Source organism: Luteibacter sp., from assembly GCF_009912395.1.
GTDB lineage: Bacteria > Pseudomonadota > Gammaproteobacteria > Xanthomonadales > Rhodanobacteraceae > Luteibacter.
Genome location: NZ_WNDO01000030.1, coordinates 1 through 56637, shown reverse-complemented (window position 1 = coordinate 56637; position 56637 = coordinate 1). Strand labels below are relative to the sequence as shown.

Here is a 56637-nt window from a genome sequence, read left to right as displayed (position 1 = left end):
GTAAGGAAGCCAAGGCGAACATCGCCGCCCTGCGCCATACGCCAGGCGGTGCCTTCGGCTCCTGCCGCTACAAGCTGAAGTCGCTGGAAGAGAATCGTGCCGAATACGAGCGGCTGATCGAGGTCTTCCGCGCCCACGACATCCGCACCTTCCTCTACAACGGCGGCAACGATTCCGCCGACACCGCCAACAAGGTGTCTAAGATCGGCCAGGCGCTGGGCTACGAGGTGAACTGCATCGGCGTGCCGAAGACGATCGACAACGACCTGGTAGTTACCGACACCTGCCCCGGCTTCGGCTCGGTGGCCAAGTACACCGCTATCGCCGTGCGCGAAGCCAGCCTCGATGTCGCCTCGATGGCCGACACGTCAACCAAGGTCTTCATCATCGAAGTGATGGGCCGCCACGCCGGCTGGATCGCGGCCGCCGCGGGCCTGGCCGGCAGCAAGGCCGGCGATCCGCCGCACGTGATCCTGTTCCCCGAGAACGTTTTCGACCCCGAGGCCTTCCTGGCCAAGGTGCAGGCCACGGTCGAGAAGGTGGGCTACTGCACCGTGGTGGTGTCCGAAGGCGTGAAGGACGCCAGCGGCGCGTTCCTCGCTGAATCCGGCGCGCGCGACGCCTTCGGCCACGCGCAGCTCGGCGGCGCCGCGCCTGTGCTGGCGGCGCTGGTGCGCGAGAAGCTGGGCTACAAGTACCACTGGGCCCTCCCGGACTACCTCCAGCGCTCCGCCCGCCACATCGCCTCGAAGGTCGACGTGGAACAGGCCTATGCGGTCGGCAAGAAGGCGGTGGAATACGCCGCCGAGGGACTGAACGCCGTGATGCCCGTGATCGTGCGCACGTCCGACGAGCCGTACAAGTGGAAGATCGAGGCGGCGCCGCTGGACAAGATCGCCAACCACGAAAAGAAGATGCCGAAGAACTTCATCGCGAAGGATGGCTTCGGTATCACCGCTGCCGCGCGCCGTTATCTCGCCCCGTTGATTCAGGGTGAGGTGCCGCCGCCGTATGGGGACGATGGCCTGCCGGAGTATGTGGTGCTGAAGAATGCCTCTGTGCCGAAGAAGCTGAAGAAATTCAAACCGGCGTGACCTGTAGGAGCGCGCTTGCGCGCGATCGCGCGCAAGCGCGCTCCTACACGAGCAGGTCCCGCATCAGGGACAGGTCCCGCACGAAGTCCGCATAAGCCCGTTCCTGCTCCGCCGGATCGGGCAACCTCAGCAAATACGACGGATGCACCGTCGCCATGGCGCGGCGCCCGTCGGGCAGCTCGATCCAGCGACCGCGCTCTTCCATCAGGCGAAACGACGCGCCGAACACGGCCTGCGCGGCCATCGCGCCGAGGCAGACCAACGCCTTGGGCCGAATGCGGTCGATCTCCGCCGCCAGCCAGCGCCGGCATGCCGCCTGTTCCTCGGCGTTCGCCCGCTTGTGCAGGCGGACCTTGCCGCGTGGTTCGAACTTGAAGTGCTTCACCGTATTGGTGACATAGAGTCTGTCGCGCGGCACCTCGACCTCGGCCAGCGCCTGGTCGAACAGCTTGCCCGCAGGCCCAACGAACGGCTTTCCTGCCAGATCTTCCTGGTCGCCCGGCTGTTCGCCGATCACCACCACGCGGGCATCGACGGGGCCTTCGCCGAACACCGTCTGCGTCGCCGGTTTCCAAAGGTCGCATGCACGGCAATCGGCCGCCTGGCGTCGCAGCTCAGCGAGACTACCCTCAGGCGCTTCGTCCGCCGCCTTCTGCAAGGGCGTGATCTTCTTCCTCGGCACCGTGGCCTGCTTCTCGACCATGGCCTGCATCCTCGGCAGCGCGTCACGCACCAGTTCGGGGATGAGGCGCGCCTCCGGCAGGTTCTTCCAGTATTTCACCGGCATCTCGCGACGCATCGCGTCGACCTTCAGCCGGGCGGGATTGAAGATGCTGGCGTAGTAGGTACGCCACAGGTCCTCCAACGCATCGTCCGATGGCGCGTCCTCGCGCCGCGCGCCCGGCCCGAAGGTGAGCGTCGTGCCGTCCCAGTGAGCCGTGCGTGACGGGGTGAGCAGGGACCAGCGCATGCCGGTGAAGCGACGCACAAAGAACGGCGCCACGCGACGGACGATATCGTGCGCCGGTTCGAACCACGCCACGTAGACGCTGCCGTCCTCGGTGGTCACTTCACGGAAGCGCACGAAGGCCTTCATCTTGTGCGCGTCGCGATTGACCTGCTTCGCACAGGCGTACGCCCAGGCGACATCGTCGTCGGTGGCGAGCGCCAGCAGGCCCTTCTCGCCATGGGTGAGTCGCCACAGCATCCGATAAAGCACCGCATGGCGCTGCTCGTCGCTATGGGTCAGCACGATCGCCGCGAGATCGAGGAAAGCGCGCGGCACGGGGGCCAGCCTCTTATCGCCCGGCGGCGGCAAGACGTCACCGCCGAACAGACCATCCTCCTGCCAAGCCACGTCGCGCGGATCCACGTCGGCAAGCAGCAGCGCCCGGGCGGTCGTCCGCCAGGTATCGAGGTCGGACGGATCGTCGAGGGTGACGCGGTACATCAGCCGAACAGGTCGGGCTGGGCCGGTTCGCGCAGGTCGCGTCGAAGGACGACACTCTCGTGGTCACCGCGCGGGCGATGGTCCACCGTCTGCACGAAGGGGGCGACCTTCTTGACCGGCACGCGCAGGCGCACCAGGTCGTCGTAGCGGATGCGCTTGTGCGTGCGCATGGCGATCAGCTTGTCCACGGTCTTCACGCCCAGCCCCGGTACGCGCAGGAGCATGTCGCGCGAGGCGCGATTGACGTCCACGGGGAACTGCTCGCGATGACGCAGCGCCCAGGCCAGCTTCGGATCGATATCGAGCGGCAACATGCCGTCGTCGCCCGCCGGCGCGATCTCGTCGGCAACGAAGCCATAGAAACGGATCAGCCAGTCGGCCTGGTACAACCGATGCTCGCGCACCAGCGGTGGCGGCTTCAACGGCAGGATCTTCGACGCGTCCGGAATCGGGCTGAACGCCGAGTAGTAGACGCGGCGAAGCTGGTAGTTGTTGTAGAGGTTGCTGCTGGTCACCAGCACGTCGCGGTCGTTGGCGCTGTCCGCGCCGACGATCATCTGCGTGCTCTGGCCCGCCGGCGCGAAACGCGGCGCCTTCGCTTCGGCCTTCGCCTCGTCGATCGACAACCGCAACCGACCCATCGAGCGGCGGATATCGCGAAGGTCTTTCTCCGGCGCCAGCGATTTCAGGCCGCCCTCGGTGGGCATTTCCACATTGATGCTCAGACGATCGGCCCAGCGTCCGGCGGCGTCGATCAGCTCGGGCGCGGCGTCGGGAATCGTCTTCAGGTGGATGTAGCCACCGAAGCGGTGTTCGGTGCGAAGCGTGCGGGCCACGCGCACCAGCTGTTTCATCGTGTAGTCCGGCGAGCGGATGATGCCCGAGGACAGGAACAGCCCCTCGATGTAGTTGCGCCGGTAGAACTCCAGCGTCAGCTCCACCACTTCTTCGGGCGTGAACCGGGCACGACGCACGTTGCTGCTGCGCCGGTTCACGCAATACGCGCAGTCGTAGACGCAGAAGTTGGTGAGCAGGATCTTCAGCAGCGAAATGCAACGCCCGTCCGGCGCGTACGCATGGCAGATGCCCATCCCTTCGGTCGAGCCGATGCCTCCCGTACCGAGCGAGTTGCGGCCCTTGCCGCCGCTGGACGAGCACGAGGCATCGTACTTGGCGGCGTCGGCCAGGATGGCGAGCTTGTCTGAGAGTTCCATGGGGAGGCTTATGGTGCCGTATCCGAAGGCCGATCGGCGTGAAGGTTCCTATCACCGCTATCATCCGGGGTCGTTACCCGGAGCCCCGCCATGGACCTGATCATCCGCCACGCCACCCTGCCCGACGGTCGCCGCGATGTCGACATCGGCATCCGCGACGGACGCTTCGCCGCCATCCGGCCGGCACTGGAAGCGAGCGCGGCGGAGGAGATCGACGCGCAGGGCCGGCTGGTCTGTCCGCCCTTCGTGGACGCGCACTTCCACATGGATGCCACGCTCTCGCTGGGCCTGCCGCGCCTGAATGCCTCGGGTACCCTGCTCGAAGGCATCGTCCTGTGGGGCGAACTCAAGCCGCAGCTCACCATCGACGCGCTCATCGCCCGTGCGATGGCCTACTGCGACATGGCCGTGGCCCAGGGCCTGCTCGCCATCCGCAGCCATGTGGATGTCTGCGACGACCGCCTGCTCGCCGTCGAGGCACTCCTGGAAGTGAAGCGCCGCGTCGCGCCGTACCTGCACTTGGAGCTGGTCGCTTTCCCGCAGGATGGCCTGCTTCGCTCGCCCAGCGCGAAGGCCAACCTCATACGCGCGCTCGACATGGGCGTGGACGTGGTCGGCGGCATCCCGCATTTCGAACGCACGATGGCCGACGGAGCCGCGTCGATTCGCTGGCTGTGCGAACTCGCCGCCGAACGCGGCCTGCGCGTGGACATGCATTGCGACGAGTCCGACGATCCGCTGTCCCGCCACATCGAGACACTCGCGGCAGAGACGCAGCGCATCGGCCTGCAGGGACGGGTCACCGGCTCGCATCTCACGTCCATGCATTCGATGGACAACTACTACGTGTCCAAGCTGATCCCATTGATCGCTGAGGCCGGGGTGCATGCCATCGCCAACCCGCTGATCAACATCACGTTGCAAGGTCGCCACGACACCTACCCCAAGCGTCGCGGCATGACCCGCGTGCCGGAGCTGCTGGCGACCGGGGTCAACGTCGCCTTCGGCCACGACTGCGCGATGGACCCGTGGTACGGCATGGGCTCGGGCGACATGCTCGACGTGGCCCACATGGGCCTGCACGTCGCCCAGATGACCTCCACGGCGGGTGTCGCCCAGTGTTTCGACGCAGTCACCGCGAATCCGGCGCGCGTGCTGGGCCTGGAGGGCTATGGCATCGCGGAAGGCCATCCGGCCGATCTGGTGCTGTTGCAGGCCGGCGACGCCTACGAGGCGATTCGCCTTCGAGCGGCCCGCCTGCTGGTGCTGCGCGGTGGCCGCGTGCTGGCCCGCGCACCGGAACGCGCCGCGGCACTCCAGTTGCCCGGCCGGCCGGCGCGGGTGTCGCTGGAATTCCGCCCGGGTTCGATCGCCTGATCGAGCTGTCGCGGAAGTGAACGACCCGTGACGTCGTAAGACCTTGCGTTCAGGCGAACGTTCCTAGCATCCGGGTCGACGGTTGGCCGCAAGGAGCGCGGCAGGTGACCGCACCTGGAGACCCGCGATGAAAACCTTCCTGCGCACCACCCTCGCCTGTCTGGCCCTGGCCGCCGTTCCGGCCGCCTTCGCCGATCCGGGCCACCACGATCACGACCGCGATCGGGATCGTCACGGCTACGACCGCCATCACGATGGACGCTGGCACGACGATCGTGGCCGGTACCCTGACCGCGGATGGCACGGCCATCGCCCACCGCCCCCGCCGCGCTACTACGGTCACGACCATTACTATCGCCCGGCCTACTACAACCGCCCGCCCCCGCCGCCACGCTATTACGGCCACTGGGAGCGCGGTCACCGGTACTACGGCCGGCAGACGGTGATCTACGATTACGGCAGCTATCGCCTGCGTCCGCCGCCGCGCGGTTATCACTGGGTGCGCGATAACAACGACTTCCTGCTCGTCGCCATCGCCACAGGCATCATCCTGGATATGGCCACGCGTTGATCCCGCACCGGCGACGGTGCAGCGCACAACAGCTTCGAGCGCCTCCCCTGCCTATACTCGGGCCGAGCCCTGCCGGGGCTCCTACAATTCGGGGAGGCTTCGATGCTGCAACAGTACGGTTTATGGATCGCGCTGGCATGTGCGGTCGTGGCGATTCTGTACGGTGCGTTTTCGGTCAGCTGGGTGCTGGCCCGATCGCCGGGCAACGAACGAATGCAGGCGATCGCCACGGCGATCCAGGAAGGCGCCCGCGCCTACCTCAACCGACAATACGCCACCATCGGCGTCGTCGGCATCGTGCTTTTCCTGCTCATCGGCATCTTCCTCGACTGGGGTACCGCGATCGGTTTCGCGCTGGGGGCGATCCTCTCGGGGGCAGCCGGCTACATCGGCATGAACGTTTCGGTTCGTGCCAACGTGCGTACCGCCGAGGCCGCCAGGAGCGGCCTTTCTTCTGCTCTGGCGGTGGCCTTCCGGGGCGGGGCGGTCACCGGCATGCTGGTGGTGGGACTGGGCCTGCTGGGCGTGGCCGGGTACTACGGCGTACTGATGCACCTGGGCTACGAACGCAGCCACGCCCTGCACGCGCTGATCGGACTGGCCTTCGGCTCGTCGCTGATCTCGATCTTCGCGCGCCTGGGCGGCGGCATCTTCACCAAGGGTGCGGATGTGGGCGCCGACCTCGTCGGCAAGGTGGAAGCTGGCATTCCCGAGGACGATCCGCGCAACCCGGCGGTGATCGCGGACAACGTGGGCGACAACGTCGGCGACTGCGCCGGCATGGCCGCCGACCTGTTCGAGACCTACGCGGTGACGCTGATCGCCACGATGCTGCTCGGTGGCGTGATGGCCACGGAGACCGGCCCCTCCGGCGTGCTGTACCCGCTGGTGCTCGGCGGTGCGTCGATCGTGGCCTCGGTGATCGGCACCTTCTTCGTGAAGACCCGCGGCGGCAAGATCATGAACGCGCTCTACGCTGGCGTGTTCGTTTCCGCACTGCTCGCCGCCATCGCCTTCTGGCCGATCACGCAGTCACTGATGGCCGACTCCGCCTACGGCGCGGGTCGCATCTACGGCTGCGCGATCATCGGCCTGGTGCTGACCGGCGCGATGGTGGTGATCACCGAGTACTACACGGCCACGGAATACCGACCGGTACGCCATGTGGCGCAGTCGTCCACCACGGGCCACGCGACCAACATCATCGCGGGCCTGGGCGTCTCGATGAAATCCACCGCGCTACCCGTGCTTGCCGTCTGCGCGGCGATCTGGGGTGCCTACGCGCTGGCCGGTCTCTACGGCATCGCCATCGCCGCCACCGCCATGCTGAGCATGACCGGCATGATCGTGGCGCTGGATGCCTACGGCCCGGTCACCGACAACGCGGGCGGCATCGCCGAGATGGCCGAACTGCCTGCCGAGGTACGCGGCGTGACCGATCCGCTGGACGCGGTCGGCAACACGACCAAGGCGGTGACCAAGGGCTATGCGATCGGCTCGGCCGGCTTGGCGGCGCTGGTGCTGTTCGCCGACTACACGCATAACCTCAGCCTGCATTTCGGGGGCGCGGAGGTGCGCTTCGATCTGTCCAACCACTACGTGATCATCGGCCTGCTGATCGGTGGCCTGATCCCCTACCTGTTCGCCGCGATGGCGATGGAGGCCGTGGGTCGCGCCGCCGGGGCCGTGGTGGAGGAAGTGCGCCGCCAGTTCCGGGAGATCGCCGGCATCATGGAAGGCACGACCAAGCCGGACTACTCCCGCGCCGTGGACATGCTGACCCGCTCGGCCATCCGCGAAATGCTGGTGCCCTCGCTGTTGCCGGTGCTGGTGCCGGTGGTGGTGATCTTCGGCTTCAAGTGGCTGGGCGGACCCGAGGCGGGGGCGCAGGCGCTGGGCGGCGTGCTGATCGGCACCATCGTCACCGGCCTGTTCGTCGCCATCTCCATGACCACGGGCGGCGGCGCCTGGGACAACGCCAAGAAGTACATCGAGGATGGCCACTTCGGCGGCAAGGGATCGGACGCGCACAAGGCCGCCGTCACGGGCGATACGGTCGGCGATCCGTACAAGGACACGGCCGGCCCGGCAGTGAATCCGCTGATCAAGATCATCAATATCGTGGCGTTGCTGTTGATTCCGCTGCTTTGAGGCAAGCCTGATCGCCGACACGGTCGGCTCCCACCCCTTCGGTCGTCGCCATGTCGCCTGCCGAAGGGGTGGATATCTAGGACGAAAGTCATGGGGGCCCCATGGCCTCCCCTGCGTTAAGGTCAGAAGTCACGTTCTTCATCGACCCCAGGGGACACTTCACCCATGCAACGACGCTGGATTGCGCTTGCCATCGCCCTTACCTTCAGTGGCATGACCCAGGCACACGACACCCCCAAGACCGCGCCCGCCGCCACTCAGGCCGCCGGTGACGACGAAAACCTCTGGCTCGACGACATCGACGGTGCGAAGCCGCTCGAGTGGGTCAAGGCGGAAAACGCCAAGACCGTCGCCAAGTACACCGAAAGCCAGGACTTCAAGACACTCGACGCGCGCCTGCTCGAGGTGCTCGACTCCGACGCGAAGATCCCGATGGTCTCGCGCATCGGCGATAGCTACTACAACTTCTGGCGCGACAAGGAACACCCCAAGGGCATCTGGCGGCGCACCTCCCTGGCCGAGTACCGCAAGGACAAGCCCAACTGGGAGACCGTGATCGACCTCGACGCGCTCAACGCCGCCGAGAAGGAAAACTGGGTGTGGCACGGCGCCCAGTGCCTGAAGCCGGACTATCGCCGCTGCCTGCTGTCGCTCTCGCGCGGTGGCGCGGACGCGGACGTGGTGCGTGAGTTCGATCTGACGACCAAGTCCTTCATCAAGGATGGCTTCACCCTGCCCGAGGCCAAGAGCCAGGTGGCCTGGATCGACCAAGACCACATCTACGTGGCCACCGATTTCGGCCCGGGTTCCATGACCGATTCCAGCTACCCGCGCATCGTGAAGGAATGGAAGCGCGGTACGCCGCTCGCCTCCGCGACCACGGTATACGAAGGCCAGAAGACCGACATGTCCATCTCGGCCTTCCGCGATCGCACGCCGGGCTTCGAACGTGATTTCGTCAATCGCGCGCTGGCGTTCTACAACTCCGAGACCTACGTCCGCGGCAAGGACGGCAAGCTCACCAAGATCGACGTGCCCAACGATGCCGAGACCGACGTCGAGCGCGAGTGGCTGTTGATCGAGCCGCGCACCGACTGGACCGTGGGTGGCAAGACCTATCCCTCCGGCTCGCTGCTGGCGGCGAACTTCAACGACTACATGGCCGGCAAGCGCGACGGCATCACCGTGCTGTTCAAGCCGGATGCGCACAGCTCGCTGGCGGCCCATTCGTGGACCCGCAACCATCTCATCCTCAACGTCATGCGCGACGTCGTCACGCAGATCAGCGTGCTGACGCCGAACACCGGCGGCGAGTGGAAGACCGAATCGCTCGGCGGCGCCCCCGCACTCAGCACGGCGCAGGCGACAGGTGTCGATGCCGACGACAACGACGATTACTTCATGATCGTCTCGGGCTTCCTGCAGCCGTCCACGCTGTACTTCGGCACGCTCGGCAAGAGCCAGCCGGAAGAGCTCAAGCACAGCCCGGCGTTCTTCGACGCCTCGAAGTTCGCTGTGAGCCAGCACTTCGCCACCTCCAAGGACGGCACCAAGGTGCCCTACTTCGAGATCGCCCCGAAGTCGCTGAAGACCGACGGCAGCAACCCGACCCTGGTCTACGGCTACGGCGGCTTCGAAATCTCCCTGCAGCCCGCTTACTCAGCTGGCGTCGGCCGCGCGTGGCTGGAGAAGGGCGGTGTGTATGTCATCGCCAACATCCGTGGCGGCGGCGAATACGGTCCGCGCTGGCACCAGGCGGCGCAGAAGGCGAATCGTCCGCGCGCCTACGAGGACTTCGCGGCCGTGTCGCAAGACCTGATCGACCGCAAGATCACCAGCCCGAAGCACATGGGCATGATGGGCGGCAGCAACGGCGGCCTGCTGGCGGGCAACATGCTCACCAAGTACCCGCAGCTGTACGGCGCCGTGGTCAGCCAGGTCGCCCTGCTCGACATGAAGCGCTATCCGCACATGTCGGCCGGTGCCTCGTGGATGGCTGAATATGGCAACCCGGACAAGCCGGAGGAATGGAAGTACATCCAGACCTTCTCGCCGTACCACAACCTCCACAAGGGCACCCACTACCCGGCGGTGCTGTTCACCACCTCCACCCGCGACGACCGTGTGGGTCCGGTGCACGCCCGCAAGATGGCCGCCCGCATGCAGGCCATGGGCTTCGATGCCAGCTTCTACGAGAACATCGAAGGCGGCCACGGCGCCGCGGCGGACAACAAGCAGTCGGCCTTCATGAACGCCCTGTCGTACACCTACCTCTGGGAACACCTGAAGTAAGGACTCGGCGCCTCACGCTTGTAGGAGCGAGCTTGCTCGCGATGGGGGCTCCTCGCGACGTGTGATCGCGAGCAAGCTCGCTCCTACAGCCAAATATCCCGACGTTTACCTACCGTTTACGCTTTCTGGGCCGCCCGGCAGGACGGCTGACTTACCCCGGCCCTGCCGGTATCCTAGGCGGCTAAGTACCCTTTACCCTCCAAGGAATCCCCATGGGCCTGCACCTCGTACCCGCCGGCAAGAACGTGCCGGACGAAATCAACGTCATCATCGAAATCCCCAAGGATGCCGAGCCCGTCAAGTACGAGGTGGACAAGGACAGCGGCGCGATCTTCGTCGACCGCATCCTCTCGACCCCGATGCGTTACCCGTGCAACTACGGCTACGTGCCGGGCACCCTGGGCGGCGACGGCGACCCGCTCGACGCGCTGGTGATCCTGCCCCTGCCGCTGGTCCCGGGCTCGGTCATCCGCTGCCATCCGGTCGGCATGCTCAAGATGACCGACGAAGCCGGTTCGGACGAGAAGCTGGTGATGGTGCCGGTCGGCAAGATCTTCGCCGGCTACTCGCACATCAAGGACATCGACCAGGTTTCGGGCCACTGGCTTGAGCGCATCGGCCACTTCTTCGAGCACTACAAGGATCTCGAGAAGGGCAAGTGGGTCAAGATCGAAGGCTGGGTCAACGCCGCCGAAGCCAAGGCCGTGATCAACGCCGGCATCGAGAGCTACAAGGCCTCGAAGTAAGCCACGCGAACCGCATGTCGTACAAAAAAGCCCGCTAACGCGGGCTTTTTTTTCTTCTGTAGGAGCGCGCTTGCGCGCGACGGGGCCGCCGCTACATCCGATCGAAGGATCAACCGCGGCTCAACAAAGCCCGCAGATCAATGATCGCCGCGTTAGCCCGCGAGATGTAGTTCGCCATCACCAGCGAATGATTGGCGAAGAACCCAAACGGCGAACCGTTCAGCACCACAGGGCTACCAAGCGATTTCTGCGATTCCTCAAGCTCGCGGATCACCTGCTGCAGGCTGGCATCGGCATTCTTCGATTTCAGGATCGGCCCAAAATCGTGGCGGATGGCCTTCAGCTGCTCCAGCAGCGCCCAGGTATAGCCACGCGCCTCATAGAAGTTGTCGTCGATCTTGTTCCAGGGCGTCTTCACGTACACGGCCTTGGCAGGTGCCGCATTGGCCGCCACGTCGGCGTTGGGGGCGGCGTCGACCTTGAGCTGGCCGACACTGGCCGAGAGCCGCTGGGACAGCGAGCCCAGGCGGGTGGAGACGGTCTGCAGGTAGTCGGCCAGGTTGTCGGCGCGGGCGTAGAAATGGGCGTTGCCGTCGGGCGAGTCGCTCAGGCGCCCGAGGTAGTCTTCCAGGTCGCCCATCGCCTTGGTGTACTGGGATTCCGAGCTGGGGAAGAGCCAGCGGTCGTTCGGGCTGTTGAGCAGGGGGTCGGCCTCGCCGAGGGACTTGTCCTCGACGGACTGCGTCTGCGAGCGACTGAAGTCGTTGCGCAGTGCACGGACCAAGTCGCGGGAGGCGGTCAGGGAGCCGAACTCCCAATTGGGGATGTTGTCCATGAACGCGCCGGGCGGCAGCTTGTCATTGCTGAGATAACCACCGCGCTTGTCCATCAGCGTGTCGACCGAACGGATCAGCGTATACGTGGTGACGGCGCCCGTGCTCATCGGCCGGCCGAGGTCCTTCATGTGCGCGGTGGTCACGGCGACCGGATCGAACTGCTCCGGCTCCTTGTCCCACCACCACATGAAAAACAGCACCAGCAGGACGAGGATCGCGATCGGCAGCGCGATCGCGAGGGTCACAGGGTTGCGTCGACGTTTCGGCGCGGGGGCGGCGGTCGCGTTCATGGTCATCCTTCGTCAGAGCGAGCGAACGCCCCTAGCTTACCCCCTCAGTGCCGGGCAGGTGCCGCCGGCTCGCCCTTCTTGCCGAGGTTCTCCAGCAGCGTCGCCATGTCTTCGGCGTGCTCTTCTTCCTGCGCGAGGATGTCTTCCATGATGCGGCGCGTGGTCGGGTCGTCGTCACCGATGTAGTTGACGATGTCACGATAGCTGTCGATGGCGATGCGTTCTGCGACGAGGTCTTCCTTGATCATGTCGATGAGGTCCTTACCTTCGACGTAATCCGCGTGACTGCGTGAAAGAAGGCCTTCCGGGTTGAAATTGGGGGTGCCGTCGAGCTGCGTGATGCGCTCGGCGATGCGGTCGGCATGGGTCTGTTCCTCGTTGGCGTGTTCGAGGAATTCGGCCTTCACGCTCTGCGAATGGATGCCCGGCGCCATGTAGTAGTGGTACTTGTAGCGCAACACGCAAACGATCTCGGTGGCCAGCGCTTCGTTGAGCAGTTTGATCACCGTTTCACGGTCGGCGCGGTACCCCGATGTGATGGCGCCCTTGTCGATATGCTCGCGGGCACGCTTACGAATGTTCTCGATATCGCTGACGAATGGCTTGGCGCTGGACATGGCCTGGGTCTCCTTGGAAGGTGACGTGGGGAAGGCTCCAGACGGTAGGACCGGCGCTGGGAAAAGCGGGTGAAGGCGGCCGAATGGGAATCGTGTGCGTTTCCCTCGGAGCCTTCCGCCGTAACCCCGGGCATGCGCCCAGGGCCACGGCGAAGCAGGCGCGATCACGCCTTCCGGTAGACCTCCCCGCCCTGTTCGCGGAATTCCAGCGCCTTCCCCTCCATGCCTTCGGCGTATTCGCGTACGTCCTGTGTGATCTTCATGGAGCAGAACTTCGGCCCGCACATCGAGCAGAAGTGCGCGGACTTGTGCGCGTCCTTGGGCATCGTCTCGTCGTGGAACTCGCGGGCCTTGTCTGGATCGAGTCCAAGGTTGAACTGATCGTCCCAGCGGAATTCAAAGCGTGCCTTGGACAATGCGTTGTCGCGCACCTGGGCACCCGGATGGCCCTTGGCCAGGTCGGCGGCATGGGCGGCAATCTTGTACGCGATGATGCCGTCGCGCACATCCTGGCGATTCGGCAAGCCGAGGTGCTCCTTCGGCGTGACGTAGCAGAGCATCGCCGTGCCGAACCAGCCGATCATCGCGGCGCCGATGGCGCTGGTGATGTGGTCGTAGCCCGGCGCAATGTCGGTGGTGAGTGGCCCCAGCGTGTAGAACGGCGCCTCGTGGCACTTCTCCAGCTGGCGCTCCATGTTCTCCTTGATGAGCTGCATGGGTACATGGCCAGGGCCTTCGATCATGCACTGCACATCGTGTTTCCACGCGATCTGCGTGAGTTCGCCCAGCGTGTCCAGCTCGCCGAACTGGGCCGCGTCGTTGGCGTCGGCGACGCATCCCGGACGCAGGCCATCGCCGAGACTGAAGGACACGTCATAGGCCTTCATGATCTCGCAGATATCCTCGAAATGTGTGTAGAGGAAGTTCTCGCGATGATGCGCCAGGCACCACTTGGCCATGATGGAGCCGCCGCGCGAAACGATGCCCGTGACGCGTTTCGCGGTCAGCGGCACGAAGCGCAACAGCACGCCCGCGTGGATCGTGAAGTAATCGACGCCCTGCTCCGCCTGCTCGATGAGCGTGTCGCGGAAGATCTCCCAGGTAAGATCCTCGGCGACGCCGTTGACCTTCTCCAGCGCCTGGTAGATCGGCACCGTGCCGATGGGCACCGGCGAATTGCGGATGATCCACTCGCGCGTCTCGTGGATGTGCTTGCCGGTGGAAAGGTCCATCACCGTATCGCCGCCCCAGCGGATCGCCCACACCAGCTTTTCTACTTCCTCGGCGATGCCCGAACTGACGGCGCTGTTGCCGATGTTCGCGTTGACCTTGGTGAGGAAGTTGCGGCCGATGATCATCGGCTCGGCTTCGGGATGATTGATGTTGGCGGGAATGATCGCGCGGCCCCGGGCCACTTCGTCACGCACGAATTCCGGCGTGATGAGCCGGGGCAGCGCGGCACCAAAGGCCTCGCCAGGATGCTGGATGCGCAGCGCGCTCTCGCCCAGCGCCTCGATGCGCTGGTTCTCGCGGATGGCGATGTATTCCATTTCCGGCGTGACGATGCCACGGCGGGCATAGTGCATCTGGGTGACGTTGGCGCCCGTCTTCGCGCGCAGCGGACGACGCGTCGCGCCAAAACGGATGGCGTCCAGTCGGGCATCGGTCTCACGCGCGCGGCCGAAGTCCGAGGACAGTCCCGCCAGGCGCTCCACGTCGCCGCGCTCCTCGATCCAGCCCGCACGCAGGGCGGGCAGGCCCACCGCGAGATCGATCGCGTGGGCGGGGTCGGTATAGGGGCCGGAGGTGTCATAGACGACAACGGAGGGATTGGTTTCGCCGCCAAACAGCGTCGGCGTGGCGGACTGGGCAATCTCGCGCATGGGCACGCGCAGGTCGGGGCGACTACCGGTCACATGGATCTTGCGCGATCCGGAGATCGGCTGGGTGACGGATTCGGAAAGCTCGCGCGCGGCGCGGGCAAGGTCGGACGGCATGGCATTCATCGGCTTCTCGGTCCTCACGGGGAAGGGAGAAGCGGACGGCGCCGCCACGGGCCCGCGCGCAGACGCACGTCACCCGTGGACGAAGCTTCCTACGCCGGTACCAACCGGATCAGGTTCGAAGGGACTCTCTCAGCCCGCGCTTTTCGCATGGGCACCCCCGCTTCGCCGGCCATTCAAGCACGAAGCGGCAGCGGATGCGAGCGATATCAGGCTTCGCTGCGCGGCGAATACGCGCGCATGAACATCTCGACCGCCGCCTGCGCGTTGGCGCGCACCTCTTCGGCGAACTGCACGGCACAGTCCTCGCAACCGAACAGGCGACGAATCAGCAGGTCGCCCTTGAGCAGGGCCAGGAACTGCGTGGTAGCGCGGGAGACATCAGGAATGTCGAGCTGACCACGGCTGGTGGCACCTTCGAGCAGTCGCTGCACGAGCTTGTGCATGCGTGCCGGGCCTTCTTCCCAGACCAACCGGCCGAAACGCGGGTTGCCGCCCGAATGGCAGTCCGAAAGGATCGCGCGGAAGGTACCCACGGACTCCGTGTTGGTTTCCATCGCCGCATGACGGCTGGCGATGTTGCCCAGGGTGATGCGGATGTCCGCGCCGGGGCTGAAGTCGAAGAGGTTGTCCGGCAGGCGCTCCTGCACGTGCGCGCGGATCACTTCACGGAAAAGGTTGTCTTTGTCGCCGAAATGGCTGTAGACGGTGAGCTTGGATACGCCGGCGGACGCGGCAACGGCGTCCATGCTGGTACCCGCGAAGCCGCCCTGGGTGAACAGGGCCTTGGCCGCGTCGAGGATGGCCGCGCGTTTCTCCATGTCCTTCGGACGCCCCGGGCCCTGGGGTTTCATTTTCGGGCTGGCGTTCATGGCTACACCTTCACAAACAAAGATTATGACTTTATTATACGCATCGGTTTAGTTATTTCCAGCACGACGCGGTTGCCGTCCACGTCACCGGAAAAAGCGGAGCATCGCCGCCCGTCTACCTTAGAATGTGAGGTGGGGCCTCCGATCGGCGGTTCCCATGGCCTGAAGGGATGCTCGCCATCGGTCGTTCAGCCGCCAGAGTCCTGGATCTCACGGAAGCATGACTTCCGTCAGGTCCGTCCGGTGACTTCCGGCACTTCGTCCGATGGCACGGCGCCCGCAGCCTTTACACATTGGGAATGTAGGCGGTAAGCGCTTATCCTTCCGAACCTTTTTTGCAGATTTCGTACGGGATTGAACACCATGGCGATGAATTTCGAGCAGGCCCGGCAGAACATGGTCGAGAACCAGGTCCGCCCCTGGGAGGTCCTCGACTATGACGTCCTCGAAACCCTGAAGGCTGTCCGTCGCGAGGACTTCGTCGCGCCGGCTCACCGTAACGTGGCGTTCGCCGACCTCACCCTGCCCCTGGGCCATGGCGAGGTGATGATGAAGCCGGTCATCGAAGGCCGCGTGCTCCAGGCCATTGCCCTGAACAAGACCGACACGGTGCTCGAGATCGGCACCGGCTCGGGCTACCTCACCGCCTGCCTCGCCCGCCTTGCCGGCAAGGTCACCAGCATCGACATGCATGCCGACTTCGTCGACGCCGCGCGCCAGCGCCTGGCCGCCGCCGGCGTCACCAATGTCGCGCTGGACACCGCCGAGGCCGTCAACGGCTATGCCCCGGCTGGCGTTTTCGACGTCGTCGTGGTCACCGGGGCGGTCCATGCGGTTCCCGAGAAGTTCGTCCGCTGGCTGAAGCCGGGCGGCCGCATGTTCGTGGTCCGTGGCGACTCCCCCGCCCAGACGGCGGTGCTCCTCACCCATGAGGGCGAGGGCCGCTTCCGCGAGGAATCCCTGTTTGAAACGGACCTTCCCTACCTGGCGCATGCCGCGCCGGTGAAGCGCTTCGTGCTCTGACCCCACCAGATTTCCCATCATCCACGAGGCGATACCATGCGCTTGAAGCTGTTCACCGTCGCGTTCGCACTGGCCGCGATGCCGTTCGCCAGCCACGCGGAAGACCTGCTCGAGGCCTACCGCCTGGCCCGTGCCAACGATCCGACGCTGTCCCAGGCGGATTCCCAGCGCCTCGCCAGCGGTGAAGGCGTGGTGCAGGCACGTTCGGCCCTGCTCCCGCAGGCCAACGCTACGCTCAGCCTCAACCAGGCCGATCCGGCCGGTCCGTCGCGGACCCAGCTGACCGACGCAGCGGGCAATCCCCTGCGTGATGCCCAGGGCCGCCCGGTTCTCTCGGACGACGCCGGTCATACCCGCACGCGTACGCTCAATGCGAACATCACCCAGACCGTGGTCGACTTCAGCAAGCTGGCCGACCTGAAGGCCGCCCATTCGTCGGCCGACTCGCAAAACGCCGCCTACGACGCCTCCGCGCAGCAGTTATTTGCCCGCGTGGCCTCGGCCTACTTCCTGGTGCTCACCAACGACGACGCGCTGACCTTCGCCAAGGCCAACGAACAGGCGCTCGCCCGCCAGCTCGAGCAGGCCCAGCAGCGTTTCGACGTGGGCCTGTCGGCCATCACCGACGTGCAGGACGCCAAGGCCCAGCACGACTCCGCCGTGGCCTCCGTGATCACCGCCGAGAACACCCTGGCCGACTCGCGCGAAGCCCTGACCCAGATCACCGGCAAGCCGTCCGAGAACCTGAAGAAGCTGCGCGAGCAGCTGCCGATGGACGCGCCGACCCCGAACGATCCGAACGCGTGGGTGGCCCAGGCCGTCAAGACCAACCCGACGATCATCTCGGGTCAGTACAACGTCGATGCCAACGAGCATTCGATCTCGGCCGCCCGTGCCGGCCACCTGCCGACCCTCGGCGCCACGGCGTCATACGGCAAGTCGTCGTCGTGGACCGAGAACCTGGGCGCAGTGAACAGCGCCAACAACCCGAACGGCCGCGGCACGACCACGGTCGGCCTGACCCTGACGGTGCCCATCTTCTCCGGCGGCTACACGCAGTCGAAGGTGCGTCAGGCGATCTACAACCGCGATTCCGCCCAGGATTCGCTGGAGATTACCCGCCGCCAGGTCGTCCGCGACACGCTGAACTACTACCGCTCGGTCGTCGCCGGCATCAGCAAGGTCGGCGCGACCAAGGCCGCCGTGGAATCCGCCGAGAGCGCGCGAGACGCCACGCAGGCCGGCTTCGAAGTGGGTACCCGTACCATCGTGGACGTGCTCATCGCGCAGCAGAACCTGACCCAGGCGCTCAGCAACTATTCGCAGGCGCGCCACCAGTTCATCCTCGACAAGCTGCTGCTCAAGCAGACGGCCGGCACGGTGGACTTCAAGGACATGGAAACGATCAACTCGCTGCTCCAGTAAGCACGGCGAAAGCCACGCAAAAAAGGCGGGCCCGCGAGGGTCCGCCTTTTTTCATGGGCGACATCCGGGCAGGAAATCGCTCGCCATGGACACGGCATGCGCCTGCGTGAGCACAGGGGTTGATCCGCTGGCCGCCGACACGGGCCACCACAAGAATGCGTGGGCCGCTCCATGGCGGCATTCCCTCTCCTCAAGGACGAATCATGAAACGTCATCTCGCCTTTGCCGGCGTGGCGCTCGCCACGACCTTCGCCGCTTCCTCGCTGCGTGCCTCCGACCTACCAGAGCCCGGCAACGCCATCGTCATCGCCTTCGAGTACGCCGTGCCCGAAGCGGCAGGAATCCGTGGCGATGCACCTGCCTTCCGCAAGCACTGGGTCCGGGCGATGCGCGTCTGCGACGAGCACAAGGGCTTCGTCACCGGCTACGCCGAGCTACCGGCGAACGAAACCTCGTCTGCCCCGTACGCGAGTGCCAGCATCACCTGTCATCTTCAGGACGACACCTTCGCCGCCACCGATCCGTCGGAGCGCAAGCACACCACCATGGCTTTCATCTACGACACGGAGGATGGTCTCTCGGCCATCGGGCGCGTGCATGCCGTCGGCGATCGTGAATCGGCTTACGAGGCAGCTCGCGACAAAGTTCGCGACAACTGCATGGCACAGGGTCAGCGCGTGGGCTCCATGCGCCTGTCCCATCGCAAGAACGCGCTCGGCGGCGAAACCGTCGAAGGCCACTTCGCCTGCACCATCGACTGAGTGGAAGCCAGCTTCGGCTGCAACGACGGCTTCGCCGCGTCCTTCCACGGCGGCTGAGGCCTCACTCCTGGAGCAGGCCGTCCACCAGCTTCATGACCTTGCCAACGGAACCCCGTTCGGCTTCGAAGACCTGACGCGCCGCGCGCCCCATGGATGCGCGGCGCGTCTCGTCACGGAGCAGGGAAAGGACCTCGGCACCCAGCGTATCGCCGTCGGGAATGCGCAGGCCGCCACCGCGGTCGAGGAGTTCCTGGGTGATCTCCTCGAAATTGAAGGTATGCGGACCGACCAGCACGGGCTTGCTCAGCGCCGCCGGTTCCAGCACGTTGTGACCACCGATGGACACCAGGCTGCCGCCCACGAACGCGACATCGGAGGCGGCGAAGAAACGCAGCAACTCACCCATCGAGTCGATCACGAAGCACTGCGTGGTGTGGCCGGGGACACCGTCCACGCTGCGTGTGGCGACCGTAAAGCCGAGGCTGCGCACCGAGGCCTCGACCGCCTTGAAGCGCTCCGGATGCCGGGGTGCGATCAACAGCAGGGCGTCGGGCAGGCGCCTGAGCACATCGAGATGGGCCTCCAGCACGCACATCTCCTCGCCCTCGTGGGTGCTGGCCGCGATCCATACCGGGCGCCCCGTTCCCCAGGCCTCGCGCATGGCGATACCGGACTCCAGGGCCGCCCGCGGCACGGGCATGTCGAACTTGAGGTTGCCGCATACGGTGAGCTGGCTGGGTTCGGCACCCAGAAGGCGGTACCGGGCCGCGTCGGTCCGCGACTGCGCGGCAATGTGGCTCACGCAACGCAGGGCACGGCGGACCAGCGAGTTCAGCCGGGCGTATCCGCGTAGCGAACGCTCGGAAAGGCGCGCATTGGCGATCAACAGCGGGATGCCATGCCGGCGGCAGGCGAAATACAGATTCGGCCAGATCTCGGTTTCGACGATCACCGCCAGGCGGGGACGGGTATTGCGCAGGAACCGGCGCACCGCGAACGGCAGGTCGTAGGGCAGATAGACACTGTGCACGCTGTCGCCGAACAGCTGTCGGACTCGCTCGGAGCCCGTCGGCGTGACCGTCGTGACCAGCATCGGCGCCCGTGGATAGGCCTCCATCAGCGCCTTCACCAGCGGCTCGGCCGCGTTCACCTCGCCGACGGATACGGCGTGCACCCAGAGGCAACCGTTGAGCCTGGGCTCGCGAAAGCTGCCGAAACGCTCCCTCCAGCGCACATGGTAATCGCCATAACGCATACCCCTGGCCATCAGCCGCAGCATCACCAGCGGCGTGAACAGGTACATGGCGAAGTTGTAGAGCAGGCGCAGGAGCACGCGTTTCCCGGGCATGAGGGGTGGCCGGGCAGTATAGCCGCCCCCATTCGCTACAATGGTCGGCCATGCCCGGAATGCCCTATCCCTCCCTGACGCGTCGCCTCCTTACGCCCCGCCACTGGCCGGCGTGGATCGGCGTGGCCGTCATCTGGCTGATCGCCCACCTCCCGTTCCGCCTGTTGATGGGGCTCGGACGACTCGCCGGCCGGCTGGCCCTGCATCTGAACCGGGAGCGCCGGCGCATCGCGGCCACGAACATCGCCCTGTGCTTCCCCGAACTCGATCCGGAGGCCCAGCGGGCCCTGGTCAGGGCCAACCTGTGCGATGTCGGCATGATGCTCGCCGAATTCGCGCTCGGCTGGATGGGCTCGGACCGAGCCATCGCGCGCGTCCCTGTCCGCATCGAGGGCCTGGAGCACCTGGAGGCCGCCAGGGCCTCGGGACGGGGTGTCCTGCTGGTCGGGGGACACTTCTCGCACCTGGAACTATGCGCCCGCCTGGTATCGCAGCGTATCCGCATCGCCGGCATGTACCGGCGCATGGATTCGGACGTCTTCGAGTTCGCCGTGCTGCGCTCGCGCTTGCACTATGCCGACGCCATGTTCGACAAGGACGATATCCGCGGCACCGTGAAGTACCTGAAGGCCGGCGGCACCGTCTGGTACGCCCCCGACCAGGACATGCGCAGCAAGGACAACGTATTCGTCCCCTTCTTCGGCGTGCCCGCCGCGACCATCACGGCCACCCATCACCTGGCGCGCATGTCGGGCGCGGCTGTCATTCCCTTCTATCATCGCCGTCTGCCCGACGACACCGGTTATGTCATGCGCCTGGGTGCGCCGCTGCCCGATGTCCCGAGCAAGGACGCCGCCCTGGACACCGCCGTGGTGAACGCCCAGATCGAGCAGATGGTGCGCGAGGCGCCGGAGCAATACCTCTGGGTTCACAAACGGTTCAAGACCCGGCCGCCCGGCGAGCCCCGTATCTACTGAGGCCGATGCTTGCATGCGCAAGCAACTGCTTAAGCAGGCATTTCCCAGGCTTACAGACGAAAGCTTCGCGAAATTTCGCGGGCGTAGAATGTCGTCCATTCCCCGAAAAGATGGACGTCCATTCATGCAGTCGCTCTTCCGTTTCGCGCGCTCGCTGCGCGGCCGGTCCAGCTGGCACAGCAAGCGCATCCGTGGCATCGGTGCCACGCTGACGTATGTCGGCCGTTCGGTCGTGCGCTTCGCCCGCCACGACGCCTGGCTCGCGCTGCTGGAATCGCCCGACATGGCCGGGTTGACCCAGGTGGACGCGACCCTGATCGAGCGCTATCAGCATCGTTACATGTCCCGCCGCTGGTCGCGCGACCGTCGCCTGGAAGCGTTGCGGGCGCACTACGAGTTTGCCCTCGCCCGCTTTCCGCGCGAGCTGTTCGACACGCTCTATCGTTCGCGCCAGGTGCGCCTGGGGCGCATCGAACTGCGCGACGGTTCCGGCCTCAACCTGATCCTCAAGGCACCGCGCCTGCGTGACCGTGAAGGCGAACTCAGCCTCTCGCTTACCGACGACAACGACCTGCAGATTTCCTATGCCGCCATCTCTTTCATCGATGGTGGACGCAGCATCGTCATCGGCTGCCTGCAGGGTGCGGCAAACAACGCCGGGCGCGACGTCGTGCGCGATTTCACCAAGCAGTGCCATGGCCTTCGTCCGAAGAACCTGCTGCTGTCGATGATCCGCTCGCTCGCGGAGGCCTTCGAGGTGGAGCGCGTGCTCGGCATCGGCAACGCGGCGCATCCGTTTGCGAACCGCCCGGGCAAGATCAAGGCCGATTACGACGCCTTCTGGCTCGAAGCCGAAGCCGTACCGGCGGAAGACGGCTTCTTCGCCGTACCTCCGCGCGAACCGGTGCGCTGTGCGTCCGAGGTCGAGAGCAAGCGTCGCAGCGAGTTCCGTCGTCGCGAAGCCCTGCGTCACGAGGCCTGCTCGCTACTGGTCGCGGCGTTCGGCTTCCAGCTTCGCCAGGAAGCCCTGGCCGCCTGAGCGCTCGCGCTCGTAGAGCTTCGCGTACTTCAGGAACGCATAGAACGCGTGCACTCGCGCGGCGACGAAGCCGGCCCAGCCTCCGCGCCAGTGGCCGCGCCAGAAGTAGTAACGGGCGAAGGCGATCGTCGGGTACACCACCATGCGGGCGCGCAGGAACGACGGTAGCCGGGTGTGACGGTCTGCCACCTGCAACGACGAATAACGATTCGCCTTGTCGACACGGCCTTCGATGTCACGTTCGCCATAGTGATCGATGACGGCGTCGAGTCGTCTTACCGGACCATCCACCACCACGCTCTCATGCACTTCGTGGCCGCTCATGCGGGCCCGTGTGCGATCGAACAGGCGAACATAGTGGTTAAGCCGTGCGCGCGCCGGCTGCCAGCGCCAGAACACCCATTCCCTGCGCAGCAACTCGAAGCCGGCCACCTGGGGTGACACCAGCGCCGCCTCGACGCGTTGCGCCGCCACGGCAGGTAAGGCCTCGTCCGAATCCAGCAACAGCACCCAGCGATGCGATGCGAGATGGATCGCGGCCTGCTTCTGCGCGCTGTAGCCGGCAAAAGGCTGCACCATCACGCGCGCGCCGAGCCGTTCGGCGATATCCCTTGTCGCATCCGTCGAGCCCGAATCGAGCACCACGATCTCGTCGGCAAAACGGACCGACGCCAGGCAGGCTTCGATGGTGTCGGCGTTATCGAAGGTCGTGACGACCACCGAAAGCGGTTCACGCGCCATGGGTGCCCTCCCCGTCCGGTAGATCGGCATACAGCGCGGCGCACCAGATCGCCAGCAGCCACGCCGCCAACAATCCCCACCAGGCCGAATAAAACGCCATGTGCGTGTTCAACGGAAAGAGGATCGCCACCAAGGCGACCGTGACGGGGAACGCCCGCGCACGAGCCGCGACGCCGGCCCTCCACCACTGGCGCAGGGCGAACACCGTTGCCGCCAGCCATGCCAGCAGGCCGATGGTGCCGGTCTCGGTGGCGACCTCCAGCAGAACCTGATGCGCGTGGCAGGCGCCCTCGCCCTCCCCGCACTTTTCAGCCGTGAGGAAGTGGTCGTCGGGTGCCGCCACCTCGGGGTAGGCGACGCGGAAGCCGCGGACGCCGACGCCGTTGATCGGATGCGTTTCGTAGAGGCGCACGGCCGTCGTCCAGATGTCCAGGCGACCGGTCAAGGCGCTGTCCAGTCCAGCCTGGGTGCCCTGGAGTACCGGCAGCGTGCGGGCGATCCGCTCGTGGAACTTCGGCGAGACCTGCCAGGCCAACGCGCCGGCAAGCAGCAGCACGCCGCCGGTGCCGACACAGGCCAGCGCAAAACGACGGAATGACCCCGCCTCGCGCCAGAGGAACCCGAGGGCGACCAATCCATAGCAAATCCACGAGGCGCGCGATCCGGACAGCAATACGGGCCCCAGCGCCAGCAGAAAGGCCATGACCAGCCCCTTCCGGCCCCAGCGCTCGCGCGCGGCCCAGAGAAGGAAAGGCGAAAACGCCGAAAGCGCCGGCCCCAGCTTGAGGTTGGTGGCACCGAAGATGCCCGAGAGACGATCCGCGTTGGAAGCGCCGGCCAGCCCGTAGCCCGTGAGGGCCTGGACCCAGGCATCTACCACCCAGATGGCCACGACGACGGCCGTGGCCATGTAAAGCGCACGCAGCTTGCCGGGCCGCCGCACGGCGAAACAAGCGTAGACACCAAGAGGGGCGAAACGCAGGATGCCCACCACCGTCCCCCAGCTCTTGCCAGGGGCCACCGCATCCACGGCGGAAACCAGCGCGGCGCCAGCGTACGCGGCGAACAGCCAGAGATAGAGTTTCGCGCCCTCGTGATGGGACAGCACCCTGGGCTCGCGGACCAGCAGCAACATCGCGCCCAGCAGGCAAAGGAACACGCCGAACTCGGCGCTGCGTCCCACGGGCAACAACGCGGGCACGAGCCAGAGGGGAAACAGGGGGGATGCGAGCCCCGCGCGGAGCTTCGCCGCCAGGCCGGCGCTCATGCGGTGGGTACGCCTTCCACCACGTCGGCGTACAACGCCAGCGTACTGGTCTGCATGTCGACGAGACGGTAGCTGCGCGGCGGCGGGATGGGCGGCGCGAAGCGAAGCAGCTCCGCGGCGCGTTCCACCAGCTTCTCGCGATCGCCCAGCGGAACGCGGCCTGCCGGATACAGTTCCGCCAGCAGCTCGCCAACGCCGCCGTGGGCATAGCCCATCACGGGACGGCACAGCGCCAGCGCCTCGACCACGGTGCGCCCAAAGGACTCCGGTCGGCGGGACAACTGCAGCACCAGCGCGGACATCGCATAGATGTCCCTGATGTCCGAGCGGGCCGGCAAGATCACCACCTTGTCATCGAGGCCACGCGCCCGGACGAGCTGGCGCAGTTCCTCGATATAGGCCTCGCGCCCCGGCTCGTCGGCGCCCAGGAGGAGCAGGCGCACGTCGATGGAACGCTGGGCCAGGTCGCCGACCAGCTCGATCGCGTCGGCGTGTCCCTTCAGGCGCGTACCGCGCCCCGGGAGGGTCAGCAACGGCGCCCCGGCCAACTGCGGATACTGCTCAAGAAACGAGCGTTGCCAGTTGTCGTCGGGACGGTATCCGTAGGGAAACGCCTCGGTGTCGATCCCCCGGGGAATCACCGAAATGCGCGACGCTTCGATCTCGCGCGGGTAGTGGCGCAGGACGTAGTCGCGCAGGGTCTGCGAGACCACGATGACGCGCTCGCCGCGCAGCAGGATGGCGCTGTAGCGTCCCGGCGTGTTCAGCCCGTGCACCGTGGTGACGAAGTGCGGACGGGGACGCAGGCCACGCAGCGCCCACCAGCCGAGCCAGCCGGGTAAGCGTGAACGAGCGTGGACGATATCGGGCTGGATCTCTCGCAGGATGCGACGCAGCTTGCCGGTCAGGAACAGCGTTGAAAGCGCCTTTTTCCCGATGGGCAGGCTGATATGACGGCTACCCTCGGCCTCCAACTGGGCCACGAGACGACCACCGGCCGAGATCACGATGGATCGATGGCCGGCCTGGACCAGCGCCTTGGCGATTTCCAGGGTCGAGCGCTCGGCGCCGCCCGAATGCAGGGCGGGGACGAGTTGTACGACGGTCATCGTCCGACTAGGAAAGACGGTGGCCATGGGCGGTCCGTTGGGGTAGCGAGCGGGCTCGACAGCAGGCGGGCCCGCATGGCGACGTCAGTCTTTCAGAACGTAGGTGGCGCCGCAGTACGAGCACTTCGACGTGCCGCCGTCGTCCTCGATGGGCAAGTAGACGCGCGGATGCGAGTTCCACAGGTACATGCCCGGCATGGGGCAGGAAAGCGGCAGGTCGGCCCGGGTGACCTCGTAGCGGTTTTCGGCGTTCGCCGGGATCAGCGGCGCGGCCGCGGGGTTGGGACGCGCAGCGTTGTGGGTGCTCATGGAAAAACTCCGGGCGATACGATTTGCACTGGGAGGAAATGGTAACAAGAAACAAAAAGGCCCGCGCCGTCGCCGGCGCGGGCCCCTGGGGACGAGCCCCGGAAAAACTTACTGCTTCTCGCCGTGCGCTTCGGTCGTGATGCGGATCTTGATCTCGTCCGACACGTTCGGCACGTAGGCGCCCACGCCGAAGTCAGAGCGCTTGAGCGTGGCGACGGCGTCGAAGCCGGCAACCGGGGTGCCCTTCATCATCGGATTCTCGCCGACCTTGTTCACGGTGACGTCGAGGGTGACCGGCTTGGTCACGCCGTGCACAGTCAGGTCACCGGTGACCTTCAGCTTGCCCTTGCCCGCCGTGGCGACCTTGGTGCTCTTGAAGGTGATGGTCGGGTACTTGGCGGCGTCGAAGAACTGGTCCGACGACAGGTGCTCGTTGAGCTTCGGCACGAAGGTGTCCAGGTCGGCCAGCTTGAACGTCGCTTCGACGGTGGCCTTGGTCGGGTCCTTCTCGTCATAGACGAGGGTGCCGTCGACGTTGTTCAGGTTGGCGGTCGGGTTGGAAAAGCCGAAGTGGTTCCAGCTGAACAGGACCATGGTGTGGGTCGGGTCGAGCTTGTAGGTGACCGGGGCGGCAACGGCGGTGCCGGCGGTGGCGAGCAGGCCCGCGAGGGCGAGGTAACGAAGAGCGCGCATGGTGTGTCTCCTGCAGTGAGGGTGGGTACTGCCAAGTGCAGCGGGACCGGACGGTCACCGCGGGAAAGGAATCAGAGGATCTGGGCGGCTTCGTCGAAATCGAGGCGCGGCAGTCGGCCGAACAGGCCGACGTCCGGGTTGCCGTAACCGATGTTCACGAGGAAGTTCGACTTGACCTGGGTACCGGCGAAGAACTCGGCGTCCACGCCAGCCTGGTCGAAACCGGACATCGGGCCACAGTCGAGGCCGAGCGAGCGGGCGGCGATCATGAGGTAGGCGCCCTGGAGCGAACCGTTGCGGCGGCCGGCTTCCTGGATCAGCGGATCGTTACCAACGAACCAGCTGCGCGCATCGGCATGCGGGAACAGCTTGGGCAAATGCTCGTAGAAGGCGAAATCGGTGGCGACGATCGCGGTCACCGGGGCCACCATGGTCTTCTCGACGTTGCCCTCGGACAGGAACGGCTTCAGGCGCTCCTTGGCGTCCTTGGACTTGATGAAGGCGACGCGCATCGGCGACATGTTCGCGGCCGTGGGACCCATCTTCGCCAGTTCGTAGATCTGGCGGATCTGTTCGTCGGTCACTTCCTTGTCCTGCCACGCGTTGAAAGTGCGCGCGGTACGGAACAGTTGGTCAAGCGAGGCGTCGGACAGCGGAGCGCTCATGGGAATCCTTGTACAGTGGCGAAAAGGGCCCAGAGGGGCCAGCGTCCGGAGAGTGTAAGCGTGAAGACGGGTTTCGTGGATCGCCCTGCCGGGGAACGTACTGTCGCGATATCGATAACAATCGACCACGGCATCCCCTCGTGACCCAGCCCGCCCCGCCATTCTGCTGGGTCGTCACCGATGGCCGGGCGGGAAACCGCCGGCAGGCGTTGGCCCTGGCCGAAGCCCTCACCCCCTCCATCCGCGAAGTCGCGATCGACCTGCGTGCCCCTTGGTCGTGGTTCGCGCCGCGACTCCTGCCGGGAACGAGCATGGCGCTGGCGGGAAACACCGACAGCCTCCTGCCTCCCTGGCCCGCCCTGGCCATCGGTTGCGGTCGCACGGCCGCCTGGGTGACTCGTCTGATGCGGCACTGGTCCGGTGGGCGCACCCTCACGGTGCAGATCCTTGATCCGCGCATCGACACTGCGCACTGGGATCTTGTGGTCGCACCGAAGCACGATGGCCTGCATGGCGACAACGTGCTCTCCCCGCTCGGCTCGTTGCACCCTGTGGACGATGCCTGGCTGGCCGACGCCCGCTCGGCCTTTGCCGGCTTCGCTGCCCTGCCGGGTCCCCGCCTGGGCGTGCTGTTCGGCGGCGAGCGGCATGGCAAGTCGGTGGACGCATCGGTGACCGCCGCTTTCCTGGAAGCCGTGAAGGCGCGCCATGCACGTGACGGCGGCTCGGTGATGGTGGTCACCTCGCGACGCACGCCCGCCGAGCACATGCCGATGATCCGCGCCGCGCTGGCAGGGTTGCCCGGTTTCGTATGGACGTCGCCACGGGACGGGGCGAACCCTTATCCCGGCATCCTGGGCTGGGCCGACCGGCTGGCAGTCACCCCGGACTCGGTGAACATGCTGTCGGAGGCCTGCGCCACCGGCCGCCCCGTGCATACCCTCGTCAGCGACCCACTACCGGAGAAACTGGCGCGCTTCCATGCCGAGCTGCGAGCCACCGGCCGCCTGCACGACATGGACGCCATCACCGGCGACACCCAGCCCGTGCTGCGCGAAACCGCGGCCATCGCCACCCACCTCCGCCAGCACCTCGGCCTGCGCACCCCACACCTGTAGGAGCGCGCTTGCGCGCGATCACACACCACGACAAGCGCGCTCCTACAGGAAAGGATCAGGCGTCGACGTAGCGCGCCGCGTCGCCGACCCAGCGGGCGATGAGGCGTTCGCAGCGCGCCGGATGGTCGCGCATCATCGCCTCCGCCACGCGTTGCACATCGGGCATCAGGTGCGCATCGCGCGAAAGGTCGGCGATGCGGAATTGCAGCTGGCCGGTCTGCCGCGTGCCGAGCACTTCGCCCGGCCCGCGCAGCTCCAGATCCTTCTCGGCGATACGGAAACCATCGTTGGTTTCGCGCATCACCTGGAGCCGCTCTTTCGCCAGCCGCGACAGTGGGGTCTGGTAAAGCAACACGCAGGACGACGCGATGGAACCACGACCCACGCGCCCACGCAGCTGATGCAACTGGGCAAGGCCCAACCGCTCGCTGTTCTCGATGACCATGAGGCTGGCGTTGGGCACGTCCACGCCCACCTCGATGACAGTGGTGGCGACCAGCACGGCGATCTCGCCGCGCTTGAAGGCATCCATCACCGCCTGCTTTTCCTTGGGCTTCATACGCCCATGGATCAGCGCCACGGCCAAGTCAGGCAAGCCGGCGACGAGTTCCGCGTGGGCCACCTCGGCGGCCTGCGCGTTGAGCTGCTCGGATTCTTCGATCAGCGTGCACACCCAGTACACCTGGCGACCTTCCATGCACGCCGCGTGGATACGCTCCATCACGTCGTAACGGCGCTCGTTCGAAATGGCCACCGTCTGCACCGGCGTACGTCCGGGCGGCAACTCATCGATGGACGACACGTCGAGATCCGCGTACGCACTCATCGCCAGCGTACGTGGAATCGGCGTCGCGGTGAGCACCAGCTGGTGCGGAATGAGTTCGCCTTCCGCGCCCTTGTCACGCAGTGCGAGGCGCTGGTGCACGCCGAAGCGATGCTGCTCGTCCACGATGACCAGGCCGAGCTTCGCGAAGGCGACGCCTTCCTGCATGAGCGCGTGCGTACCCACCACGACATGCGCGCTGCCGTCGGCCACGCGAGCCAGCGCGCTCTTGCGCGCCTTGCCCTGCACCTTGCCGGCGAGCCATTCGACCTCAAGCCCCATCGGCTCCAGCCACGCACGGAAATTGCGCAGGTGCTGCTCGGCGAGCAATTCAGTCGGCGCCATCAGCGCGACCTGGTAGCCGCTTTCCACGGCGGCGACGGCGGCGAGTGCAGCGACAACGGTCTTGCCGCTGCCCACGTCGCCCTGCACGAGACGCAGCATGGGGTGCGGACGGGACAGGTCGCGCGCCACCTCGGTGGACACGCGCGCCTGCGCTTTCGTCAACGCGAAAGGCAAAGACGCGAGCAAACGGTCGCGTAGGCTCCCGGCGCTCTTCAACGCCGGCGACTTGCGCTTCTTCACCGCCGCGCGCATGCGACGCAGGGTCAAGTGCTGGGTCAGCAATTCTTCGAACGCCAGCCGTTTCTGCGCGGGATGTGTACCTAGTTCCAGCTGGCGTAGATCCACGTCCGGCGGCGGTCGATGTACGTACAGCAACGCATCGCGCAACGAGGCCATGCCCAGCGGCTGACCGACATCCTCGGGAATCAGCTCCAGCCGATCATCGGCCGGCAGGTGGGCCAACGCCTTGGCGATCACGCTACCCAAGCGGCGCGGTCCCAGGCCTTCCGTGGTGGGATAGACCGGCGTCAGCCGCTCATCCACCACCACGGGTTCGCCGACCTCGATGCGCTGGTACTGCGGATGCACCATCTCCAGGCCCTGCGGCCCCTGGCGCACTTCGCCGAAGCAGAGCAGGCGCGTGCCCTTGGGCAACTGGTCGACCTGGCTCTTGCGGAAATGGAAGAAGCGCAGCAAAAGCGCGCGCCCCGAATCGTCGGAAACGATGACCTTCAACTGCGGCCGGAAACGGAAACCGCGCTCGACGAAATCGACCGTGCCCTCCACCTGTGCGTGATCGCCAGGGCGCAAGTCACCGATGGATACGACGCGCGTGCGGTCTTCATAACGCAGCGGGAGGTGAAACCAGAGGTCCTGCACCTCCCGCAGGCCGAGCTTGCCCAGCGTCTCGGCGAGCGCCGGCCCGACGCCGCCGAGCGTCGTCAGCGGCGCGCGTCCCGGGTCCACCGAGGGTGCGGTGGACGTCGATCTCACGCTGGGAGCCACGGGGATGGCGTCGTCCTTACGGCAGGACGAGGATCGCGTCGACCTCGACCTGGGCGCCCTTGGGCAGGCCCGAGACCTCGATGGTGGAACGCGCCGGGTACGGCTGCTGGAAGTATTCGGCCATCACGGCGTTCACTGCGGCGAAGTTGCCGAGGTCGGTGACGTAGATGCCCACGCGCACGATGTCGGCCAGCTTGCCGCCGGCGGCTTCGGCCACGGCGACGAGGTTGTCGAACACGCGACGGGTCTGCGCGGTGATGTCGCCCTCGACGAGGTTGCCGGTGGCCGGATCGAGCGGAATCTGGCCCGAGAAGTACACAGTGTTACCGGCGCGGACGGCCTGCGAATACGGGCCGATGGCGGCCGGAGCCTTGTCGGTGGCGATGATGCTACGGGTCATGGGATGTCCTCGTGGTGATGCAGGCGAGTCTAGCCGCAGGCACCGCGCCGCCGCCACCAAGGACGCATGTAGGAGCGCGCTTGCGCGCGATCGCGCGCAAGCGCGCTCCTACAGGGGATGCCGATAAACGCCGCTGACCACGCCCGTGCGACGCACGCGACGCATCACGTCCGCCAGGTGCTTGCGACCCTTCACCTCGATGGCGAAGAGCAGCGTCGCGGCCGTGCTGTCGCGCTCGATGTATTCCACGTTCTCGATGTTCGAGCTGGCATCGGCGATGGCCGCCGCCACCGTGGCGAGCACGCCCGGACGGTTGAGCACTTCGATCCGCAGTTCGGCGCGGTAATCGCCGCTAACGTCGCGATCCCATTCGATCGCCACGATGCGCTCGGGCGATTTGCGGAACTCAGCGACATTGGGGCATTCCACCCGATGCACCACGATGCCCTTGCCCGACGAGAGGTAACCGACGATCTCGTCGCCCGGCAGCGGATGGCAGCAGTTGCCGAAGCTCAGCACGCCACGCTCCGAGCCACTGATGCGGATCTTCTCGGCGCTGTGCTGATCCACCGGCGAAGGGTGACGATCGTCGCCCGGACCGAGCAACGACACGAGCTGGTTGGCCACCTGGTCCGCGAACCGGTTGCCCAGCGCGATCTCGGCGAGCAGTTCTTCCAGCCGACGCAGCTTGGCATCGTCGAGGAAACGGTCGAGCGTGGCCGGCGGGATGGAATCGAGGCTCAGGCCCCGCGCATCGAGCGCGCGATCGAGCATGCGATGACCGAAGTCCACCGCGTCCTCGTGCTGGAGGTGCTTGAGGTACTGGCGAATCGCGGTGCGCGCCTTGCCGGTGACCACCGCTTCGAGCCATGCCGGATTGGGCACGGCCGAGGGCGCGGTGATGACCTCCACCACCTGGCCGGAGATGAGGCGCGTGCGCAGCGGTACCAGCTTCTTGTCGACGCGCGCCGCCACGGCGTGGTCGCCGACGTCGGTATGCACCGCGTAAGCGAAATCGAGGGCCGTGGCGTTGCGCGGCAGCGAGAAGATGTCGCCACGCGGCGTGAACAGGTAGACCTCGTCCGGGAAGAGGTCGATCTTGACGTTCTCAAGGAATTCGGACGCCGACGGCGTGTTGGCCTGGCTGTCGGCCAGCGCCGAGAGCCATTCGCGCGCGCGCAGCTGCGCGCTGTTCGCGGGACCGGAGTCGCTCTTGTACGCCCAGTGCGCCGCGATACCCCGCTCGGCCACGGATTCCATTTCCGAGGTACGGATCTGGATCTCGATGGGGGCGCCGAACGGCCCGAGCAACACGGTATGCAGCGACTGGTAGCCATTGCCCTTGGGAATGGCGATGAAATCCTTGAAGCGTGCGTCCACCGGCTTGTACAGGCCATGCACGGCGCCCAGCGCCATGTAGCAATGCATCGCCGTGTCGGTGATGACGCGGAAGCCGTAGACATCCATGAGCTGCGCGAACGACTTGTGCTCGTTGCGCATCTTCGAATAGATGCTCCAGGCCGACTTGATGCGGCTGACCGCGCGCCCCGGGATCTTCTCCGCGGCGAGGCGGCCTTCCAGCGCCATCTCGATTTTGGCCATCGCCTCGCGCCGGTTGCCCAGCGCGGCGCGGATGCGCTCGCCGATGATGCGGTGGCGATCGGGATACAGCGCCTTGAAGCCGAGATCCTGCAGCTCGGCCTTGAATTTGTTCATGCCCAGGCGCTGCGCGATGGGCGCGTAGATTTCCAGCGTCTCGCGCGCAATGCGGCGGCGCGACGAGGAGTCCTTGGCGCCGAGGGTGCGCATGTTGTGCAGGCGGTCGGAGAGCTTGATCAGGATCACGCGCAGGTCGCGCGCCATCGCCAGGAGCATCTTGCGGAAGCTCTCGGCATCGGCCTCGGCGCGACTGGAGAAGCGCATCTTGTCGAGCTTGGTGACGCCATCGACCAGTTCGGCGACGGTCTCGCCGAACGCGCCGGCGAGTTCCTCGCGACCGAGCTTGGTGTCTTCAAGCGTGTCGTGCAGGATCGCGGCGATGATCGTCTCGGCGTCGAGTCCGAGATCGGCCAGCACCTGGGCCACGGCGACGGGATGCGTGATGTAGGGCTCGCCCGATTTACGCGTCTGGCCTTCGTGCGCGGCGGCACCGACCAGGAAGGCGCGGCGGATGCGCAGCACCTGCTCTTGCGGCAGGTAGGCGCCCACGCGCTCTTCCAGCGCCTGCACATAGGGCGGCACTGGATCGGTATCGACCACGTCGGTCAGTTTTTTGGCAGGGATGACTTCCATGGGAGAACTCGCGCCTCAGCGGGCGACGCCTCCCGCGCGCGGCATGGAGAGCCGCGCGTCAACCTGCGCAGTGAACGGATGAATGCAGGGCCGACAGCGACCCGGCGTCATCAGTCATCTCCGCCCTTCGAGAGGTCGTCGTCCACTTCGGTGGCGGCCCACTCGAGGGCTTCACGCTCGGCACGCTCGCGGGTGGCCTTGTCGATCGCGTCGATCATATCTTCGGTGACGCGACGCTCGGCGATTTCGCGCAGGGCGACGACGGTCGGCTTGTCGTGATCCGGATCGATCGTGGGTTCGGCACCCTTGGCGAGCTGACGGGCGCGCTTGGTCGCAAGGAGCACCAGCTCGAAGCGATTGTCGACTACCTCTAGGCAGTCTTGGACAGTAATACGGGCCATTTCAAATCCTTGACAATAAAGACACTTCTGACCGCACAGTCTACCGTCGAGGCCGGTTGGCTGGCAATCGGGGCGGGGGTATGATGCCCGGTTCCGGCCCGGATGGACCCGGCGGATGAAAATAATAAAACCAAGCGGTACACTAAAGTATCGCCTCACCCCGTAAAGTAGACCCCATGCCTTCCAGCCTCCTGTCACGGATCGTCCGCCCCGCGCTCGGCCTGCTGGCCACCGGCCTCCTGGCCGCGTGCCATATCGCCCCACCGCGCACCGACGACCCGAACGAGCACTTCAACCGCAAGGTCTACGCCTTCAACGACAGCCTCGACAAGACCCTGATCCGGCCTGTCGCCGTGGGCTACCGCAAGGTGACCAACCCGCCGGTCCGCACCGCGGTGAGCGATTTCTATACGAATATCCGCCTGCCGATCACGGTCGCCAACGAGCTGCTGCAGGCCCGTCCCAAGCAGGCCATCCAGACCACCGGCCGCTTCGTGGTCAACCTAACCATCGGCTTCCTGGGCTTCAAGGACCCAGCCAGCCTGCTCGGCATGCCGCTGTATGACACCGACTTCGGCGTGACCCTGGCCCGCTGGGGCGTGCCCGAGGGCAGCTACCTGGTCCTGCCCTTCGTCGGCCCGACCACGCCGCGCGACGTCTGGCGCCTGCCGGTCGACAGCTACTTCTTCGATCCGCTCAGCTATTTCTCCCGCAATCACGACTTCAAGGCCGGCCAGTACTACATCCCGTCGGTCCTTTATCTCGTGACCCTGCGCGCCCGTGCGATCGACGCCGAAAGCTTCCTGAATTCGGCCTACGACCCGTACGTGTTCATGCGTGACGCCTACCGCCAGCAGCGCCTCTACCAGATCTACGACGGCAACCCGCCGGCGGACGTGGTCGAGCGCATGCAGGGCATCACCGGCAACGACAACTCGAACTTCGACCCCGAAGAGCTGCTCGACCAGCAGCACAAGTGGGAACAGCAGAACGGGCAGAAGCCGGAATAAAGAAAAAGGGGCCCATGGGCCCCTTTTTTTGCTCGTCGTTCCTGTGAAAACAGGAATCCAGCGCCTCGGTTCACCAGCATGGCGAGGGCATCGCATCGGCCTTTGCGTAGGAGGCGGCGACGCGACAACCGATTGCCTCGCGCTGGGTTCCAGCGTGCGCTGGAACGACGGTTCGCGGGCTCGTCGTTTCTGTGAAAACAGGAACCCAGCGCCTCGGTTTACCCGCACGGGGAGGGCGCCGAATCGGCTTTACGTAGGAGGCCCCGATGCGATAACCGATCGCCTCGCGCTGGGTTCCAGCGTTCGCTGGAACGACGGATCGCCAGCCTCGTCGCTCCTGCGAAAGCAGGAGCCCAGGGCCATGAGTACGGTTATCGCGTAACGCCCACGCGTCAAAGAAGCGGTTCGACGCCCGAAACGCGGGCCAGGGCCTGGAGGCCCGTCGGTGCATGGGCGACGCGGATCGCCCTGCCCTTGCTGCGGCCGTGCGCCAGCAGCGCCAGCACCGTGGCAAGGCCGGCGCTGTCCGCCTGGGCGACGCCGGAAAGATCCAGCACCGTCTGCGACCCACGATCCAGCTCGGCACGACCGGCACCGAGCGCGGCCGTCGCCGTGGCGAACGTGAGCGCACCGGATACCGCGAGGGTATCCGGTGCCGGGGTGGTCAGCTGGAAGGCCGGCTGGCTCACTTCTTCTTGCCGCCAGAATCCTTCTCAAGCTGGTCGATCGCCGCCGAGCCCTTCTGCTCGAGGTCGGCGATCAGCTTGTCCAGACCTTCCTTCTTGATCTCGGCGTCGACCTGGTTGCGGTAGTTGGTGATGTAGGAAATACCTTCGATGATTACGTCGTAGGCCTTCCAGTCACCACTCTTGCTCTGGCGGAATGCGTAATCCACCGACACCGACTTGCCGTCGTCCAGCATGACCTGGGTACGAACTACCGTGCGCTTCGGGTTCTGTTCGCCGGTGAACGGCAACACCTTCACGCGGCCACGGGTGTAGTTCAACAGGCCTTCGGCGTAGCGATGGGTGATCGAGTTGTAGAACGCCTTGGCGAAGCGCTCCCGCTGTTCGGGCGACGCCTTCGAAGCGTTCTGACCCAGCACCAGGATGGAGGCGTAGTCGATGTCGAAGTGCGGCAGGAAGGTGTCGTCGATGACGGCGATCAGCTTTTCCTTGTCGTTCTTCAGCTCGGCCTGGTGTCCTTCGATGGCCTTGCCCAGGTCGTCCGAGATGGTCTGGACGATCTGCTGGGGCTGCTGGCCCTGGGTGGCCGCCGGGGCGGCGTTCTGGGCGAGGACCGGCGCGGCCACGACCGTGCCGACGGCCAGGGCGATGGCGAGGGAAAGCTGACGCAGCATGCGAGTCTCCTGGGCCGGCATTACTTCTTGCCGGCGTTGTCTGGTTTGGCGTCGCCGGAGGCGCCGCCGTTTTTGTTGTTGCTCGGCGAGCCGTTCACGAGGAACTTGCCGATCAGGTCTTCCAGTTGCATCGCCGACTGCGTGAGGACGAGTTCGTCGCCTTCCTGCAGGTACTCCGGCGAGCCGCCCGGCTGGAGGGCAACATACTGGCTACCGATCAAACCGCTTGTGAACACCGCGGCGGCCGAGTCATCCGGTATCTGGGAGTAGCGCTTGTCGATCGCAAGGGTCACCGTGGCCTCGCTGGAGCCCGGCTTGATGACGATGGAATCGACGCTGCCGATGGGCACGCCGGCCATCTTCACCGCGGCGCCTACCTGCAGGCCGCCGATATTGGTGAAGTTGCCCGTCACGTGGAAGGTACCGCCCAGGTGGTCCGGGGCACTGCCGCCGCCGAAGAACTTGCCGAGCATTTCTTCCAGCTGCTGCGCCGGGCGGGTCAGGCCCAGCTCGCCGCCTTCCTTGACCGGGTTCTTCGACCGGCCGAACTGGATACCCACGTACTGGTCGCCCAGCAGGCCGCTGGTGTAGATCGTAGCGACCGAGTCGTCCGGGATGTCCTTGTGGTTGTCGTCGATCGACAGCGTCACCTTGGCTTCTTCCTTGCCCGGGACGAGGTCGATGGCCTGGACCGAACCGACGCGAACGCCGGCGATCTTCACCGGAGCGCGGACCTTGAGCTGGCCGACGTTGGCGAAACGAGTCTCGACCGGGTAGCTGGAGCCCTGCCGCGAATTGGCCACCGAGGTGGTCTGGGTCGCGAGATAGGCCAGCGCGGCGAAGCCGAGCACGATGAACAGGCCGGTGCCGACGGCATAGGAGCGTCTCTGGGTCACGGCACGATCCTCGGGTTGGATGCGGAAAGGGATGCGGTCATGGCGGGCCTCCGTGGCCTCAGATCAGGAATGAGGTGAGGACGAAGTCCAGCGCCAGGATGGCGATGGACGATGCGACCACCGTGCGCGTCGTCGCGTAGGCGACGCCTTCGCTGGTCGGCGGGGTGGTGTAGCCCTGGAACACCGCGATCAGGGAGACCACGATGCCGAAGGCGAAGGACTTGAGCAGCACGCCGTTGATGATGTCCTTGTGGACATCCACCGCGGCGGTCATGTTGGACCAGAAGGTGCCGTTGTCGATGCCCAGCCAGGTCACGCCGACGAGGTGACCGCCGAACACGCCCATGGCGCAGAACACCACGCCCAGCAACGGCAGGGCGATCACGCCGGCGAGGAAGCGCGGCGCGGCGACGTAGGCGACCGGGTCCACGGCCATCATTTCCATGGCGTCGAGCTGGTCGGTGGCGCGCATCAGGCCGATCTCGGCGGTGATGGACGTACCGGCGCGGCCGGCGAACAGCAGCGCGGTCACGACCGGGCCCAGCTCGCGGTAGATCGCGATGGCGACGACGGTGCCCGTGGCCGAGGTGCCGCCGAAGATCGACAGCACGTCGTACAGCTGCAGGCCCAGCACCATGCCCACGAACAGGCCGCAGGTCATGACGATGGTGAGGCTCATGGCGCCCACGAACCAGATCTGCCGGAGCGTCTCGCGACCATGGCGCATGCTGCGCGGGATGGCCGCCAGCACGGTAAGGAGAAACAGCCCGCAGGCGCCGATCTGCGTCAGGCTGCGAATGACGACGTTGTCGTCCCTGGTGGTCATGCCTTGCCTCCGGGGAAACCGAGCGCCGTGGCGTAGTCGCCGGCGGGGTACTGGAACGGGACGGGGCCATCCGGCTGGCCGCCGAAGAACTGCGCCGTCCACGGCGAGCCGTCGTTGGCGAGCGTGTCGGGCGCACCCTGCGCCACGACCTTGCCGTTGGCGATGAGGTAGACGTGGTCGGCCACCTTCTGCACCGCCGCCAGTTCGTGCGCCACCAGCACGCTGGTGATGCCCAGCGTCTCGTTGAGCGTGCGGATCAGCAGCAACACCTGGTTGAGCGCGATGGGATCGAGGCCCACGAAGGGTTCGTCATACAGGATAAGCGCCGGATCGAAGACGATCGCGCGCGCCAGCGCCACGCGACGGGCCATGCCGCCGGACAGCTCGGTGGGCATGAGCTTGGCCGCCCCACGCAGGCCCACGGCCTGGAGCTTGTTCAGCACGATGTTGCGGACCAGTTCCTCCGGCAGCTTCGTGTGCTGGCGCAGGGGGAAGGCCACGTTTTCGAAGACGTCGAAATCGGTGAGCAGGGCCGAGTTCTGGAACAGGTAGCCGATGCGCTCGCGCAGCTCGAACAGCTTCTCGCGGGACAACGCCGGCACGTTCTGACCATCCACCTCGATGCTGCCGGCGTCGCCGCGCATCTGCCCGGTGATGTGCTTGAGCAGGGTGGTCTTGCCCGTGCCGCTGGGCCCCATGATCGCCGTGACCTTGCCACGCGGGATATCGAGGTCGAGCGAGTCGAAAATCGTCTTGCCGTTGAGGACGGTGGTCAGTCCGCGTACGCGGACGATGGCGTCGTCGGTCATGGGGCGATCAGCTCCTGGATCAGTGCCTCATGGCGTTTGGCCGTGTGCGGCGAGCGCAGCCGCACGGCATGGACGATGGCCTGGAGGTCGCCCAGGGCGTCCTCGAAGCTGTCGTTGACGATGATGTAGTCGAATTCGTGCGCATGGGCGATCTCTTCGCGTGAATTGATCAACCGGCGCTCGATGACGTCCGCCGCGTCCGTGTTACGACCGCGCAGGCGGCGTTCCAGTTCCACGCGCGACGGCGGCAGGATGAACACGCTGACACAGTCCGGCTTGCCTTTGCGCACCTGGCGGGCGCCCTGCCAGTCGATTTCCAGCAGCACGTCGGCGCCGGCGTTCAGCTTTTCGTCCACGACGGTGCGCGAGGTGCCGTAGAGGTTGCCGTGCACCACCGCGTGTTCGAGGAAGATGCCGTCCTCGATTTCCTTCTCGAAATCGGGGCGCTCCACGAAGAAATAGTGGCGACCGTACATTTCGCCCACGCGCGGCGGGCGCGTGGTGTGCGAGATGGAAAGGGAAATCTGCGGCTCGCGTTCAAGCAGCGCGTTGACCAGCGTCGATTTGCCCGCACCCGACGGCGCGGCCACCACGAAAAGGGTGCCTGGCGTCATCCGTGGGTATCTCGATGGGGGTTCATGGCTCTCTCCCGGAACACCGCCCCGCCGGACAAGGCCGGAAAGGCGCGGCATTTCGTTGCGCAAAACGGGATTGTAGCCGGATTCGCCCCCTAGCCGTGGCCCAGGGCCGCCATCAAGGCCAGCAGCACGACCAGGACAACGCCGACCGGCACGCACCACAGCACCCAGAACACGGCCTTCGGCGCGGGCGGATCGACGCGACCGGTGGCCCGCCAGCGGGCGACCCAGCTCATCTGGCCCTGGAGATAGAACGTGGTGAAGAAGAACAGCGTCACGCCGCCGATCTCGGGCACGAGGCCCAGCGGGGTGAGCACGCGGCGCATGGAGTCGGCCATCGAGAAGAAGGCCACGATCAGGCAGGCCCACTGGGCCAGGCCGACCAGCCCCTGGAAACCGATCAGCGAGATCGGCGGCAGGCCGTCGCCGGCATCGGCGAACTGGCCGACGATGGCGAACACCCAGACGCCGACGGTCAGCAGCATCGAGGCGATCAGCCAGTTCGTCGCCTTGCTGGACGGATCGATCTTCTTGATCCAGGACGCCTGGACGAACGGCCAGATCACACCCATCAAACCCAGGGTGGGGATACACAGGAGCAGGACGAGGAACCAGTGCAGGTTGGGCGGCTCGGGCAGCGCCAGGACGCTGGCATCGGAAGGCGCCAGGCTACCGAAGGCGCCCGGTGGCATGGGCGGGGGCGTGGACTCGGGCGCCAGGCCCAGCACCTCGTGCAGCGGACGCCAGCTTTCCATGCCGTCGACCCAGGCCAGCATCGAGAGCTTTACCTTGCCCTCGATCAGCCACTGCCGGATGACGGACTCGGCATAGGGACCGAACTTCTCCTGCCCACGACCCAGCCAGATCTCGCGTTCCTGATCCATTGCCCACTCCCCTGGTCATTCCGGTGGCCGGGGAGTATGCCCAAGGACGCTGTCATGGGCGAGTTTCGTTCGACGGGTTCGCCCGGGCGTCCGCAGGGGCTATGCTCGACCCTTCCCCTCCCCGCCACGCCGTGCCTTCGTCAGTGAACACGTTCCGCGCAAGAGACATCCTCATCCTGGGATTCATGAACTTCGCCCTGTACGTCGGGGCGGGCAACATCATCTTCCCGCCCTTCATCGGCCTCCAGGCGGGGACCTCGGTCTGGGCGGCGGCCATCGGCTTCCTGCTCACGGGCGTGGGCCTTCCGGTGATCACCTCCATCGCCATGGCGCGGGCCGAGGGCGCGATGTCCGCGCTGACCCAACCCGTGGGCCGCACCAGCGGCATGGTGCTCACGATCGTCTGCTACCTCTGCATCGGCCCGCTGTTCGCGATCCCGCGTACGACCACGGTGTCGTACGAGACGGCCATCCAGCCTTTCGTCGGCTCGGACCACTGGCTCTGGCTGTTCAGTCTTGCCTATTTCGCGGTGGTGATCGCCGTCTCGCTGCACCCCGGCAAGCTCATGGACACTGTGGGCAAGGTCCTCTCGCCGATCAAGATCGCCGCCCTCATCGTGCTGGCGATCACCACCCTGCTGTGGCCCGCCGGCCAGCCGGGCGCCCCGAGCGAGCTGTACGCGCACGCCGCGTTCTCGCAGGGCCTGACCAACGGCTACCTCACGATGGACACGCTCGGTGCGCTGGCCTTCGGTCTGGTCATCGTCAACGCCATCCGCTCGCGCGGCGTCGACGCGCCGAAACTGATCACGCGCTACGCGGTGCTCTCCGGCGTGATCGCCGGCGTGGGCCTGGCGCTGATCTACGTCTGCCTGTTCCTGTTGGGCACCGGCAGCACCGCCATCGCGGGCAACGCCACCAACGGCGCCGAGGTGCTCAGCGCCTACGTGCACTTCAGCTACGGCGTCGGCGGCAGCGTCTTCCTCGGCGTGTTGATCACCATCGCCTGCATGGTCACGGCGATCGGCCTCACCTCCGCGTGCGCCAGCTACTTCAGCGGCATCACGCGCATCAGCTACCGCACCTACGTGTGGATCTTCGCGGCCTTCTCGTGGATGGTGTCGAACCTGGGCCTCACCCGCCTGATCGGCGTGTCGGTGCCGATCCTCACCTCGATCTATCCGGTCTTCATCGTGCTGATTGCCACCTTCTTCATGCGCCCGCTGTTCCGCTCGCCGTCGCGCGTGGTGGTGCCGGTGTCGATCGTCGCCCTGACCATCGGCAGCGCCGACGCGCTCAACGCCGCCGGGCTCGACGCGCTGGCGCTGGTGAAACAGTTGCCGCTGCACGAGCAGGGTCTGTCGTGGCTGCCGCCTGCCTTGGTAGTGATGGCGGTGATGGCACTGGTGGATCGTTTCGTCGGCCCCGATCGATCCCCCGTAAACGCCGACTCGCCGTTGTAGGAGCGCGCTTGCGCGCGACCCGGGGGCGCGAATGACTGGCCCGCTGCCGCGGGATCGCGCGCAAGCGCGCTCCTACAGGTTATGCCGCCAGGTAATGACTGGGCGCCACGCCCACGATGCGCTTGAACGCATGGCTGAACGCGCTTTCCGAGGCATAGCCCAGGTCACGCGCCAGCACCGACACCGGTTGTTCGCCACGACGCAACGCATGGCAGGCCAGACGCATGCGCCACTGCGCGATGTAGGTCAGCGGCGCCACGCCCGCCACGCATTTGAAATGCGCGGCGAACGCGGTACGCGACATCGCCGACAAACGTGCCATCTCGTCCAGTCGCCATGACTTGCCCGGCTCCGCGTGGACCCGGCGCAACACGTCCGCCAGCCTCGGATCCGTCGCCGCACGCAACCAGCCGGTGCGTGGCACCTCGCCCATGGCGAGATAAGCGCGAAGAATGTGCAGGAACAACAGGTAGGCCAACTGCGTCGTCGCCAACCCCGCGCCCGGACGATCGCCGGATTGTTCCGCCACCATGCGATCAAGCAACCAGCGTATCACGCCGGCTTCCGGCGAGGCGCCATGCACGTGGATGAACGAGGGCAACGCATCCACCAGCAAGGGCGCGTACGCGGGATGCAGGCGGATATGCCCGCCGACGAGCAGGTCGTCGTCGCGATCGTTCAGCGCCGCGATAGGCCCGCCATTCGCGACGAGGGCTGCACTGTACTCCAGTGGCTCCAACGCCGGATCGCTCGCTAGCACGAAACGCTTCCCTGCGATCAGCAGGATCACGTCGCCCGCATGCATGCGCACGGGCGCCGGCTCGTCCTCCACGGATAGCCAGCATTCGCCGCGGACCATGGCGAAGAACTTCATCTTGTCGGGCGCGGGAAAACGGACCGCCCAGTCGCCGCCGACCTGGAATCCGCCGGAGACGACCGATTCGACGTCGGCCAGACGAAGCATGTCGGTAATGGGATCGTGGTTCATGACCTGGACGATTGCGCATGGAACAGGGACTTTCAAGTATTCATCGTTCGGGGCACCGCCCCTACTTTGTGGACTCCCCTACCAAGGAGCCCACCATGCGCACGCCCCAGCATCCCCTTCCCTCGGGCCACGGCCCGGCCACGACCGCTGACGACATCCTCGCCGGCGTCGACCTCACGGGACGCACCGCCATCGTCACGGGCGGCTACTCCGGCCTGGGCACCGAGACCACCCGCGCCCTGCGCGCCGCTGGCGCCCGCGTGATCGTGCCGGCCCGCGACCTCGCCAAGGCCCGCGAGAACCTCAAGGGCCTGGATGTCGAGATCCTGCCGATGGACCTCGCCGATCCCGCCTCCATCGACGCCTTCGCCCGTGATTTCCTCGCCCGCGAAGAACCGTTGCACATCCTCGTCAACAGCGCCGGCGTCATGGCCTGTCCGCTGGAACGCGACGCCCGTGGCTACGAGCGCCAGTTCGCCACCAACCATCTTGGCCACTTCCAGCTCACCGTGCGCCTGTGGCCCGCGCTGGTCCGCGCCAACGGTGCCCGCGTGGTTGCCCTGTCCTCGCGCGGCCATCGCTTCTCCGCTGTGGACTTCGACGATCCGCACTTCGAACGCCGCGCCTACGATCCGTGGGTGGCCTACGGCCAGTCGAAGACCGCCAACTCGCTGTTCGCCCTCGGCGTCGACGCACGCGGCCAGGCGCAAGGCATCCGCGCGTTCGCCGTGCATCCGGGCGCGATCATCACCGACCTCGTCCGCCATCTCGACGAAGACACCCTGCGTGGCTTCGGCGCCCTCGACGAACAGGGGCGTCCCGTCGCCGACCTCGCCAAGGGCCTGAAGAACGTGCCGCAGGGCGCCGCGACCAGCGTCTGGACGGCCGCCAGCCCGCAGCTCGATGGCATGGGTGGCGTGTACTGCGAGGATGCGGACATCGCCCCGGTGCTGCCCGCCAGCAGCCCCGCCGAACTCGGCCAGATCCCCCAGGAAATCGGCGTACGCCTATGGGCGATCGACCCGGACGCCGCGGAACGCCTGTGGACGTTGAGCGAAACGTTGACCGGCGCGGGCCTGCCGCGCTGATCAGCCCGACGTAGCCTGCCGCGCGTGGTCGATGAAGCGTCGTACCGCGTGCGGCACATGCCGCGTGTTCGGATAAACGGCGTACACGCCCTGGTCGGGGAAACGGTGACGGCGCAGCAACGCCACCAGCGCGCCCTCGGCCAGGTCGCGTGCCGCCAGCCAGCGGGGCATGATCGCCACGCCATGCCCCGCGCGGGCGAAGGCAAGCAGGGTCGCCGCGTTGTCGGCGCTCAGCATGACGTTGCCCGGGTTGCTGGGAAAGACGGTTTCCGTGCCGTCCGAGGCGCGCAACACCTGGTCCGGCAGGCGTGGATAACCGATGCGTGGAAGACCGATCACCCAGGCCGGATCGTCGGGCCGGGCACGCCCCCTGCCCCGCAGCAGCGAAGGCGCCGCAACCGCCACGATGTCGTAGCGCGACAGTTCCGCCGCGCGGTATTCGGCGTCCTGTAGTCGCCCAAGGCGAATCGCGAGATCGAAGCGTTCCGGGATCAGCTGCGCCGGTGCGGAACTGGTGGACAGGTGAATACGTAGTCCGGTATGCGTGGCGTGGAAGGTGTCCACCCAACCAATCACGGCATGCGCCGCATACTCCGGCGTGGTGGTGATGCGCAGGCGACCGATCAGCGGGGCGTCGTCGCCGCGCGCCTCGTCGATGGCCCGGCGTGCGCTTTCCAGCGTTTCGACGCAACGTTCATAGAACCGTTCGCCCGCATCGGTCAGCGTCAGGCTGCGCGTGTTGCGGATGAGCAGCGCCACGCCAAGGTCGGCTTCCAGCCGCTTGAGGTTGAAGCTGACGACCGCCCGGCTGAGGCCGAGCGCGGTCGCGGCCGCCGATAGCGAGCCGGCGTCGACCACGGCCTTGAAGATGTCGAAACGGTCCAGGCTGATCATGGGCTACTCGTCAAACTATTTTTGACAATCTATCCGTCTGGATGGGCTATTTCCAGACAGGCGGATTCCCTACGCTGCGCGCTTTCTCCCTGGAGTCGCGCCGTGGACGAGCGCAACCGTGTCGCGTGGATCTATCTGCTGGGCTTCGCGCTCGACCTGGTCAACATGTTCGCCGCCAACGTGGCCATGCCGCGCATCGGCCAGGACCTGGCCGCCAGCGTGGGCCAGCTCTCGTGGGTCAGCGGCATCTACACGCTGGGGCTGACCGTCGTAATCCCCGCCGGCCCGCGTCTCGCCGCGTGGCTGGGCGAGAAACCGCTGATCGGCGTCGCGCTGGCAGGCTTCGCCGCCATGTCGGCGCTGGCCGGCGCCACGCACGACATCCATGCGCTGATCGGCTGGCGCTTTGGCCAGGGCCTGTTCGGCGGGCTGCTGATTCCCGTCGGGCAAGCCTGGGCCTATCGGCTCACGCCAGCCAGCGAACGCAGCGCCCTGACGACGCGGGTGATGTTCGTCGCCCTGCTGATTCCGGCGCTGTCGCCGATGCTCGGTGGCGCGCTGGTGGACGCCGTGTCCTGGCGCTGGCTGTATCTGGCCAATGTGCCGCTGGCTCTGATCGTCCTGGCACTGGCCGTGGTGTGGCTGCCGAAAGGCGGCCACCCCGCCGGTAGTGCCGCGTTCCTTCCCGCCATCCCGTCGCTGCTACGCCTGCGTGCGCTGCATACGGCGATGCTGGTCTATCTGCTGGTGCCCGGCGTCTTTGTCGGCGTGAACCTCATCGCCGCACTGCACCTGACCACACTGGGCTATTCACCTGCCGCCATCGGCGCCCTGATGCTTCCCTGGGCCGCGGCCTCCGCCGTGGCGATCATGACGACACGCCGTGGCTTCGGACGCTTCGGTGCGCGTCCGCTGCTGTTCGTCGGCATGGTCGCGCAGGCACTGGGCATCCTTGCGTTGGGCAAGATCGTCGGACCGGGAGACGCCTGGGCACCCTGCGCCTTCGTGCTGATGGGACTGGGCGGCAGCCTGTGTTCCAGCACCGCACAAACCCTCGCGTTCACCGGCGTTCCGGACGCGCGCATGGGCCAGGCCAGCGCCCTGTGGAACATGAATCGCCAGCTCGCCTTCTGCCTCGGCCCCGTGGCCATGGGCGCCGCATGGCAGGCCTTCGGCGGATCGAACGCACCGTATACAACGCTTGGCCTCGCCGCCCTGCTCACCCTGCTTCCCACGACCGTCGCGCTGCGACTATCGCGCCGGCATACTTTTCCCCTTGAGGAGACCTCCGCATGAATGACATCGCACATCGCGAAATCGTCGAGCTGCATCGACAGATCGAGACTTGGTTCGGCGGTGACGCCGAAGATGCGGCGCTCGGCGCCTTGGTCGAACGCTTCGATCCTGGGTTCCGCATGGTCACCGTGCGCGGCGACCGACTGGATCGCGCCGGTGTCGAAAACCTGTTCGGCAACCTGCGCGGCGCACGCCGGGGCCTTCGCATCGACATCGCCGACGTGGTGACCCATTCATCCGCCGATGGCCTGTGGGTGTCGTACACCGAAACGCAGACGCTACCCGACGGCAGCGGCAATCGTCGTCATTCGACGGCGTGGCTGATCCCGCAGCAGGGTGACCGACCGCTGTGGCGTTACCTGCACGAAACGACGTTGCCAACCTAATCCCCCTGCCACTGTAGGAGCGCGCTTGCGCGCGCCCCCTCAGGACAGCCCCAGGCGAATGATGCATTGCGATGATAAGGCGGGCGTTTCAACCGCTCGCCCGATCACCGCAACGCATCATCTATTTTATAGGGTTAGCTGAGGGTTCGCGCGCAAGCGCGCTCCTACAGTGTTACCGGCTGAAATCGGCTTTGATCGACGCGACCAGGTGGGGATGGAACGGATCGCCCGCGTCATGGGCATCGGTGTTCCAGTAGCGCAGGTCGGCGCTCCACGTCGGGGTAAAGCGCCAGGTCGCGCCGAGGTTCCACGCGTTGTAGCCAAACGAACCGATATGCCCGTTCGGACGAAACACCGCGTGCGCTTCCTGCTGGTGCGCGACCACGCCCGACAGGGTCCAGGCGTCATCGATGGCCCAGGCGACCGTGCCTTCCGTGTAATACGCCCGCTGCACCATGCCCGGGTAGTCCGGCGAGTAATTCACGGACAGGCCCATCACCACCGGGCCCACCGGCACGCTGCCGCGTACATACCACTCCGAATACGACACGCGCGTATCGCGTGGCTGGTGGCTATAGCCGTAGTACGCGTAGCCGACGTCCAGCGTGACGATACCCACCTTCGGGCGCCAGCCGGCGTAGACGTCGTACTCGCGCCGGGTATGCGTATCGCCCGACGCGGAAAAATCCACGTTGGACGACCACATGCCCACGTATACGGTATCGCGCCACGCGACATCGGCGCCGAAGAACCGCGACGACTTCCCGTCCGTCTGGCCGATGCCGCGTGACATGTACGTGCTGCGCAGGCCGAGATTGCCCGAGAAGGCCCAATCGTCCGCCGCATGCGCCGACGGCATCGCCGCCAGCGCACACACCAGCACCACCACTCGCGACCTCATCCCGCGTCGATCAGACGCGACGGACCGGGGCGCCATTCGCCTTGTAGTACGGCGCGGTGCTCGGAGCCAGCGCGCCGCGGCCACGGATCGCATCGGCCATCTTTTCCGCGATCATGATCGTCGGTGCATTGAGGTTACCGGTGACCACCTGCGGCATGATCGAGGCATCGATCACACGCAGGCCTTCCATGCCATGCACGCGGCCGTAGCCATCGACCACCGCCATCGGATCGCTGGCCGGGCCCATCTTGTTCGAGCACGACGGGTGGTAGGCCGTCTCGGCGTGTTCGCGGACGAAGGCATCCAGCTCGGCATCCGTGCGCAGGTGCTGTCCCGGCGAAATTTCCTTGCCGCTGTACGCGGACAGCGCCGGCTGCCCGAAAATCTCGCGGGTGATGCGGATCGCGGCGCGGAACTCACGCCAGTCCTGCTCGTGCGACATGTAGTTGAACAGGATGCTCGGATGCACACGCGGATCGCGCGAACGAACATGGACGCGACCGCGGCTCGGCGAGCGCATGGAGCCCACGTGCATCTGGAAGCTGTGCACCTTGATCGGGTTCGAGCCGTCGTAATTGATCGCCACCGGCAGGAAGTGGTACTGCAGGTTCGGCCAGTCGAAGTCTTCATGGCTGCGGATGAAACCGCCCGCCTCGAACTGGTTGCTCGCGCCGATACCGGTACCGGCGAACAGCCACTGCGCGCCGATCGCCGGCTGGTTGTACCACTTGAGCGCCGGCGCCAGCGATACCGGCTTCTTGCATTCGTACTGCAGGTACATCTCCAGGTGGTCCTGAAGGTTCGAACCCACGCCCGGCAGGTCGTGCACCACGGGGATATCCAGCGAACGCAGCAGCGCGGCCGGGCCGACGCCCGAGCGCTGGAGGATCTGCGGCGAGGCGATGGCGCCGCTGCACAGCAGCACCTCGCGACGCGCGAAGGCCTTCTGCATTTCGCCCTCGCCGTTCTTCAGCCAGGCCACGCCTTCGGTGCGCTTGCCGTTGAACAGAATGCGGTCGGTGAGCGCATGGGTGACGATGGTGATGTTCGGACGCGGACGCGCCTGGTCGAGGTAGCCGCGCGCCGTGCTGGCACGGCGGCCCTTCGGCGTCACCGTGCGGTCCATAGGGCCGAAGCCTTCCTGCTGGTAACCGTTGAGGTCATCGGTGCGCGGATAGCCCGCCTGCACGCCCGCATCGACCATGGCCTGGAACAGCTCGTTGTTGCCGTGCTTGGGCGTGGTCACCGAGACCGGGCCATCGCCGCCGTGGTAATCGTTAGGGCCGATGTCGCGCGTCTCCGCCTTGCGGAAGTACGGCAGGCACTGGTTGTACTGCCAGTGCTCCAGGCTCTCGGCCTTGGCCCAGTTGTCGTAGTCCATCGCGTTGCCGCGGATGTAGCACATGCCGTTGATCAGCGACGAACCGCCGAGGCCCTTGCCGCGACCGCAATCCATCACACGGTTGTTCATGTACGGCTCGGGATCGGTCTTGTAGCCCCAGTTGTAGCGGCGACCCTGCAAGGGATACGCGAGCGCGGCGGGCATCTGGGTGCGGAAGTCGAGACGGTAGTCCGGGCCGCCCGCTTCGAGCAGCAGCACGGTGACGTCGGCGTCTTCCGTGAGTCGCGTGGCGAGCGTGTTACCGGCGGATCCCGCGCCGATGATGATGTAGTCGTATTCGTTGGGCTGGGTCATGGACGTTTTCCTCAAGCGTGCGGCGCCATCGCAGCGCCTGGCCACGATCCCGCGTGAATAGGGAGAGGGCGCGCCGCGACCGCGGCGCGCCCGAGGTTCGTCAGAAGACGCTGGCGAACTCGCCCATCTCGACCTGCACCGACTTGATGCGGGTGTAATGGGCCAGGGTGGACAGGCCGTTCTCGCGACCCACACCCGACTGCTTGTAACCGCCCACCGGCATTTCGGCCGGCGACTCGCCCCAGGTGTTCACCCAGCAGATGCCGGCCTGGAGACGGTGGATGACGCTGTGCGCGTCGGCGACGTTCTTCGTGACCACGCCGGCCGCCAGGCCGAAATGCGTGTCGTTGGCGCGGTCGATGGCTTCGTCCACGGTGTCGTAGACGAGGATGCTCATCACCGGCCCGAAGATTTCCTCGCGCACGATGGTCATGTCGTCACGGCAATCGCTGAACACGGTCGGCAGCACATAGGCGCCCTTCGCGCGCGCGCCTTCCGTGTCGCGACCACCACCGATGAGCAGGCGGGCGCCTTCGGCCTTGCCCGACTCGATCATCGACAGCACCTTTTCCATATGCGGGAAGCTGGCCATCGGCCCGAAGTTCACCTGCGGGTCGAGCGGATCGCCCACGCGGATGCGCTTCACGCGCTCCACCACCGCCTGTTCAAACGCGGCCTGCATGGCGCGCGGCACGAACACGCGGGTGCCGTTGGTGCACACCTGGCCGGAGCTGAAGAAGTTTGCCATCACCGCGATGTCGGCGGCGCGGTCGAGGTCGGCATCGGCCAGCACCAGCAGCGGCGACTTACCGCCGAGTTCCATGGTGACTTCCTTCAGCGACGAGGCCGCCGCGCTGGACATCACCTTCTTGCCGGTTTCCACGCCACCCGTGAACGAAATCTTCTCGATCACCGGATGCTCGGTGAGCCACTGGCCGACGTCACGGCCCGGACCCTGCACCACGTTGAACACGCCGTCCGGCACGCCGGCTTCGGTGTAGATCTCGGCGAGCTTCAGCGCCGTGAGCGGGGTGACTTCCGACGGCTTGAACACCATCGCGTTACCGGCGGCCAGCGCCGGGGCCGACTTCCACATGGCGATCTGGATCGGGTAGTTCCACGCGCCGATGCCCGCCACCACGCCCAGCGGCTCGCGGCGGGTGTAGAAGAACGAGCTTTCGCGCAGCGGCAGCTGGATGCCCTCGACCACGGTGGCGAGGCCTGCGTAGTACTCGAGCACGTCCGCGCCGGTGACGATGTCCACCGTGGTGGTTTCGGCGATGGCCTTGCCGGTGTCCAGCGTTTCCAGGTGGGCGAGTTCGTCGTTGCGCTCGCGCAGGATATCCACGGCCTTGCGCAGGATGCGCGAACGCTGCATGGCGGTCATGGCCGCCCACACCTTCTGGCCTTCGGCGGCGCTCTTCACGGCACGCTCCACGTCGGCGCGCGAAGCGCTGGCGACCTGGGCGATGACTTCGCCTGTGGCGGGGTTCACGGTGTCGAACGTGGCGCCGCCTTCCGCGTCGGAGTAACGGCCATGGATATAAAGCTTGTGCAGGGGAAGGGACATAACGCTCCTTGGGTCGGGCGACAGCGCGGGCCTTACGGCGTCAGCTGGCTGTCGATGTAGTCATAGGCGATGCGGCGGGCGTTATCCGCGTCGAAGTCCTTTCCGACCAGGCTGCCACGCAGCCAGAGACCGTCGATCATCGCGGCGAGGCCGCGTGCCGCGCTGACCGCGCGTTCGCGCGGCAGCACGCGGCTGAACTGGTGCGCCAGGTTCGAATACAGGCGCTTGTCGTTGGCTCGTTGCAGGCGCGCCAGGGGCGGCTGGTGCATCGAGGCCGACCAGAAGGTGAGCCACACGCGCATCGCTTCGGAGTTCACCTGGGTGTCGTCGAAGTTGCCATCGACGATGGCGCGCAGGTGGTCGCGCGGCGCATCGCTGGGTGCTTCGGCCCGACAACGGGCTACCGCGTCCTTCAGGTCGCGGAGGATCTTGCGCATGGCGGCGTTGAGCAGGCCATCCTTGTCGCCGAAGTAATGCGCCACGATGCCCGTGGACAGGCCGGCCTTGCTGGCGATGGTCGCCACGGTCGTCTCGGCCAGTCCTTTCTGGTCGATGGACTCCAGGGTGGCGCGGATCAGCTGTTCGCGTCTCAGGGGTTCGACGCCACGCTTGGGCATTTGAAGTCACCTCCATCGTGACCGCCTGGGCGGCCGGGCAGTCCTGTCACTGTAGCGGATGTTGATTGCACGTTCAATCAACTAGGCGTACGATCCAACCGCGCCTTGGTCCGACAAAGGACGTCGCGGAGGCGAAGCATGGTGTTCCACCTCTTCCTGAGACCTCCCGATGTCCCCTCCCGCCACCGCGCCGATGCGCCTGAACCGCGCCGTCTTTATCAGCGCCTCCCTTGTCGCCGCCCTCCTCGGCGGCCTCACGGTCGCCTTTCCCCAGGCGGCCGAACGCTGGCTCGAATCCGCCCAGGGCTGGATCGGCGCCAGCTTCGGCTGGTACTACATGCTGTTGGTCGCGGCCTGCCTGGTCTTCGTGATCTGGCTGGCTTGCTCCCGCCACGGCAGCATCCCGCTAGGCCAGGACGGCGAGAAGCCGGTGTTCGGCTATACGGCGTGGGTGTCGATGCTGTTCTCGGCGGGCATCGGCATCGCGATGCTCTACTACGGCGCGTTCGAGCCGCTCGATCATTTCGTCGAGCCGCCCACCGGCCAGGGCGGCACCGCGTCTGCCGCGCGTGACGCGATGGTGCTCACCTTCCTACACTGGGGCCTGCACGGCTGGGCACTGTATGCCCTGGTCGGCGTGACGCTGGGTTACTTCGCCTACCGCCGCAACCTGCCGCTGGCCCTGCGTTCCGCGCTGGAGCCGCTGTTCGGCGAGCGCATCCACGGCTGCATCGGCCACTTCGTCGACGGCTTCGGCATCGTCGCCACGCTGGTCTCGATGATCACCAACCTCGGCATCGGTGCGCTCGTGTTGCACTCCGGCCTGGTCTACCTGTTCGGCGTGCCGAACACGCCGCAGGTGCTGGTGGCCATCGTGGTGGTGATGATGATCGTCGCCACCCTCGTGGTGGTGACCGGCGTGGAGAAGGGCATCGTCTGGTTGTCCAACCTCAACGTGCGTCTGCTTGTGCTGCTGCTGGCCTTCGTCCTGTTCTGCGGCCCCACGCGCTATCTGCTCGATGGCCTGCTGCAGAACACCGGTGATTACCTGTCCCGCTTCGTTGGCAAGACCTTCGACATGTACAACAACGACAAGGGCGGCCGTCACTGGCTGGGTGCATGGACGATCTTCTACTGGGCGTGGTGGATCGCCTGGGCGCCGTTCGTGGGCCTGTTCGTGGCGCGCATCTCGCGCGGCCGTACGATTCGCGAAGTGATCCTGGGCGTGATGCTGATCCCACTGGGCTTTACCCTCGCGTGGCTCTCGATCTTTGGCAACACCGCGATCAACCTCGTGCTGAACAAGGGCCAGGACGCACTTGCCGCCGTCGCAAAGACGGATGCCGCGATGACGCTGTTCAAGCTGATCGAATACCTGCCCGGCGCGCACTGGGTGGCCGGCGCCGTGATCATCATTGGTTTCGTGCTGTTCCTCACGCCGGTGGACTCCGGCACGCTGATGATCTCCAACCTGTGCATGCGCCACGACGCCACGCCCTCCGCCGACGAACACGCCGACGCCCCGGCGTGGGTACGCGTGTTCTGGTCCATCGCCATCGGCGTGCTCAGCATCGGCCTGCTGCTCGCAGGCAACTTCGGCGCAATGCAGACCGCCGTAACCCTCTGCGGCCTACCCTTCTCGTTCGTGCTGATCCTCTACATGGCCGGCCTGGTAAAAGCCCTCCGCACCGAACCCACACCCCCACCCCAACTGTAGGAGCGAGCTTGCTCGCGACCCCTCAGGACAACTAACGCGAATGAGGCATTGCAATGATCAAGCAGGCGTTTACCGCTCGCTTCATCACCGCAATGCCTCCTTCGTTTCATAGGCACGGTTGAGGCATCGCGAGCAAGCTCGCTCCTACAACAGCCGCCGCCGACGACATCATCGCAACACCGCCCACCCCCACCTGTAGGAGCGAGCTTGCTCGCGACCCCTCAGGACAGCTAACGCGAATGAGGCATTGCGTTGATCAGGCAGGCGTTTACCGCTCACTTGATAACCGCAAGGCCTCATTCGTTTCATAGGTACAGTTGAGGCATCGCGAGCAAGCTCGCTCCTACAACAGCCGCCGCCGACGACATCGTCGCAAGACGCGGACGGATTCAATTGCCGGGGCGCTTGTAGATCAGGCCACCCTTCATCACGAAGCGCACGTTCGACAGCACACCGATATCCTTCGTCGGATCTCCCGGCACCGCGATGACATCGGCATCCAATCCGACCTTCAACTGGCCGATACGATCCTGCTGACGCAACACCTTCGCGTTCACCGAGGTCGCCGCCAGCAAGGCCTGCGTCGGCGTCATGCCATCGCGGACCATCCACTCCAGTTCCTTGTAGTTGGTACCGTGTGCGAACACGCCCACGTCACTGCCCGCGCCGATAGTGACGCCAGCGGCCATCGCCCGCTTGAACGCCTCGGCTGACTTCGTCATCGCCTCCGTCGGCGGTGCATCCGGCTTCCACCCGCCGAAATAGCTGGCATAGGCGGCACTGGCCTCCAACGTCGGCATATAGGCCACGCCGCGCTTCTTCATCAGCGCGAATACCTCGGCCGTTCCGTCGTAACCATGCTCGATGGTGTCTACGCCGGCCATCACCGAACGCCGCATGCCTTCCGCCGTGGTGGAATGCACCGCCACCGGCAGACCCAGCGAATGGGCCGTTTCCACCGCGACGTTCAATTCCTCCTGCGTCAACGTCGGCATCGAGCCCTTCGCCTTGCCGCAGTGGTAATCGGCATACAGCTTGATCCAGTCCGCACCATGCGCCGCCTGATCACGCACGGCATCGATCATCTGCGCCGTGCCACTGACCGGGATCGCCCCTTGCGGCAGGTCCAGGTCCTCACGAAAGCCCAGCGGCCCCGGCCCATAGCAATGCGCCGCCACCGTCGCCCGCGTGGCGACATACAGATGCGGCCCCGGAATCAGCCCCTTGTCGATCGCCTTCTGCACATCGACATCGGCGTAACCGGCGCCCTCGGTGCCCAGATCGCGCAGCGCCGTATATCCGCTCATCAGCGTATCGCGCGCATGCTTCACTGCCTCGATAGTGCGGAACGGCAACGTCTCCTTGAGCATCTGGTCGTTCCACAGAGTCTCGTTATACGGATGCAGGAAGATATGCGAGTGCGCGTCGATCAACCCAGGCAACAGGGTCATGCCCGGCAGGTCGATCACGTCCGTACCCACCGGCACCTCCACCGACCCGATCGGCCCGACGGCGGCAATCCACTCGCCCTCCACCAGCACCACCCAGCCAGCATGGACCTGCCCATCCTTCGCATCGAAGACCCGATCCGCCTTGAGCATCACAGGATGCAGGGGCGGCGACGGCACATCGTCCGCCCACGCAGTCGACACCATCGAAAGACCGATCACCCACGCCAGCACACGGCGCGACCCACGAAGCATGCCCATAACCCCTCCCGCCGATTCACTCACCCGGATGATAGGTCCGCTCGACATGCCCTTGCAGGTCGTCCGGCCAGAAGTACACCTTGCGCAGGTTACCCGTGGTGTAGCGCTCCGCCTCGTCGTTGAAATGCGGCGACGACGGGTTGCCACTCTCACCACCGATGGTGATGGCCCGCGCACTCACCTTCGGCCCGAACTCCACCACCGCCACAAAGCTGTTGCCGCTGGTGCCGTAATAACGCTTCGTGCCCGGCCAGCGATGCGCGCCGAACGATGCCAGCGAGCCCCAGCGTGACGACGTAAACGGCACCGGGATGCTCGGCTTTGCGTCGTCGAAGGTCTGCACGATGGCCGCGTCGTTGCGCTGGTAGCGATTCGCCTCGCCCCACGGCACACCCCAGCTGCCGAAATCCTTCTCCAACCGCTTCACCGCATCGGCCAGGGCCTTCAACCACTTTTGCGGACCGGCACGATCGGCCATCACGTCGTAGATAGTCAGGCCTTCCTGGGTATCCTCCTTGCTCACGGCATCCCACAGGATGTCGCCCCAGTACACCGCCAGCGTGGTCGGCATCGAGGCGATGCCCCAGCGATAATCCCAGCCGCGTAGCAAGCCGACGGGACCGGCCAGACGAGCCTTCAAGGGATCGCTGTCCGGCAACGCGTCATAATCGCGGATAAGTATCGGCAACTGCCGCTCGAAGGCCGGCAAGTACGAATCGAACGCCGCCGCGATGAGCGAGGCCTGGGTCATGTCGCGCTGGCCGGTCAACACACGGACCGCATGCAGCCCTCGCGGGTTCTCGCCGACCATGTCCATATAACGCGGGAAGTCGGCCTTCTTCGGGCTGTCCTCGCCCGCCGCCGTGTACGGCCAGTCGTTGGTATTGAACGCCCAACCCGTGCGCGGATTGATCACCCGCGGCGCCTTGTCCAGCGGCAGCAAGCCCTGCCAGTCGGTGGCCGGGTCGCTGCCATCCACGGGCTTCGTATAGTCAAAGCGATCGTCACGCTTCGGGATGAACTGCGGATGCAGGTAGGCGATATTGCCCTTATCGTCCGCATAGAGCGTGTTGTTCGACGAGTTGGCCTTCAGCACGGCCACCTTCATATAGCTGGCGAAGTCCGTCGCCTTCGTTCGCAACCAGCTTTGCTGCAAGGCCTCCAGCGGCTTGTTCATCAAGGCCACGGCAATCCACTTGCCGTCCTTCTCGCGCACCACGGGACCATGATGCGTGGCGTAGGTGGTGAAACGCCGCTCGGTCACGCCGCCATCCGCACCTTTCACCTTGACGATCACCTCGCGCGTACGCACCGGTCGGCTTGCACTGCCGTAGCGGTACGAGAGCTTGCCTCCGTCACGCACGATCGTTTCGGCAAACTCATCCACCACATCCACGCCAGACGAGGTATGCATCCAGCCCAGATGCGGATTGAAGCCCTGATAGATGAAGAACTGACCCCACGTCACCGCGCCATAGGCGTCCAGCCCCTCATCGCTGCTCATCTGCAACTCGGAGCGGAAGAAAAACGAGGTATGCGGATTGATCAGCAGCAAGGCATGTCCGTCGGCCGTGATCTTCGGCGCGATGGCGATGCCATTGGAGCCCGTCGGCTCCCACCAGCTCGACGGCGGCGTGACCTGGGCCAGCGCCCCGGCCGGGTCCTTGCCGTAGAACGCCTGCAAGTCCTTCGTGGACACCCGCTCGATGTCACCACCGATACTGCCCTCGCTGAAACTCAGCGCCATCCACGGCTCGAAATGGGTGATGACGCGCGGATGTACGTCGGGATGCGTGGCGAGGTAATAGTTGAGGCCGTCGGCCCAGCCCTCCATCAAGGCCTTCAACCAGGAAGGGCTGCGCGAGTACAAGGCCTTCAACTCGGCTTCGTCCACGAACAACTTCTGGCGAAGATCCTTCCACAGGGCGGACTCGCCTTCGGCTTCCGCTAGGCGGCCGAGTGAGACGAGATAGTTCGTCTCCACGCGGTTGAAGTCATCCTCGGCCTGGGCATACGCCGCACCGAACACCGCCTGCGCGTCGGTCTTGCCGTGGACATGGGCAATACCCCAGTCGTCACGGACGATGGTCACCGCCTTGGCCGTTCGCTGCTCGCGAGCCGTGGGCGCATCGGCAGCGTGGACCGCAGGCACAAGCAACGCCACCAGCAGCAACGTCAGTCGATTTCGGCACGGCATCGTCTCTATCCCCTGGAACCAGTCACCGATCGTACCGGCGCAAGGCGCGGTAGCGTCAAGTGCCAGACCGACCACCTCCTGTAGGAGCGCGCTTGCGCGCGACCCGCGACAGCGGCAATCTGGCCCGCTATCGCAGGATCGCGTGCAACAGGTCAGGCCTCGCGCGAGCTCGCAACCCGGCTCACCTTCTGTAGGAGCGCGCTTGCGCGCGATGGGTGCTCGCGACAACCTGGCATCGCGCGCAAGCGCGCTCCTACAGTTCGGGCTCCCGCGAGATGAACCACATCCAGATCGCACCCAGCGTCGAACCAATCAGCAAGGCGCCGGAGAATTCCAGCCAGTTATCCGGCCATTCGTATTGGTGGGGACGTAGATCATAGCGACCGGCGAAACTGCCTAACGCGAAGGCCGCGACGATAAAGGCGATCAAGGAAATCC

Annotated in this window: 51 protein-coding genes and 1 riboswitch (1 of these 52 only partly in view); of the genes, 18 read left to right on the top strand and 33 right to left on the bottom strand. The window is 65.9% G+C overall.

What is annotated here, in order from left to right; genetic code table 11:
- Positions 1 to 1094: the 3' portion of a 6-phosphofructokinase gene (locus GAK28_RS20985; RefSeq protein ID WP_291784066.1), read on the top strand. It extends 163 nt beyond the left edge of the window; only the last 1094 of its 1257 coding nucleotides appear in the window; the start codon falls outside the window, past its left edge; the stop codon is at positions 1092 to 1094.
- Positions 1095 to 1137: 43 nt separating this feature from the next.
- On the opposite strand, the gene GAK28_RS20980 is transcribed toward GAK28_RS20985, so the two are convergent.
- Together GAK28_RS20980 and GAK28_RS20975 are read right to left on the bottom strand one after the other, a co-directional pair.
- Positions 1138 to 2544, bottom strand: coding sequence for a UdgX family uracil-DNA binding protein (locus tag GAK28_RS20980; RefSeq protein ID WP_291784064.1), 1407 nt, complete (start codon positions 2542 to 2544; stop codon positions 1138 to 1140).
- Positions 2544 to 3758 (bottom strand): putative DNA modification/repair radical SAM protein, encoded by a 1215-nt coding sequence (locus tag GAK28_RS20975; protein ID WP_291784063.1) that lies wholly within the window; start codon positions 3756 to 3758, stop codon positions 2544 to 2546. Before GAK28_RS20975 ends, GAK28_RS20980 begins: the two co-directional genes overlap by 1 nt.
- Before the next feature lie 90 nt (positions 3759 to 3848).
- On the opposite strand from GAK28_RS20975, the gene GAK28_RS20970 reads away from it, so the two are divergent.
- From GAK28_RS20970 to ppa, 5 genes are all read left to right on the top strand, one after another.
- Positions 3849 to 5135 (top strand): amidohydrolase family protein, encoded by a 1287-nt coding sequence (locus tag GAK28_RS20970; protein WP_291784061.1) that lies wholly within the window; start codon positions 3849 to 3851, stop codon positions 5133 to 5135.
- A 127-nt stretch (positions 5136 to 5262) separates the two neighbouring features.
- Complete coding sequence (locus tag GAK28_RS20965) at positions 5263 to 5706, top strand: RcnB family protein (RefSeq protein WP_291784059.1); 444 nt, start codon at positions 5263 to 5265, stop codon at positions 5704 to 5706.
- 102 nt (positions 5707 to 5808) lie between these two features.
- Positions 5809 to 7857: a sodium-translocating pyrophosphatase gene (locus tag GAK28_RS20960; protein WP_291784057.1), complete on the top strand. Its 2049-nt coding sequence runs from the start codon at positions 5809 to 5811 to the stop codon at positions 7855 to 7857.
- A 165-nt stretch (positions 7858 to 8022) separates the two neighbouring features.
- Complete coding sequence (locus tag GAK28_RS20955; protein WP_291784055.1) at positions 8023 to 10149, top strand: prolyl oligopeptidase family serine peptidase; 2127 nt, start codon at positions 8023 to 8025, stop codon at positions 10147 to 10149.
- Between the two features lie 212 nt (positions 10150 to 10361).
- On the top strand, positions 10362 to 10895 hold the full coding sequence (gene ppa, locus GAK28_RS20950) for an inorganic diphosphatase (protein WP_291784053.1): 534 nt from the start codon (positions 10362 to 10364) through the stop codon (positions 10893 to 10895).
- A gap of 109 nt (positions 10896 to 11004) precedes the next feature.
- Here ppa and GAK28_RS20945 read toward each other — a convergent pair whose 3' ends face one another.
- The 4 genes from GAK28_RS20945 to GAK28_RS20930 form a co-directional block, all read right to left on the bottom strand.
- Positions 11005 to 12021, bottom strand: coding sequence for a DUF2333 family protein (locus GAK28_RS20945; protein ID WP_291784051.1), 1017 nt, complete (start codon positions 12019 to 12021; stop codon positions 11005 to 11007).
- A gap of 44 nt (positions 12022 to 12065) precedes the next feature.
- Positions 12066 to 12638, bottom strand: a complete 573-nt coding sequence (locus GAK28_RS20940) for a DUF892 family protein (RefSeq protein ID WP_291784049.1) — start codon at positions 12636 to 12638, stop codon at positions 12066 to 12068.
- A 164-nt stretch (positions 12639 to 12802) separates the two neighbouring features.
- Entirely contained in the window at positions 12803 to 14644 is a 1842-nt protein-coding gene (gene thiC, locus GAK28_RS20935) for a phosphomethylpyrimidine synthase ThiC (protein WP_291784047.1), read from the bottom strand.
- A 69-nt stretch (positions 14645 to 14713) separates the two neighbouring features.
- A riboswitch (TPP riboswitch) is annotated at positions 14714 to 14813 on the bottom strand.
- A gap of 37 nt (positions 14814 to 14850) precedes the next feature.
- Positions 14851 to 15513 carry a TetR/AcrR family transcriptional regulator gene (locus GAK28_RS20930; protein ID WP_291784044.1) on the bottom strand — a complete coding sequence of 221 codons (663 nt, stop codon included), beginning with the start codon at positions 15511 to 15513 and terminating at the stop codon, positions 14851 to 14853.
- Between the two features lie 363 nt (positions 15514 to 15876).
- Between GAK28_RS20930 and GAK28_RS20925 the strand changes: the two genes are divergently transcribed.
- The 3 genes from GAK28_RS20925 to GAK28_RS20915 all read left to right on the top strand — a co-directional run bounded on the left by GAK28_RS20925 (position 15877) and on the right by GAK28_RS20915 (position 18722).
- Complete coding sequence (locus tag GAK28_RS20925) at positions 15877 to 16536, top strand: protein-L-isoaspartate O-methyltransferase (protein ID WP_291784042.1); 660 nt, start codon at positions 15877 to 15879, stop codon at positions 16534 to 16536.
- 36 nt (positions 16537 to 16572) lie between these two features.
- The gene (locus GAK28_RS20920; RefSeq protein WP_291784041.1) at positions 16573 to 17961 is read left to right on the top strand and encodes a TolC family outer membrane protein; all 1389 of its coding nucleotides are present in this window, start codon (positions 16573 to 16575) and stop codon (positions 17959 to 17961) included.
- Between the two features lie 203 nt (positions 17962 to 18164).
- Positions 18165 to 18722, top strand: a complete 558-nt coding sequence (locus GAK28_RS20915) for a hypothetical protein (RefSeq protein WP_291784039.1) — start codon at positions 18165 to 18167, stop codon at positions 18720 to 18722.
- Between the two features lie 61 nt (positions 18723 to 18783).
- Here the strand turns inward: GAK28_RS20915 and waaA are convergent, their stop codons facing one another.
- A complete protein-coding gene (gene waaA, locus GAK28_RS20910) occupies positions 18784 to 20070 on the bottom strand; it encodes a lipid IV(A) 3-deoxy-D-manno-octulosonic acid transferase (protein ID WP_291784037.1) in 1287 nt (428 codons plus the stop codon).
- A gap of 50 nt (positions 20071 to 20120) precedes the next feature.
- Between waaA and lpxL the strand changes: the two genes are divergently transcribed.
- Positions 20121 to 21047: an LpxL/LpxP family Kdo(2)-lipid IV(A) lauroyl/palmitoleoyl acyltransferase gene (gene lpxL, locus GAK28_RS20905; protein ID WP_291784035.1), complete on the top strand. Its 927-nt coding sequence runs from the start codon at positions 20121 to 20123 to the stop codon at positions 21045 to 21047.
- A 124-nt stretch (positions 21048 to 21171) separates the two neighbouring features.
- Positions 21172 to 22086 carry a DUF535 family protein gene (locus tag GAK28_RS20900; RefSeq protein WP_291784033.1) on the top strand — a complete coding sequence of 305 codons (915 nt, stop codon included), beginning with the start codon at positions 21172 to 21174 and terminating at the stop codon, positions 22084 to 22086.
- On the opposite strand, the gene GAK28_RS20895 is transcribed toward GAK28_RS20900, so the two are convergent.
- The 6 genes from GAK28_RS20895 to GAK28_RS20870 all read right to left on the bottom strand — a co-directional run bounded on the left by GAK28_RS20895 (position 22033) and on the right by GAK28_RS20870 (position 26870).
- Positions 22033 to 22827, bottom strand: coding sequence for a glycosyltransferase family 2 protein (locus GAK28_RS20895; protein ID WP_291784031.1), 795 nt, complete (start codon positions 22825 to 22827; stop codon positions 22033 to 22035). The genes GAK28_RS20900 and GAK28_RS20895 overlap by 54 nt on opposite strands.
- Positions 22817 to 24094 (bottom strand): O-antigen ligase family protein, encoded by a 1278-nt coding sequence (locus GAK28_RS20890; RefSeq protein WP_291784029.1) that lies wholly within the window; start codon positions 24092 to 24094, stop codon positions 22817 to 22819. The genes GAK28_RS20895 and GAK28_RS20890 overlap by 11 nt, the downstream gene beginning before the upstream one ends.
- On the bottom strand, positions 24091 to 25203 hold the full coding sequence (locus GAK28_RS20885; RefSeq protein WP_291784027.1) for a glycosyltransferase: 1113 nt from the start codon (positions 25201 to 25203) through the stop codon (positions 24091 to 24093). Before GAK28_RS20885 ends, GAK28_RS20890 begins: the two co-directional genes overlap by 4 nt.
- Before the next feature lie 84 nt (positions 25204 to 25287).
- A complete protein-coding gene (locus GAK28_RS20880; RefSeq protein ID WP_291784025.1) occupies positions 25288 to 25512 on the bottom strand; it encodes a zinc-finger domain-containing protein in 225 nt (74 codons plus the stop codon).
- A 108-nt stretch (positions 25513 to 25620) separates the two neighbouring features.
- Positions 25621 to 26205: a YceI family protein gene (locus tag GAK28_RS20875; RefSeq protein WP_291784022.1), complete on the bottom strand. Its 585-nt coding sequence runs from the start codon at positions 26203 to 26205 to the stop codon at positions 25621 to 25623.
- Between the two features lie 71 nt (positions 26206 to 26276).
- Positions 26277 to 26870, bottom strand: a complete 594-nt coding sequence (locus GAK28_RS20870; protein WP_291784020.1) for a malonic semialdehyde reductase — start codon at positions 26868 to 26870, stop codon at positions 26277 to 26279.
- 140 nt (positions 26871 to 27010) lie between these two features.
- Here GAK28_RS20870 and GAK28_RS20865 point away from each other — a divergent pair, with 140 nt between their 5' ends.
- On the top strand, positions 27011 to 27988 hold the full coding sequence (locus GAK28_RS20865; RefSeq protein ID WP_291784019.1) for a mitochondrial fission ELM1 family protein: 978 nt from the start codon (positions 27011 to 27013) through the stop codon (positions 27986 to 27988).
- Between the two features lie 55 nt (positions 27989 to 28043).
- Here GAK28_RS20865 and recG read toward each other — a convergent pair whose 3' ends face one another.
- The 4 genes from recG to rpoZ form a co-directional block, all read right to left on the bottom strand.
- Complete coding sequence (gene recG, locus GAK28_RS20860; RefSeq protein WP_291784017.1) at positions 28044 to 30149, bottom strand: ATP-dependent DNA helicase RecG; 2106 nt, start codon at positions 30147 to 30149, stop codon at positions 28044 to 28046.
- Between the two features lie 28 nt (positions 30150 to 30177).
- Complete coding sequence (locus GAK28_RS20855; RefSeq protein ID WP_291784015.1) at positions 30178 to 30561, bottom strand: RidA family protein; 384 nt, start codon at positions 30559 to 30561, stop codon at positions 30178 to 30180.
- 108 nt (positions 30562 to 30669) lie between these two features.
- Complete coding sequence (locus GAK28_RS20850) at positions 30670 to 32853, bottom strand: bifunctional (p)ppGpp synthetase/guanosine-3',5'-bis(diphosphate) 3'-pyrophosphohydrolase (RefSeq protein ID WP_291784013.1); 2184 nt, start codon at positions 32851 to 32853, stop codon at positions 30670 to 30672.
- A gap of 110 nt (positions 32854 to 32963) precedes the next feature.
- Positions 32964 to 33254, bottom strand: a complete 291-nt coding sequence (gene rpoZ / locus GAK28_RS20845; protein ID WP_291784011.1) for a DNA-directed RNA polymerase subunit omega — start codon at positions 33252 to 33254, stop codon at positions 32964 to 32966.
- Positions 33255 to 33430: 176 nt separating this feature from the next.
- Here rpoZ and GAK28_RS20840 point away from each other — a divergent pair, with 176 nt between their 5' ends.
- Positions 33431 to 34264, top strand: a complete 834-nt coding sequence (locus GAK28_RS20840) for a VacJ family lipoprotein (protein ID WP_291784009.1) — start codon at positions 33431 to 33433, stop codon at positions 34262 to 34264.
- A 392-nt stretch (positions 34265 to 34656) separates the two neighbouring features.
- Here the strand turns inward: GAK28_RS20840 and GAK28_RS20835 are convergent, their stop codons facing one another.
- The 7 genes from GAK28_RS20835 to GAK28_RS20805 all read right to left on the bottom strand — a co-directional run bounded on the left by GAK28_RS20835 (position 34657) and on the right by GAK28_RS20805 (position 39677).
- Positions 34657 to 34953: an STAS domain-containing protein gene (locus GAK28_RS20835; RefSeq protein WP_291784007.1), complete on the bottom strand. Its 297-nt coding sequence runs from the start codon at positions 34951 to 34953 to the stop codon at positions 34657 to 34659.
- Positions 34950 to 35624 (bottom strand): ABC transporter substrate-binding protein, encoded by a 675-nt coding sequence (locus tag GAK28_RS20830; RefSeq protein WP_291784005.1) that lies wholly within the window; start codon positions 35622 to 35624, stop codon positions 34950 to 34952. The genes GAK28_RS20835 and GAK28_RS20830 overlap by 4 nt, the downstream gene beginning before the upstream one ends.
- A gap of 20 nt (positions 35625 to 35644) precedes the next feature.
- Positions 35645 to 36520: an outer membrane lipid asymmetry maintenance protein MlaD gene (gene mlaD, locus GAK28_RS20825; RefSeq protein WP_291784003.1), complete on the bottom strand. Its 876-nt coding sequence runs from the start codon at positions 36518 to 36520 to the stop codon at positions 35645 to 35647.
- A gap of 58 nt (positions 36521 to 36578) precedes the next feature.
- Positions 36579 to 37346, bottom strand: a complete 768-nt coding sequence (gene mlaE, locus GAK28_RS20820) for a lipid asymmetry maintenance ABC transporter permease subunit MlaE (protein ID WP_291784001.1) — start codon at positions 37344 to 37346, stop codon at positions 36579 to 36581.
- Positions 37343 to 38155: an ABC transporter ATP-binding protein gene (locus GAK28_RS20815; protein ID WP_291783999.1), complete on the bottom strand. Its 813-nt coding sequence runs from the start codon at positions 38153 to 38155 to the stop codon at positions 37343 to 37345. Before GAK28_RS20815 ends, mlaE begins: the two co-directional genes overlap by 4 nt.
- Positions 38152 to 38769 (bottom strand): guanylate kinase, encoded by a 618-nt coding sequence (gene gmk, locus GAK28_RS20810; protein WP_291783997.1) that lies wholly within the window; start codon positions 38767 to 38769, stop codon positions 38152 to 38154. Before gmk ends, GAK28_RS20815 begins: the two co-directional genes overlap by 4 nt.
- A gap of 116 nt (positions 38770 to 38885) precedes the next feature.
- Positions 38886 to 39677: a GYF domain-containing protein gene (locus GAK28_RS20805; RefSeq protein WP_291783995.1), complete on the bottom strand. Its 792-nt coding sequence runs from the start codon at positions 39675 to 39677 to the stop codon at positions 38886 to 38888.
- 101 nt (positions 39678 to 39778) lie between these two features.
- Between GAK28_RS20805 and brnQ the strand changes: the two genes are divergently transcribed.
- A complete protein-coding gene (brnQ, locus tag GAK28_RS20800; RefSeq protein ID WP_291783993.1) occupies positions 39779 to 41140 on the top strand; it encodes a branched-chain amino acid transport system II carrier protein in 1362 nt (453 codons plus the stop codon).
- A gap of 79 nt (positions 41141 to 41219) precedes the next feature.
- On the opposite strand, the gene GAK28_RS20795 is transcribed toward brnQ, so the two are convergent.
- Positions 41220 to 42128 (bottom strand): AraC family transcriptional regulator, encoded by a 909-nt coding sequence (locus GAK28_RS20795; RefSeq protein ID WP_291783991.1) that lies wholly within the window; start codon positions 42126 to 42128, stop codon positions 41220 to 41222.
- A 95-nt stretch (positions 42129 to 42223) separates the two neighbouring features.
- Here GAK28_RS20795 and GAK28_RS20790 point away from each other — a divergent pair, with 95 nt between their 5' ends.
- Positions 42224 to 43216 (top strand): oxidoreductase, encoded by a 993-nt coding sequence (locus tag GAK28_RS20790; RefSeq protein WP_291783989.1) that lies wholly within the window; start codon positions 42224 to 42226, stop codon positions 43214 to 43216.
- Here GAK28_RS20790 and GAK28_RS20785 read toward each other — a convergent pair whose 3' ends face one another.
- Complete coding sequence (locus GAK28_RS20785; RefSeq protein ID WP_291783986.1) at positions 43217 to 44110, bottom strand: LysR family transcriptional regulator; 894 nt, start codon at positions 44108 to 44110, stop codon at positions 43217 to 43219.
- 102 nt (positions 44111 to 44212) lie between these two features.
- Here GAK28_RS20785 and GAK28_RS20780 point away from each other — a divergent pair, with 102 nt between their 5' ends.
- Together GAK28_RS20780 and GAK28_RS20775 are read left to right on the top strand one after the other, a co-directional pair.
- Positions 44213 to 45406, top strand: coding sequence for an MFS transporter (locus tag GAK28_RS20780; protein ID WP_291783984.1), 1194 nt, complete (start codon positions 44213 to 44215; stop codon positions 45404 to 45406).
- Positions 45403 to 45792: a hypothetical protein gene (locus GAK28_RS20775; protein WP_291783982.1), complete on the top strand. Its 390-nt coding sequence runs from the start codon at positions 45403 to 45405 to the stop codon at positions 45790 to 45792. Before GAK28_RS20780 ends, GAK28_RS20775 begins: the two co-directional genes overlap by 4 nt.
- Before the next feature lie 172 nt (positions 45793 to 45964).
- Here GAK28_RS20775 and GAK28_RS20770 read toward each other — a convergent pair whose 3' ends face one another.
- From GAK28_RS20770 to betI, 4 genes are all read right to left on the bottom strand, one after another.
- Positions 45965 to 46693, bottom strand: coding sequence for a TorF family putative porin (locus tag GAK28_RS20770; protein ID WP_291783980.1), 729 nt, complete (start codon positions 46691 to 46693; stop codon positions 45965 to 45967).
- Between the two features lie 10 nt (positions 46694 to 46703).
- Positions 46704 to 48389: a choline dehydrogenase gene (gene betA / locus GAK28_RS20765; RefSeq protein WP_291783978.1), complete on the bottom strand. Its 1686-nt coding sequence runs from the start codon at positions 48387 to 48389 to the stop codon at positions 46704 to 46706.
- Between the two features lie 100 nt (positions 48390 to 48489).
- The gene (gene betB, locus GAK28_RS20760; protein WP_291783976.1) at positions 48490 to 49959 is read right to left on the bottom strand and encodes a betaine-aldehyde dehydrogenase; all 1470 of its coding nucleotides are present in this window, start codon (positions 49957 to 49959) and stop codon (positions 48490 to 48492) included.
- Positions 49960 to 49991: 32 nt separating this feature from the next.
- Positions 49992 to 50576 (bottom strand): transcriptional regulator BetI, encoded by a 585-nt coding sequence (betI, locus tag GAK28_RS20755; protein ID WP_291783973.1) that lies wholly within the window; start codon positions 50574 to 50576, stop codon positions 49992 to 49994.
- Between the two features lie 169 nt (positions 50577 to 50745).
- On the opposite strand from betI, the gene GAK28_RS20750 reads away from it, so the two are divergent.
- Complete coding sequence (locus tag GAK28_RS20750; RefSeq protein ID WP_291783971.1) at positions 50746 to 52293, top strand: BCCT family transporter; 1548 nt, start codon at positions 50746 to 50748, stop codon at positions 52291 to 52293.
- A gap of 389 nt (positions 52294 to 52682) precedes the next feature.
- On the opposite strand, the gene GAK28_RS20745 is transcribed toward GAK28_RS20750, so the two are convergent.
- The 3 genes from GAK28_RS20745 to GAK28_RS20735 all read right to left on the bottom strand — a co-directional run.
- Entirely contained in the window at positions 52683 to 53996 is a 1314-nt protein-coding gene (locus tag GAK28_RS20745; RefSeq protein WP_291783969.1) for an amidohydrolase family protein, read from the bottom strand.
- 22 nt (positions 53997 to 54018) lie between these two features.
- The gene (locus tag GAK28_RS20740; protein WP_291783967.1) at positions 54019 to 56199 is read right to left on the bottom strand and encodes a penicillin acylase family protein; all 2181 of its coding nucleotides are present in this window, start codon (positions 56197 to 56199) and stop codon (positions 54019 to 54021) included.
- 253 nt (positions 56200 to 56452) lie between these two features.
- A partial coding sequence (locus GAK28_RS20735; protein ID WP_291774467.1) for a hypothetical protein occupies positions 56453 to 56637 on the bottom strand: 185 nt, incomplete at its 5' end.

Coding starts and splice junctions, on each gene's coding strand:
- GAK28_RS20890 (WP_291784029.1), bottom strand. CDS start 24,094: ATGAGCGCCGGCCTGGCGGCGAAGCTCCGCGCGGGGCTCGCATCCCCC.
- GAK28_RS20815 (WP_291783999.1), bottom strand. CDS start 38,155: ATGACCGACGACGCCATCGTCCGCGTACGCGGACTGACCACCGTCCTC.
- brnQ (WP_291783993.1), top strand. CDS start 39,779: ATGCTCGACCCTTCCCCTCCCCGCCACGCCGTGCCTTCGTCAGTGAAC.
- GAK28_RS20955 (WP_291784055.1), top strand. CDS start 8,023: ATGCAACGACGCTGGATTGCGCTTGCCATCGCCCTTACCTTCAGTGGC.
- GAK28_RS20745 (WP_291783969.1), bottom strand. CDS start 53,996: ATGCTTCGTGGGTCGCGCCGTGTGCTGGCGTGGGTGATCGGTCTTTCG.
- GAK28_RS20900 (WP_291784033.1), top strand. CDS start 21,172: ATGCAGTCGCTCTTCCGTTTCGCGCGCTCGCTGCGCGGCCGGTCCAGC.
- GAK28_RS20895 (WP_291784031.1), bottom strand. CDS start 22,827: ATGGCGCGTGAACCGCTTTCGGTGGTCGTCACGACCTTCGATAACGCC.
- GAK28_RS20885 (WP_291784027.1), bottom strand. CDS start 25,203: ATGACCGTCGTACAACTCGTCCCCGCCCTGCATTCGGGCGGCGCCGAG.
- GAK28_RS20870 (WP_291784020.1), bottom strand. CDS start 26,870: ATGAGCGCTCCGCTGTCCGACGCCTCGCTTGACCAACTGTTCCGTACC.
- GAK28_RS20750 (WP_291783971.1), top strand. CDS start 50,746: ATGTCCCCTCCCGCCACCGCGCCGATGCGCCTGAACCGCGCCGTCTTT.
- GAK28_RS20970 (WP_291784061.1), top strand. CDS start 3,849: ATGGACCTGATCATCCGCCACGCCACCCTGCCCGACGGTCGCCGCGAT.
- betB (WP_291783976.1), bottom strand. CDS start 49,959: ATGTCCCTTCCCCTGCACAAGCTTTATATCCATGGCCGTTACTCCGAC.
- GAK28_RS20795 (WP_291783991.1), bottom strand. CDS start 42,128: ATGAACCACGATCCCATTACCGACATGCTTCGTCTGGCCGACGTCGAA.
- GAK28_RS20875 (WP_291784022.1), bottom strand. CDS start 26,205: ATGCGCGCTCTTCGTTACCTCGCCCTCGCGGGCCTGCTCGCCACCGCC.
- GAK28_RS20975 (WP_291784063.1), bottom strand. CDS start 3,758: ATGGAACTCTCAGACAAGCTCGCCATCCTGGCCGACGCCGCCAAGTAC.
- GAK28_RS20965 (WP_291784059.1), top strand. CDS start 5,263: ATGAAAACCTTCCTGCGCACCACCCTCGCCTGTCTGGCCCTGGCCGCC.
- ppa (WP_291784053.1), top strand. CDS start 10,362: ATGGGCCTGCACCTCGTACCCGCCGGCAAGAACGTGCCGGACGAAATC.
- GAK28_RS20790 (WP_291783989.1), top strand. CDS start 42,224: ATGCGCACGCCCCAGCATCCCCTTCCCTCGGGCCACGGCCCGGCCACG.
- GAK28_RS20925 (WP_291784042.1), top strand. CDS start 15,877: ATGGCGATGAATTTCGAGCAGGCCCGGCAGAACATGGTCGAGAACCAG.
- GAK28_RS20775 (WP_291783982.1), top strand. CDS start 45,403: ATGAATGACATCGCACATCGCGAAATCGTCGAGCTGCATCGACAGATC.
- GAK28_RS20830 (WP_291784005.1), bottom strand. CDS start 35,624: ATGCTGCGTCAGCTTTCCCTCGCCATCGCCCTGGCCGTCGGCACGGTC.
- thiC (WP_291784047.1), bottom strand. CDS start 14,644: ATGAATGCCATGCCGTCCGACCTTGCCCGCGCCGCGCGCGAGCTTTCC.
- GAK28_RS20880 (WP_291784025.1), bottom strand. CDS start 25,512: ATGAGCACCCACAACGCTGCGCGTCCCAACCCCGCGGCCGCGCCGCTG.
- GAK28_RS20855 (WP_291784015.1), bottom strand. CDS start 30,561: ATGACCCGTAGCATCATCGCCACCGACAAGGCTCCGGCCGCCATCGGC.
- gmk (WP_291783997.1), bottom strand. CDS start 38,769: ATGACGCCAGGCACCCTTTTCGTGGTGGCCGCGCCGTCGGGTGCGGGC.
- GAK28_RS20930 (WP_291784044.1), bottom strand. CDS start 15,513: ATGAACGCCAGCCCGAAAATGAAACCCCAGGGCCCGGGGCGTCCGAAG.
- lpxL (WP_291784035.1), top strand. CDS start 20,121: ATGCCCGGAATGCCCTATCCCTCCCTGACGCGTCGCCTCCTTACGCCC.
- GAK28_RS20920 (WP_291784041.1), top strand. CDS start 16,573: ATGCGCTTGAAGCTGTTCACCGTCGCGTTCGCACTGGCCGCGATGCCG.
- betA (WP_291783978.1), bottom strand. CDS start 48,389: ATGACCCAGCCCAACGAATACGACTACATCATCATCGGCGCGGGATCC.
- GAK28_RS20945 (WP_291784051.1), bottom strand. CDS start 12,021: ATGAACGCGACCGCCGCCCCCGCGCCGAAACGTCGACGCAACCCTGTG.
- GAK28_RS20850 (WP_291784013.1), bottom strand. CDS start 32,853: ATGGAAGTCATCCCTGCCAAAAAACTGACCGACGTGGTCGATACCGAT.
- waaA (WP_291784037.1), bottom strand. CDS start 20,070: ATGCCCGGGAAACGCGTGCTCCTGCGCCTGCTCTACAACTTCGCCATG.
- GAK28_RS20960 (WP_291784057.1), top strand. CDS start 5,809: ATGCTGCAACAGTACGGTTTATGGATCGCGCTGGCATGTGCGGTCGTG.
- betI (WP_291783973.1), bottom strand. CDS start 50,576: ATGCCCAAGCGTGGCGTCGAACCCCTGAGACGCGAACAGCTGATCCGC.
- GAK28_RS20915 (WP_291784039.1), top strand. CDS start 18,165: ATGAAACGTCATCTCGCCTTTGCCGGCGTGGCGCTCGCCACGACCTTC.
- GAK28_RS20785 (WP_291783986.1), bottom strand. CDS start 44,110: ATGATCAGCCTGGACCGTTTCGACATCTTCAAGGCCGTGGTCGACGCC.
- mlaE (WP_291784001.1), bottom strand. CDS start 37,346: ATGACCACCAGGGACGACAACGTCGTCATTCGCAGCCTGACGCAGATC.
- GAK28_RS20940 (WP_291784049.1), bottom strand. CDS start 12,638: ATGTCCAGCGCCAAGCCATTCGTCAGCGATATCGAGAACATTCGTAAG.
- GAK28_RS20840 (WP_291784009.1), top strand. CDS start 33,431: ATGCCTTCCAGCCTCCTGTCACGGATCGTCCGCCCCGCGCTCGGCCTG.
- rpoZ (WP_291784011.1), bottom strand. CDS start 33,254: ATGGCCCGTATTACTGTCCAAGACTGCCTAGAGGTAGTCGACAATCGC.
- GAK28_RS20770 (WP_291783980.1), bottom strand. CDS start 46,693: ATGAGGTCGCGAGTGGTGGTGCTGGTGTGTGCGCTGGCGGCGATGCCG.
- GAK28_RS20740 (WP_291783967.1), bottom strand. CDS start 56,199: ATGCCGTGCCGAAATCGACTGACGTTGCTGCTGGTGGCGTTGCTTGTG.
- GAK28_RS20980 (WP_291784064.1), bottom strand. CDS start 2,544: ATGTACCGCGTCACCCTCGACGATCCGTCCGACCTCGATACCTGGCGG.
- GAK28_RS20805 (WP_291783995.1), bottom strand. CDS start 39,677: ATGGATCAGGAACGCGAGATCTGGCTGGGTCGTGGGCAGGAGAAGTTC.